Origin of the sequence: Methanothermobacter sp. (genome assembly GCF_049720995.1) — an archaeon.
Taxonomy (GTDB): domain Archaea; phylum Methanobacteriota; class Methanobacteria; order Methanobacteriales; family Methanothermobacteraceae; genus Methanothermobacter.
The window spans coordinates 114,722-155,700 of record NZ_JBNASF010000001.1 but is presented as its reverse complement, the minus strand read 5'-3'; the positions used below and the strand labels follow the sequence as shown (position 1 = coordinate 155,700).

Genomic DNA, 40,979 nt, shown 5'->3' with positions numbered 1-40,979 from the left:
AAATCAAACAGAAATAGGATGTAAAAAAACAGAGATTTATATCCCCCCTAAAAACCCTTAAATCAAACAGAAATAGGATGTAAAAAAACAGAGATTTATTCCCTTATGGATTCAAGTTCACTGAGTATTTCCCATACCAGTGTCCTTGCATGTATCGGGATGTTGGGGTCGTTGCTTATCTCGTCCAGAATCGATATGACTGTGCTGGCCCTTACCGTGCTGTCCTCATCAGGGTTGTTGAGTATCTCCTTTGATTCCTCGGCAGCCCTTCTAATGTTCCTTGGAACACTGTTATCTTCCATAATGTGCTTTAAAATTTCAGAAACGCGATCAAATGTTTCGTTACTCATGGTGGGTCCTCCTGCTGAATTCCTGAAGAATGCAGAATAATGTTTATATTCAATGTGGTTTATATCATTTCGGTTAAAAAGTTTTTGGTGTCCCTGAAACTCCCACCGCAACAGCAACTCCTGATGATGTTGTTTTTCTTATAACGAGTTTTGATCCGGATCCTGCGCTTTTAAGAGCCGCGGCTTCACATACACTTCCAACGCCAAATTTTTCGTTGACAAAATCTGAAAATGAGTGTGTATCCTGTGATCTGAGCTCATGGAGAGGTATGATTTCCAGGGGGACTCCCATATTCTCTGCTGCATCAATTATTCCCCTCTCATTTCTTTTCATATGACCTGTTGCCAGTGCATCGATCCTCTCTGGAGGTAGCTTTAAGATTCCAAGTGCTTCCATGATGGCACCGGTTATTCTGGCGGACTCAACCCCCCTCCTTGTCCCTATACCCACTGAAACCTTGAGGGGAGCAAGTCTCATGACCTCAGAGTTGCAGTGGGCCCTTACAATCTCATTTCCATCCTTTATGTGCCTGTAGGTTCTGGATAGTTCACCATCAATGAGGGGCTCCAGGTTCCTTGAGGAGTGCAGTTCCACAGTGTGCCCCTTCACAATTGATGAGTTGAAGTGCCTCACAAGGTGTCTGTCAAGTATCAGGTAGAAGTATCTTGATGCAAAGCTGTCAATTCCCACAAGACCATTAACATCAGTTGCTGTTGTTATAACAGGGTTTGCATTGAGTATGTCTGCAATTTTGACTGCGAAATCGTTTGCACCCCCTGCATGACCAGAAAGGAGACTTATGACATTCTGCCCCATTTCATCAACAACAATAACTCCCGGGTCAGAGAATTTGTTTTTAAGGAGCGGAGCGATCTTTCTCACCATTATACCTGCTGCCATTATACCGATGATCATGTCGCTTCTGAAAAACACCTCCCTGAAATCTATATCCCTGTGGATGATTTCAACCGATAGAACTGTGGGATCATCCTTAAGACATGTCTTCAGGGCCTCACCAAGTTTCCTGCCATTTTCTGTGAGTGTCAGTATACTCAGTCTCATGGTATCACCATCATTAATCCTGTTGCAGACACGATAAACAGGACAAGGGAGATAGAACTCAGTTTAAGGGCATCTTTAAGCTTTTCAGCTGAAATTGAATCTCTGGGGTCCCCAAGAACATATACTCCAGGTTTTTCCAGCTGAACGGATAGAGCTCCAGCCGCAGCAGCCATCGTGAATCCTGAGTTGGGACTGGGGGTGCGTCTGGCGTCCCTGAGGAGTACCCTCAGTGAATTCCTCCAGTTGAGGGACAGGAGAAAGGCTGCAAGAACAATCATAAACCCTGTAACTCTGGATGGTATGTAGTTCAGTATGTCATCAAGTCTGGCAGGGAACCATCCCAGGTCCCTGTTTTCGTCATCAAGATATCCAACCATTGCGTCAAGTGTATTAACGGCTCTGTAGAGGAATGCTCCGGGAAGCCCCAGCAAAATGAAATAAAAAATTGGTGCTGTGACCGAGTCTGTGAGGTTTTCTGTGAGTGTTTCAATGGTTGCTGAGAGTATCTGTTCATCTGTGAGGTATGCTGTGTCTCTGCTCACAAGATAGGAAAGTTTCTCCCTTGCCTCCTCAATGCTGTCATCCAGTGATTTTCCAACATCCATTGCAGATTTGAAGAGCATTCTTATGGATATTACCGCTGAAAGGAGCACTCCAGCTATCAGCGTGTATAGAGGGTCATCCAGGTATCCTATGAGCATGGCTGGTGCTGTGAATACTGATACAACCATCAATGTCATTATCATTCCTGATAGACGCGTTTTACTGATTATCCCCTTCATCCAGGCTGTGAGGGAGCCCATATATACGACGGGGTGAAGCGCCAGAGGGGGTTCTCCCATTATGATGTCAATTGAAATTGCAAGTAAAAGGACAGGGATGTCATTCATGTTTTCCCTTTTTGTTCCGATTCATATATACCAGTGACATGTAATAATTTCACCATGTTATATATTCATGGATGGATATAATTAGTTGTGTGATACCATGCCAGAGAAGAAGATAAGAAAATGGCTTGAGGAGGAGGGTTTTCTGAGGATGGAGGTCCCTGACGAAAACGCCTCTTTTCATTATGTGATAAACTATCCAGAGGATCATGTCATGGATATAATCCAGCCTGCTGGAAAGAACGACATGATCCTCATAGCCTGTGCAACCAGTGTTAGTCCTGAGCACCAGTCAGGGATACGTGCACTCAGCATGGAGAAAAGGACCGAGTTCATATGGAAGGTTCGTTTTACACTGAACAGATTTGGAGTTGATTTCCAGCTTGATCATCCAGAAAACGTTCTGAACAGTTATCTTGTAACCTCTGAGATATTCTCCGATGGCCTCTCAAAGGACAGATTGATTTCAAGTATAAAAAATGTTTTCAGGGCTAAGCTTCAGGTGATGTGGATGATACAGGAACGTTTCGGTGAGGAAAAACCTGAGCAGGACAGCATGTATGTGTGAGGTTCATTTCCACTGTAACATGTTAGGAACTGTCTCTGACAATCTGACAGAGGTGGATTTCAACTGTAAATTTACTTCTGTCTCCTGAATCTGACCTGAGGGTGGTCCATTTCAAGTGTAAATCTTTCCTGACATATAGAAGGGCATGGGTGAGAGATGGATTTCAAGTGTAAGCTGCGTGCGTACTGTAGGGCCAAGTGAGAGAGAGGTGAATTTCAAGTGAAATCTTTATTATCATATTAACTTTTAAAATTAAAATGTGACATTCATTTCAATTGTAAGATGGTGAAGTGCACTGACCAGAACAATTTAAGGAATTCCAGTGCATGCACTAAGTCAGACCCACCCAAGTAGCAGCACCTGAATCCTGTATTTACACTTGAAATGTATGTCTCTCTCCTGACATAACACCATTCCTGTAACCGTTACACTTGAAATGTATGTCTCTCATTCATGATGGGGAACACGGAAAACTGTTACACTTGAAATGTATGTCTCTCCTCTGTCTCCAGGCAGAGCCAGAGAGAAATTTTACACTTGAAATGTATGTCTCCCTGGCCTTATTATGAAAAACCCCTTAGGTTAATAAAAACTTTTATCTAAGAGTTAGAATAAGAAAATTTACACTTGAAACTTATCACCCCGTCTACAGGGTGGTCTTAAAGGGCACTGCCAGTATCAAGAGGGAAACCTCAAAAACCTGAAATGATTATCATTCCAGTTTTGAGGCCTTCAAAATAAATTAAAGCAGCAGTTTTCTCTAAAACTTTATTTGAAGTGGTACTATGAACATTTTTGATGAGATAGGGGACAAAGAATCTGTTTTTAAGGATAAAAAATATCTTGACCACAGGTTTCTACCTGACAGGCTGCCTCACAGGGAGGAACAGATACGTTCAATAGCCAAGTACTGGGTTGAAGCACTGAATGGAGTCACACCGCCAGACATAACAATATACGGAAAAACAGGGACAGGGAAAACTGCAGTTGCCAAATTTGCCATGAAACAGCTTAAAGAGGCTTCAAGGGACTGTGATGTTAACATAAGGACAGAGTACATACGCTGCACAGATTACACAACAGAGTACCAGGTAATAGCACGGCTCTGCCAGCAGCTTGGTCGCGATGTCCCCTACCGTGGCTGGACAAAGGCAGAGATAGTCAACACATTCAGAAACATGTTCAAGAAAAATGCCTTCGGCCAGGACATGATACTCCTTGTTGTCCTTGACGAGATAGACATACTTCTCAGGAATGATGGTGACGGTCTACTCTACACCCTCACAAGGACAGACAACGTCTCCATACTATCCATAAGCAACTATGTTGAGTTCAAAAAGTTCATAAAACCACGTGTAAGAAGCAGTTTGAGGGACAGGGAAATAGTCTTCCCGCCCTACGGTGCCCAGCAGCTTGTTGATATACTTGAGGAGAGGTCAAGGTTATCCTTCAAGGAAGGAGTCCTTGATGACGATGTCATACCCCTCTGCGCAGCCCTTGCAGCAAAGGAGGAGGGCGACGCAAGGTATGCCCTTGACCTTCTCAGGACAGCAGGTGAAATTGCAGATGAAAGGGATTCAGACATGGTTAAGGGAGAATTTGTGAGGGAAGCCAAGGATTACATAGAGCACAACAAGATCACAGACATAATACTTACACTGCCCAGCCAGCAGCAGAGGGTCCTTGAGGCGATACTCTACCTCACAAAGAGAAAGGAGGAGATAACCTCAGGAAGGCTATATGAGGTTTACAAGGAAATATCAAAGGGCGATTCAGTTTCATACAGAAGAATATTCGATTTCATAAATGAACTCGAAATGCTTGGGCTCATATCAACCAACACGGTCTCCAGGGGAAGGGGAAAGGGACGCACAAATATCATAGACCTCCAGTGTGAAACCTCACTCCTGGAAGACTCACTCTGGGGAGTCTGATCTTTTCATTATCAGCATCTTGAGAAGAGCCATTCTCACAGGCACACCATAGAACGCCTGCCTGAAATACATCGCCTGTGGAAGCGAATCAACCTCAGGGGATATCTCATCTATCCTTGGAAGGGGATGCATGACAATCAGGTCCCTTCCTGCAACCATGTCCCTGTCTATATGATAGGCCCCTTTGATCCTTGAATACTCCTCAGGGTCAGGGAAACGCTCCTTCTGTATTCTTGTAACATAGAGGACGTCCACATCATCTATAACATCATCCAGCCTCTCTGTCTCTGTAACCTCGACACCACCACCTTCAAGGTCATGTACAACACTGTCAGGCATTTTGAGCTCAGGAGGCGATACAAAACTCATTCTCACTCCAAAAACAGCAAGTGCATAGGCCAGTGAGTGCACGGTCCGGCCATACTTCAGATCTCCCACAAGTGCAACATTGAGGGAGTCTATTTCACCGAAAAACCTCTTCATGGTGTAGAGGTCAAGGAGGGTCTGGGTGGGGTGCTGACCGGCCCCATCACCTGCATTGATAACCGGAACATCCACAATGTCTGAGATGTAACGGGCAGCCCCCTCAAGACTGTGCCTTATCACAATTGCATCTGAGTAGCCAGCAAGCATCATGGCGGTATCGGTCAGACTTTCTCCCTTGACAGCCGAGGTTGCATCTGCACCTGCGAATCCAACCACGCTACCACCCAGCCTCTTCATTGCAGTTTCAAATGAAAGGCGTGTTCTTGTTGATGGCTCATAGAACATCATCCCAAGTATCTTTCCTGCGAGAACGCTGGATGACTTTTCTCCAGATGCAAAAAGCTCCATCTTCTCTGCTTCACTCAGAATGAACTCTATATCATCCTTTCCAAAGTCCTTTATTGAGATAACATTTTCAAACATCAAATCCCTCTAGACCTTTCTCATGAATGTTAGGTATCCTGTGTGTCCAACCATTCTTGTCCTGGGGCGTGTCCCCTGACTCCTGACCTCAATTTCACGCTCAATTATCTCTGATGTCCTCATATCTGCAAATCCCAGCTTTGAACCGACCCTGTGCAGAATTTTAACCTGTTCAATGTATGGGTTGTAGAAAACCGCCCACCCGCCTCTCAGGAGGGATTCTTTAAGATCTTCCATAAGCTCCCAGGGCCCGGGAAGATCCAGGAAGACCAGGTCCAGGTCATCCTCCTCTATGCCCTCCTTTATGTCCCTGTTTTTGACCTCAATATTTTTAAATCCGAATTCCCTGATGTTCCTTTCTGCAACCTCCGCAAAGTCCTCCCGTATCTCATAGGTTGTAACATGCCCTGATTCACCCACCACATTTGCAAGGTACATTGCAACTGTACCTGCCCCGGTACCAGCATCAACAACCCTTGAACCGTTCACTATCCCTGTGTATGCACAGATCATCCCGATGTCCTTGGGAAGGAGTATGGAGCACCTCCTCTCCATGAGTTCAAGGTAATCTGAGAGGCTGGGTTTAAGGACATAAACCTCCCGTCCAAGGTGGGTTCTTAGCACATCCCCTGGTCTGGCCTCCTCTATCATGGGGGATTGTATGATTCCCATGTCAGTCTGAAAGTCTTCCCCTGCCTTCACGAGGTACTTTTTACCCCTTTCATCCATGAGTATACGCAATTGATCACCCTTTCTTTTTTTCTGAATCCTTGAATTCTGCTTCAATAACCTTTCTGATTTCAGATGCTATCCTTGCACCGATTCCATCCACGTCCATGAGCTCCTTCTCTGATGCGTTCATGACAGCTTCAACCGAACCGAAACTTTCAAGGAGCCTCCTGGCGTACCTGGAGCCAATGTATGGAAGTGATTCCACGATGAAGAGCTGCTTTTCTTGGAGGGTGAGGGGTTTCTTATCTGTCCTGATACGCATGTCAGGTTTCCCCTCCCTCTGTTCCCTCATGGCTATCCTCCTTATCATTGCAGCTGTATCTGCAGGGGACCTTGTGGGGATTATGGGTATTCCAAAGTCCACTGCAACTGATGCAAGGGCGCCCCTCACGGCATCAGGGTTCATAAAGCCCGAGTAGAGGTCATCACCCTCTATTATCATCACAGGGCGCTTGAAGTTTTCCAACATATCCCTGGCCTGCCTGTAAAGTCTTTTATCCATAATTGACCCCAGAAAATCCTGGGCGGTTTTTCTTTCAATCACGGTGTCATCACTGACCTGGTAATCACCCACCGAGAGTGTTCTGAGTTCAAAGTCCACACCAATCTTTCTGAGCTCCCGGAGGACCCTTGAGTTAACCTCACGTGAATCCACGTAGATGAATGGCCTTTCACCATCAGTTTCAGGAAACTCAGGGGGCGTCACTTCAATTTTCATGGAACCCCCCCTGAGGCTTTCCTTCATCGTTTTTTCCTTTCTTATACTTGAGTAATAGTAGGCCTCGTCCCGGGTTTTCTCTGTCATGAGGACCACCATTCTCCCTGATCTTTTCCTCCCGGTTCTTCCCCTCCTCTGTATCATCCTTATTTCTGATGGGACAGGCTCGTACATGACCACGAGATCAACTGAGGGTATATCTATACCCTCCTCTGCCACGCTGGTTGATAGGAGAACATCATGGTTCCCCATTCTGAATGACCTGATTATATCCCGCTGCTGTTTCTGGGTGAGGCCCTTTTCACCGCTTCTGCTGTTCTGACCATAAAATTTAATGGCGTTTATCCCCTCACGCACACATCTCTGATATATTTCCTCAAGGGTGTCTCGGAACTGTGTGAAAACTATTATTCTGGAGTCGCCCCCCTCCAGTTCCTTTCTGAGTATTTCAATGAGCCTGTCAAGTTTTGGGTGTTCAATCCCTGAAAGGGAAGCCTTCCTGGTGAGGTAAATTGCCCTTGTAAAATCAGGGTCCATAATGAGGCTTCTGGCAGCCCTTGTGTTCTTCTTTTTGAGTCGGGTGAGGTATTTGTAGAGGGGATGGATCCCCTGGGTTTCAAGGAGTTCAAGGGAGTGTTCAACATTTATTGAGGCCGCTATGAGTGATATGGCCCTGTAGCATGATTTTGGAGGGTTTGATGAGCGGGCGATCCTGTTCTGAACACGTCCCCTGGCCTTCAGGAGCTCCCTTTTACCCACGCTCACACTATCTATAACTCCCAGGTTCTTGAGCATTTTCAGCCGGGTCTTTAAAACCTTCTTCAGGAGTTCCCTTATCTCCTCAAGTTCAGGTTTCATCTTAACCCGGACCCACTCTATTTTGATGGGCTTCAGGTAGGGTATGACATCAGGGTCTTTTTCTGTCTTCACAACCACCTCCTTGAGGAAGAGGTTGCTGCAGACGGTTTTTATTTTTTCCTCATCTGCACCGGGTGAGGCTGTCAATCCCAGTATAAGGGGATTTTTCGCGGTCTGCATGTAACTTGATGCAAGAAAGACGTAGGAGTAGGAACCAACGGCACGGTGGCACTCATCAAACACAATGAGTGAAACGTCGCCGAGGTTGTATCTGCCTGCCAGGATGTCTGATTCAATGGTCTGGGGAGTTGCGGATATGACCCTGGACTCATTCCAGCGCTTAACCCTTTCCTCAGGTTTTATGCTCCCTGTGAGTGATGTGCATGGAGCAAGGAGGAACTCCCTGAAGCTCTCCTCATGCTGTATGGCCAGGGGTTTGCTGGGTGATAGAATGAGCACCCTGGACCCCCTGTATTTCCTCAGTCTCTCTGCAGCCACCAGAACGGCAACAATGGTCTTTCCAAGGGCTGTGGGAGCCACTATCATTGAGTTGCCCTTTCTCAGGACGTCTGCTGCCAGTAACTGCTGGTAGGTCCTTGCCTCGACTGTCCATGGTTTTATCAGTGGGTGCTCTATGTACCTTGCCATGGTCTTCTATCTGGTGATCAATTTATTTAATGATTTAATCATTGACTCAGCTCATATGCTGGAGCGAGATGGTAAAAACAGGATTAATTTCTGGGAGCTCACACTGAAAATAAAAATAGAAATGGGGACTGAAAGGTTATGCAGGGACTGATGCAGCTGCAAGCACCGCCGCCGCGGTCACGGTGCTCAGGTGGCAAGAGTATAGGGGAGCGGTCTGGAAGTTATCTCGCAGTACCGGGAAAAACTGGGTGTAGGCGGATATACCTGCAAGAATCTGCAGGGCAACCGCCAGATACATGAGATTCCCACCACCCATAAGAAGGTTCAGTCCTGTTGCAATGATTGCAAGGATGAGAACCCCGAAGTGGGGTGCCATTCTCATCCCCATTATACGGAATGTTATGAAACCTGATGGGATCCCTGCAAGCAGAAGTGCTAATACAATAACCTGATACATCCTATCACCTCTAGAAGTTCACGACGGCATACCTGGGGTCGCTAAGCAGTGTTATGAATGTCGCGGCCCCTGCAATTTTACATCCCTCTGTTATTTTATCTTCTGTGAGCCCCCTGAACTGGGCGCTCATCTCGCAGACATAGACCTTGGCACCCATTTCAATCACCTCTTCCATTAGTTCGTTGAGGGCCGGGAAGGCGGGGTGTTTAACCTTTGCTGCTGCACCCCTCCTGGCAAGGCTCACACCATCCATCAGAAGGAACACGGTGACGTCCTTACCCATACTCAGGGCGGCCTTTGAGAATATGAATGTGGCGTAGGCCCTTTCGGCGTTACCGATTCCATTGCTCTGAACAACGAGTACCCTTTCCCCTCCTTCAAGTTCCTTTTTTTCAGTCTTCTCTATTTTTTCAAGTATCAGGTGGTCCACGGATTTTTCTATGACTCTGGAGTTCATTTCAGGGGCTGAAACCGCAATGTCATCGATAACATCCTTACTTGAGGACCTTATCCTTATCATCATACCCGGTTCCATTGATGATAGTTTTTCACCCACGATTATAATGGGGCCGGGACAGGTTTCCCCGGTTACATCCACCTCCTCAATCTCTCCACGTGAAATATCAACCACCACTCCATCAGGTCCTTTTTTGACCGAGTAATTCATGCCGTGCCTGGCTGCAACCTTTTCAATCTCTTCATAGTTCTCCCTGAGTATTAACTGGAGGTTTCCCTGGCCATTCTTCAGGATGTTATCGGTGATGATGGCTGCAGCGTACCTGTTTACTCCTCTGAGGTTGATCCTCATGGTTACCCCCATTTTTCCCTGAATTTCCGCAGGGCATCCACTATTTTCTCAAGTTCCTCTGCAGGGACTCCCACTGCGAGTTCCTCTGGTTTTATTCCGGCATATTTTCTTGAGCCGTTGCATCCCATTGTGATATTTGGAAGGCCCCTCTGGATGACTGCAGCCACTGCATCTGCACAGAGTGACTGTATGCCTGAGTAGTCCCCTGTGATTCTGCCACCCCTGTCATGGAGGTATGCCTGGCTCAGTCTCAGTGCCTGGGCAGGTTTGAGTATAAGCACAACCACGTCGGGTTCAAAGTCAGCATCCTCAAGTGGAGCGTACTCTGACGCATAATATTTCTCATCTAGCATTGGCACCGCCTCCACGGTTTCACGGGCCGCTTCAGGGGTGCTGTAGTTCCCGAGTTTGTGGTACATGCTCCCATCTGCAACAGGGGCTGGAAGGCTGCAGAGACCCATGGCTGCGGCACCACCCTTACAGAGGTGTTCCTCTGCTGTGGCATGGCCTTTAACACCATTTAATCTGGCCTCCTGTATGAATTCACAGTGCCTCCTTTTTTCAAGTCTGGGACCTGATGTTTCTTCATCCGCCTTAACAAGTTTGACAGCCACCGGGCTGCCCTCCATCTGAAGAAGTTCCCTGAGCTCACCTGCGATCTCACGGTAATCCATACAACCACCTCAACATTATAGTATAACTATAAGATAAAGTATAAAAAACTTATATTTAAATTTTTCTATAAAATTATAATTCATGGTTATACCATAGTTAGAGTGGGGTGAGTTCTTGGAGAACCTTTCTGAAACCGAGAAACTGATAATGTCCTACCTTGAATCAAACCCGCCAGAGGAGTGCATGCTGGATAAGATAACCAGGGGAATAAACCGTAGCAGGGCCACTGTACTCAAATACCTCCACATACTGGAGGCAAAGGGCCTTGTGACCTACAGAATGGTGGGCAGAAGTAAACTCTGGATGCCATCAAAGGATGCAGATGTGAAGTCAGTGGAATACAGGGATGACACCTCAGGGGACTCAGAGATCATAAAGAATGCATCAGAGATTCACCAGACACTTCTCAGGCTCCTGGAACTTGAAAGAAAAATAGATGACCCTGATAAACTGGTTTTCACTTTGAACACACTCCTTGACATAGTTGTCTCCAATGAATCATTCAGGAGAATGTTCCCTGGTGCCAGGACCCTTGAGGATATCATGGACAGGGAAAGTATAATACTCCTTGAAAGCAGAATGCATGCCCCGGGTAAAATACAGGCTGATCTCAAGGGAAGGGATGGCATAAGAAGAACCTACAGCCTCTTCATAAGCCCCGTAAATAACTTCTGGGTGATCATAGCAAAGGACATGGCAAGCTCATCATTTTCAAAGAATGAACTCGAAGTCCTCCTCACAATCACAAGGCTCAGGACATCATCGGATAGCCTGGAGGACTTTCTTGAGTCTGCAAGGGAAGAACTGGCAGGAGTTCTGGATATCAAACAAATCTCAGTGCTCCTGAGAGATGCATCAGGTCTAAACAGGGTCCATGAGCACCCATCAGCAATTAAACTTCAAGAATTTGATTATTTCATATACAGAAGCATTGAAACACTTGAAACGGTCTCATGGAGCTCTGATAAGGGCCTCATGTTATCGGTTCCCCTCATAACAGAGGAAATGGCGAGGGGGGCCATGATACTTGAGGTACCCGATGACTCCATATCCTCCCGGTCACTTGAAATCGTGGAAATGTTTGCCGATGAGGTCTCAGAGTACATTGAACTTGAAAGGCTCAGAAGGGAGAACGAGGAATTTATAAGGACACTGCTGGCAATGAACAGAGTTTCTGAGATTATAAACAGCGATCAGGAAGAGAACAGGATACTTGAGAAATCAGTTGAAGCGGTTATAGATACCCTTGAATTCGAAATGGGATGCATCTACCTTATGGAAGAGGAGAAGGAACTCAAACTCAGGGTTCAGAGGAATCTGCCCGAGACCCTAAGCAGGATGTGCATGGCCGGGGTATTCACAGACCTATTCAGCAGATCAATTGAGGATGAGCGGGTAATATATATAACTGCAGAATCCCCGGAATACCGCATGATCCACGATTCAATACGTAAAAATAATATAAGGACAATTTTAATGATTCCAATCAGGTTTTCAGGAAAAATAATCGGGATACTGAACCTTGCAAGTTACAGTGTGAAGCATTATAATAGAATAAGCCTTGAAAACATTTCATCCATTGGACTTCAGCTCGGAAGCGCCATCAGAAAAATAAAGAGTTAGAGTGCCGGCTCATTGTCCCATGCAGTTTACAATTTAAGGAGATTCATCCAGTCATCATAAACTGCATCAAGGCCGCACATACCCGGGACATAGGTGGCTGCCTTAGCAGAGTCAACACCAAGGACCTCATAGCCGAGTTCCTCCACAGGAGCCACCACCATGCATGTGTCGGATACAACCATCCCCCCGGCAGCCTCTATCACATCTGTGTAGCCCATACGATCCGCGGCACTTTTTATGGCTGCAGATGTGCATACCCAGAGATCACAGTCGGTACCCTTCTTACCCACAAGGAAGGCTATCCTTCTTATCTCATCAAGGGAGCAGTGGGGACATCCAAGGCAGATTAAATCAGGATCATCAGAGGTCGTTGAAAGTTCCTCCCGGGCCTCCGATATACCATCGGCATCCACCATGATCCTATCATCCACCTCCTCCATGGATACATCCCTGTACTCCGGTGTTATGCCCTCAACATGGTAGAGTGCAACCGCACCTGATGACGCCATGGCGGCTCCAAGTGCCTTCAGATCCTCAGGTGACGGCAATCCCCTTAGTTTGAAGTAGGGGACACCCTCCCCTGCAATCCGACCTGCAATGTAACCGAGGGCACCGTAGTCTGCCCCCGAGAGGTCACACTCCACATCAACCAGGAGGGTGGCTTTCCTGTTTTCATCAAGGTGGTAACCGTATTCAGGCGTCCTTCCACATATTGCAGCTGCAAGGGCCCCCGGGCCACCCTCCCTGTTTGTCCGGGCACCGAGAACCGAGTTTGCATAGGACACCGCAGATGACTCTGACCATGCAATATGGGACCCCCTGAGAGGCACGTTCCCTATCAGGTATGGGGTGCAGGTGCAGGTGTTTATAACATCCATGGATGAGTAGGCTTCCACTATTCTGAGCTGTCTAGTTGCAAATTCCTCTGAAAAACCCATCTCTCTCCATCTCTCGAGGTCCATGCCTGCAGGGTTAAGTGTACTCTGGACCCTTACCCTGGCACCACCATCACTCAGGTCCTCCAGGTATTCAAGGCCTGCATCCCCTATGGTCTTGTAGGACACACCTGAGATCTGGGCAGATGATATGTTAACCATCCTTTCGGCCCCGTAGATGTCACCCAGGGCCACGAGTATCTCCATACTCTTCTGGATGGTTTCACCGAATTCACCATCATACATCTTCTCTTCTATTCCATCAAGGTACATGGTCAACCCCCATGGCAGCACTCATGATTTGATCTGTGCACCGGTTATTTCATCCACCAGCTGCAGGAAGCTCTCCATATCCCTGTAGGGTACCATGGCGCCCGCTGCTATATCATGCCCTCCACCGGTACCCCCAAAACTGGATGCAGCATCCCTAAGGGCAGCTCCCAGATTAACACCCCTCTCAACAGCCGGTCTGGTCGCCCTTGCAGATACCTTCACATGCTGGTCCATCCTCGAAAGGGCAAGGAGTGGAATGTCAGGATTCAGCAGTTTCAGGGAGAGCGATATGCTTGCTATGGTCCCCATTATCCCCTTGAGGGCCTTGTCCTCAGTGTAAATGTACTGTATATTTTCCATTACACTTGAGCCCTCCCTCCTGATCCATCCAAGGCCCCTTATGAGTTCTTCACGGTAGTTTTTCTGAAGTTCAAGGCCCACTTCAAGGGCCCCTTCACCCTCACCAAGGCAGAGACCTATTCCAATGCCGTATTTACGGTTCTTTCCACAGGCATCAAGAATCCCGGCAAAATCAGACAGGTCACCGGCGGCCGGCTGAAACTCCCTTGAAGTGAAAACCTCACCGAATATTTCCGGGTTTATCCTTGATAGTTCATCCCTGAGGATGTCCCTCTCCTCGGGTGAGAGGTCAGCGTATTTTATCCCATAGGATACACCTATACGCTCAAGAAAACCCCTTGAAGCATCCATGTCCCCTGTCAATCCTGGCAGGGGTGGATTGAATGTGTATGCAATGGAACGGTATAGGGGCTCGCTGTATCGGGATGCCAGTTTAAGGTCGCTGTGAACCTGCAGAACCCCCGCTTCAATCGCCTCATCCATTATGAAACGGTTTGCACCTGTGAACCCGTCACTGTACTGCATATCGCCAAGGGCTCCAACAAGGGCCAGCTGCCCCGTATTTCTGCTGATGTTCCTGGTTGCCAGGTAGGCTGCGCCGGAAGCGCTGAGGTCCCTGCTTCCATCAAGACCATGAAGGTGGGGATTCACGTGCACAACGTTCGAATCGGCCTCAAATTCAGAGGGCTGGTGGTGGTCGGCCACTATGATGTCAGCCTTGAGCCTTGATATCTCCTCAAGGTATGCGCTTCCCATGTCACAGAAAAAGAAGAGGGAGTACTTCTCCCTTCCAAGCTTTTTTATGAACTCCTTTTTAAGTCTTGAAAGGATGGAGATGTGGAACTGACCGTTTCTTGATGAAATGGCCCGTGCAACAACTCCTGCAGCCGACAGACCGTCGGCATCGTTGTGGGATATGACCCTTATTATGTTCCCCTTTTCCAGGTGCTCCTCAAGGAGTTTTGAGGCCTCTGATCCCCTCTTTAAAATTGAGTCAGGGAGTTTACTTAACGAGTAGGGCTGCTTTCTGTGGGTCATATCTCCATCCTTCAGGCAGGACACCTTCTCTCACATAGTACTTCACAAGGCGCCTTATCTTTGATTCAACAATCTGCAGACCCCTTCTTGTGTGGAGGTCCTTGGGATGCTCCTTGAGGTGGTCCCTTATGTTGACAGCCTTTCTTATGAGGTTCATGAGATCCTCAGGGTATTCAGGCTTCATACCATGTTTTTCCAGTATCTGGGTTATTTTGAGTCCGGTCACGGCTTTAACGCTTGGTATGCCGTGCTGGTCCCTCAGCATGATTCCTATCCTGCTTGTGGAGTTACCCTCCCTGTATAATTTTACTATGAGATCCTCGATTTCTTCGTTTGAGTATTCAACCCATTCAGGTTTTAGAGCCATTAAATCACCTCATAATTTTCAATATACCACTGCGCAAATTTCTTAAGGGCCCTGCTCCTGTGCGAAAACCTGTTCTTTTCAGGGGTACTGAGTTCTCCAAAGCTTCTATCCATACCTTCAGGATAAAACAGGGGGTCAAATGCGAATCCCCTGGTCCCACGTTCCTCAGTACCTATACGTCCTTTCACCACGCCCAGAAAAACCTCGGGTTCGGAGCTGGGGGTGCAGAACCCAACAGCCGACCTGAACTCAGCGTAGCGGTCTTCAACATTTTCCATGAGCTTTAAGATACCTCTGTTTCCAATGGTATCCTGTACATAGGCAGAATAGGGTCCTGGAAACCATTTAAGGGCCCTTATAAATAGTCCTGCATCCTCTACAATAACAGGACCGTCCATGATCCGGGCTGCATGCTCTGCACCGTACCGGGCCACCTCCTCAAGGGGTCCCTGAAGTTCAGGGTAGCCCAGATCAGCATGCTCCAGCTCTATTCCGGTATCATGGAAGATCTTTTCTGCCTCAGATAATTTGTGTTTATTGCCTGTTATAAATGTTACCTTCAATGTGAATCACCCTCAGTTTTTCTCTTATTTTAAGATTCACCCCTCTCTGTCCCTGCTTGTGTATCTACCCCTTGACTCTATTTCGTCTATCTTTGATGAGATATCCGCGTCTGTGAACCTCCCGTAACCCTCGAGCACGCTTCTGAAACAGTCGGAGGCAAGCTGGTAGTGTGTGCTCTCCAGGGACTTTTTCAGCACAAGGAGATCCACCCCCATGTCCTCGATTTCATCTGAGAACATGCCCAGGCCGAAGTCTATGAGGACAACTTCATCCTCCCTCAGAATTATGTTGGATCCTGTGAGGTCCCCATGTATTATGCCTGCACGGTGCAGCTTTCCAGCGGCCTCACCGATCCTTGAACAGAGTTCATTATCTTCAACAGCATCCTTAAACCTTGTACCCTCAATCTCCTCCATGATGATGGTTCCCTTTTCGGTGTCCACGTCAAAGAGTATGGGTGTGCGTACACCGGCACCCTTTGCCTGGTTAATGAGGCGGGCCTCCCTCCTTGTCCTGGATGATCTGAGTTTACGGTCGATTTCAGGGATCCTGTAACCCTTTGATATTCTTTCCTTAACAATACATGGTCTTCCCATCCACTCACCGCTGTAGATATTGGCCTCGGCCCCTCTGGCCCTGAGGTTTCCCTGAAGCTGGACGCCATGTTCCGACTCACGCATCCAGGGGACATCCACCTCATCTGTCCTGTAGCGCTGCACAACAGATGTTTCCTCCATCCTCTGGGGCCCCTGATGTTTATGGACAAGCTGCCCGAGCCATGCTATCATGGCCCCGTTGTCCCCGCAGTATTCAGGGGGCGGCATATGGAACTCCACACCGCGCTCCCTGCACATGGTTTCCATCATTTCACGGAGCCTTCTGTTAACGGCAACCCCACCGCAGAGGAGGACCTCTCCCTTTTCAGTGTAGGCAAGGGCACGTTCACTGACCTCAACAAGCATGGAGAAGGCTGTCTCCTGCAGACTGTATGCCAGGTTCTCAAGTTTTTCACCGGCCTCCAGTTTTCTGATGGCCGCTGTTAAAAGACCTGAGAATGAGATGTCCATCCCCTTGACACTGTAGGGAAGCTCCAGGTACTCTGATGCCTCGGCTGCAAGTCCCTCAATGGCGGGACCCCCCGGGTGGCCAAGGCCAGCCTCTCTTGCAAACTGGTCCAGCATGTTCCCAACCGCGATATCAAGGGTTTCACCGAACACCCTGTACCTGCCCTGGTTGAAGGCTATGACCTGGGTATTCCCGCCACTCACATAGAGCGAAAGAGGGTCCGATGCACCTGTAGTGAGTCTACCTATCTCTATATGTCCTATGCAGTGATTCACACCCACTATTGGTATTTTAAGTGAAATTGCAAGGGTTCTAGCCGCTGTTGCAACTGTTCTGAGGGCTGGCCCCAGGCCGGGGCCCCTTGAAAAGGATATGAGTCCTATTTCACCTATATCCACTCCAGCATCATTCAGAGCTTCCCCTACAAGCACTGGTATCCACCTGGCGTGATGTTCAGCGGCCTCCCTGGGATGTATGCCTCCCCTTTCAGGTATGAGCGGCCTGCCCCTGAGGGAGAGCACCCTTCCACTGTCATCAACGATACCAACACCTGTCTTCTCTGCGGTTCCCTCTATACCGAGACACAACATTTTATTGATCACCACCGGTTGAGGTGCGTAAGGTCCCAAAACTGTAACTACTTTATTTATTCACGGTTATAACTATTGTATCGGTGAAAAGGTGAATTGAAATGTTTGATGGACTCAAGATTTATGGATCAGGTGATCACCTGGAGGGGGTTCTTGACAGAAAATCCCTCTTCATATGTGCAGTTGCAACAACCGAGACATCAAGGATTCCGGGGATAACAGGAGCTGGGGCTGGACCTGACCTTACTGAGTTCACACCTGCGGCGGATGTTGAGCTCATTGTACATGACGCCCCGAGGTGTCTTCCTGAGATACCCCAGACAATTGTGGAGGGTGAATCTGCACCCACACCTGCGGTTATAACAAAGGCCTCCCTTGAACTGGCTGAGGTGCCCTTCATGGTTGCGGATGCAGGTGCCTCGGTGAAACCTGATGTGCCCTACATAAATATCAACTCAGGGCATGGGGGGGATATAAGAACAGGAAGTGCCGTGGATAACCCTGAGAGGATATATGAGAGGGGATTCATGGTTGGCAGGACACTGTCAGAACTTACAGAGCACCTTGTGGTTGGTGAAAGCACACCCGCCGGTACAACAACCGCCCTGGGGGTCCTGACGGCCCTGGGCTATGATGCGGATTTCAGGGTCAGCGCAAGTCTCCCTGAAAATCCCCACAATCTTAAAAGAGACGTTGTAATGGAGGGTCTAAGAAATGCAGGTCTTAAAAAGGGTGATTGCCGTGAAGATCCATTCAGGGCTGTTGCTGCAGTCGGTGACCCCATGATACCTGCCGTTGCAGGCATCTGTATGGGAAGCAGTGTACCGGTAACACTTGCTGGGGGAACCCAGATGACAGCGGTATGCGCCCTAATGAAGGCGATTGATCCTGAATTCGACTTTTCAGGCACGGCAATCGCAACAACCATATTCGTTGCAGAGGATGAAACATCGGATATAAACAGGATCGCCGAACAGATAGGTGAAATCGATATCTACGCTGTTGACCCTGGCTTTGAGAGGTCATCTCACAGGGGTCTTCATGAGTACCTCAATGGTTCGGTCAAGGAGGGTGTGGGTGCCGGGGGTGCAATGCTCCTGGCACTTCTTCATGGAATACCCGTTGAGAGCATAAGGAAGAGGGTTGAGGAGCTCTGCAACACAATACTCTGATTATGGGGTGATATTCTGTTATCCATGAGCAGGGAGGGCCTGGAGGGGATAATACCAGGCCCTGCCATCCTCATGGTAGCAATGATACTCTATATTTCAGGTTTTTTTCTGGACGCTTCTGGCATGCCACCGGCATATGGGTTTCTCAAGGGGAATATGGTGGTCCATTTTTCGTCATTTCCCGGGTTCAGGGAGCAGTTCATTGACTATCTGGGCGCAACAGCCTTCTGGATATTCATATCAAACCTCATTCAGGCACTGGTTTTCATATTCACACTTGCAACCACCATTCAGGTTTTGAGAATATTTGTTCTATCCGGGGCGCTCCTCCATAATCTTGTATCCATGTGGGGATTCAGGGGGTTCCTGATGTATGCAGGCACGCTGCACCTCCACCTTGAGGTTATGGGATGTCTGTTCTCACTGCAGGCCGCCAGGGTTTTTATTGGTTCGATTATGGAGTCCATCTCAAGAGGCTCGGCAGAACCACTGCTGGGGGAGATAAAAGAAAGGCTACTGTTCCTTATAGTACTTATAGCTGTCATATTTGCAACTGCGGCCATTGTTGAGGTTTTCTGGAGCACCTGGTGGGTCTATGTATTCACAGAAAGACAGGTTTCATGGACCTACTTCCACAGCCATGTTGCTTCTGTGGAGCTGTGAGTTCAATGTCAGATGACAGGAGATGGTTGTGGCGGTACCGGGGGTTTATAAGAAATTTAAGGGGGGTTTAAACGGGAAAGTCAGAGGAGGGATACTCCGAGAATCACTATGCCCAGCACAAAACAGTAGTAGGCAAAAACGTAAAGATCCCTTTCCCTTATGAGTTTCAGAAGGAACTTTATTGCAATGTAGCCTGATACAGCCGATGCCACGAAACCCGCAATCATACTGGCACCCAGGAGGTCCATACCTGCACTGATATCCTTTGCCTGGATGAGGGCAGCACCCACTATGGCGGGTATGGAGAGAAGGAAGCTGTACCTTGCTGCAAGCTCCCTTTCAAATCCAAGGAAGAGACCTGCAGATATGGTTGCGCCGGAACGGGATATTCCAGGGGCTATTGCCAGTGCCTGGGCACCACCTATTATGAGGGAATCCCTTACACCCAGTTTTTCAACAGGAAGTTTTTCCTTTATCCTGGCGCTGATCCTCTCTGAACTCCACAGGAGAAGACCTGTAACTATAAGGAAAAATCCAACGGCTGTTATGCTGCTGAAAAGGGATTCGAAGAAGTCCTTGAGTAATATCCCAGCAAGGCCTGCGGGCATGGTACCTATGATGACCATCCAGGCCAGTCTCTTAAAGGGGTCCTCCTCTATCCCATTCCTGAAATTGCCTCTAGGAATATCTGTAAGACTTGAGATGAATGATCTTATCATGTGGACTATGTCACTCCAGAAGTATGTGACAACAGCCACAAGGGTTCCCACATGGAGTACAGTGTCAAATGCGAGGCTTGATGTGACACCCATTATTTCAGGTACAAGCACAAGGTGGGCTGAGCTGCTTATTGGCAGGAACTCTGTGAGGCCCTGAACAATTCCAATTATTATCGCCTGAAGAACATCCATGGAAATCACTTATAACTTTTAACTTATAACTTACAAGTTTTCACTTATAATAAAAGATTATAGGTAGGTTAACCATCCGAAGCTGTCCTCTGATTCGGCCCTGAGTATCCTGAAGAACTCATTCTGCAGCATCTCTGTCACAGGCCCCCTTCGACCTGAACCTATCTCTATACCATCAACGGACCTCACGGGGGTTATCTCTGCGGCTGTACCTGTGAAGAAGATTTCATCTGCAAGGTACAGCATCTCCCTGGTAAGTGGTTCTTCACGGACAGGGACGCCCTCAGCCTTGGCTATCTTCATCACAGAGTCCCTTGTTATCCCCTTGAGGAGGGATGAGGAGACGGGTGGTGTCTGAAGTTCACCGTCAGTCACAATGAATATGTTCTCCCCGCTGCCCTCGCTGACGTAGCCATGGTAGTCCAGCATTATTGCCTCATCATAGCCATGTCTAACAGCCTCCATCTTGGCCAGCTGGGAGTTCAGATAGTTTCCACCCGCCTTTGCAAGGTTTGGCATTGTGTTTGGGGCCATCCTCCGCCAGGTTGAAACACCCACGTCAACACCCACCTCCAGGGCCTCTGCCCCCAGGTAGGCCCCCCATTCCCAGGCAGCTATGGCAACCTCAACCGGGCAGTTAACGGGGTGAACGCCCATCTCTCCATATCCCCTGTAGACAACAGGTCTTATGTAGCATTCATGGAGCCGGTTCTCCCTCACGGTCTCAATTATTGCATCGCATATCTGTTCCTGGGTGTAGGGGATCTCCATCCTGTATATCTTCGCAGAATCAAAGAGCCTCCTTACATGCTCCCGCAAACGGAAAATGGCGGATCCATTCCTGTTCCTGTAGCACCTTATTCCCTCAAATACTGCTGATCCATAGTGCACAACATGTGAAAGGACATGTACCGTGGCGTCTTCCCAATCAACCATTTCACCGTTAAACCATATCTTTCCACTGGCTTCGCATGACATGAGAATAACCTCAGAATGATATTCACAACCTTAGTTATACTCCAAGGTTTATATATTACCCCCCATAACCGGAAAACTTTATATAGGGTAAGACTTTAAAGTCACACTGAGGGCCGGTGGTCTAGGGGTATGATACCTCGCTTACAACGAGGTGGTCACGAGTTCGAATCTCGTCCGGCCCATCTGATTATTCGGGAATACCGTTGGGGGCCGGTGGTCTAGGGGTATGATACCTCGCTTACAACGAGGTGGTCACGAGTTCGAATCTCGTCCGGCCCACTGGATTTAATTTTCACTGCAGGAATTCCATGAGCTCTATCTTTTCAGAACAAACGAAAACCACACTTAATTTTTACAGAACATTTATCATCACTGAAAAACATAAATCAAAAAGAGTGTCGAATTTCTTTTTTGTCGATGCTGACAGAGGGGGGGGTGAGAATGCACAGATTTTTTGTCCTTGCGCTGCTATTCATGGCACTGGGAACTGTGAGTGCCCAGGAAACAGAAGACAATGTACAGATCACGGACCTTGCAGTGGATGCAGAATACCTTGATCTTGATGAAAACATTATAAACAGCACATCTGTTGGAGATGAGGTCTTTGAGGGAGTGGCAGTCACTAACAATTTGCCATCAACTGCAACCGGAGTGAAGGTCACCATAACAAGGAGCAGCAATTATCCCTTTGAATACCTTGAACATGAGGTATCCTGGGACAATGGGGGCACATGGATCTACAATGATCCATCATACAATCCATCAACCAGTGAGTGGATTATAGGGAACCTACCAGCCGGCGCAGTCTATAAACTCGTTGTACACCAGAGGGCAGTGGAAACCGGAACAGCACAGTTCACCGCAACCATCTCAGGTGATCTGCCTGATATAAATGCCAGCAATAACCAGGACACTGCAAACATCAACGTCACTGAATCATCTGAAGAACCAGAATATCAGGTAACAGGAGCAAAGATGGTTCCAATGCAGGAGACAGGCGCATCCGCAGGATTACTCGTGGCAGGGATGTTTATCCTTGGCGCGGGGCTGGTTATCTCAAGAAGATAACCATTTATTTTTTAGATCATTCAGTCAACCCTATAATTCAGTTAGGTTGAGATGGCTTATTTTCAAATCTGAAATCGATGAACTCTGGTGACTTCATCATCATGTTAAAGGTTGAGATGGCTTATTTTCAAATCTGAAATCGATGAACTCTGGTGACTTCATCATCATGTTAAAGGTTGAGATGGCTTATCTTCAAATGCTAGATCACCCATTTAATATTCACTTGAGGTCGCTTAATTCAATGATTAGATCAGTATCAGTATGACAAGGAGGAGAAGAGAACTGAAGAACACTATTGTCCCCTTTATCATTATAACAGCACCGTCATCCTCAACAAGGTAGGGTATACCATAGGAGAGGGCGGCGGCAATCATTATCTTCACTACGCCGGCGATGCTTGTCCCCAGGCCCGCGGCCATCTGCAGCATGGTTGCAACAAGGAATGACACCGCCACAACGGTTATTATGAGTATGATGGTGTTCTGGAGAAGGCCCCTTATAATGGGGGTAAGTGGTTTACGGCTTTCCCTCCTTGATAGAACTCCCCTCTGGGACCCTGTGTGAAATATGGTTGACGGGGGACCGTATACTTCAACCTCCCCCTCGTAGTATTCATCCTCTTCCTCTTCTTCAGGAACCTGAATTTTCTTTGAAAACTCCTCAGCAATTTTTATGAGGCCATTCCTGTCTATTAACTTCATGTTCCTCTTAACAGCATAGTTCCTGGCCTGGGATGAGAAATCGGATGTTGTAACAATCACCACCTTGGATGCCTTCAGGGTCTTTGCGGCCATTTCCATTTCCTTTAAAACGTCCATGCCAACCTTCCAGTTTTCATCATAGTTCTTACAGGCCACCACAACCCCTATATCCCCGAGGGTGGTGGGGAGAATACCATATATGTCCACTATGTGCTGGGAGGTCCTGAAATCCTTGTAAACCTTGAAACCAGAATCCTCCATGACCTTGGCGATGAAATCCACGAGTTTCTGCTTCTTCAATTCCTCCACCCTCCGGGGTTAGACTTAATAGAGCTATGTTATAAGATATACTTAAAATTTGATATAAATGCTAGTAAAAGGATAGGGATGGTTACCGATGAAGATTCTCATAACAAATGATGACGGAGTGAACTCATCCGGGATTTTAGCGGCCAGAAAGGCTGTTGAAAACCTTGGAGAGACCATTATAGTGGCTCCAGCCACACAGCAGAGCGGTATAGGTCATGCCCTCACCCTCTTTGAACCAATAAGGGTTAGCGAGGTCACCCTCAGAGACGGTTCAGAGGCCTATGCGGTTTCAGGAACACCGACAGATGCCGTTATAATAGGGATATTCGAGCTGATGGAGGGGAAACCTGACCTTGTAATATCAGGCATAAACATGGGGGAGAATCTTGGAAAATCTGAACTCACAACATCAGGGACAATAGGTGCCGCAATGGAGGCGGCAGTTCATGGTGTACCATCCCTTGCAGTTTCACTTCAGGTTAGGAGGGGTGATATCAAGTTTCATGATGGTCATGTGGATGTGGACTTTTCGCTGGCATCTGAGCTGACGGAACGGGTTGCATCCACGATACTCAGGAAGGGATTACCTGATGGTGTTGATTTCCTCAACCTCAACATCCCATCACACCCCTCAGGGAATGATATACGCATCACAAGACTTGGGGACAGGATGTACAATGTCCACATCAAGAAAAGGCTGGATCCAAGGGGAAGGCCCTACTACTGGATTGATGGTGACCCTGCAGGGAGGGACGCCCCTGGAACAGATGTTCATACCCTGAAGGCTGAAAACACTGCAACCCTCACACCGGTATCCCTCGACTGCACAGCACCCCTCGATTCAATGAGTGGATGGCTCGGGTAGTGGTCCGGGTCTTCAGTGACTTGGGCAGTGGCTTGGGTCTTCAGTAACTTCTGATCAAATCCACGCTTCTTTTTCTCTGTAAATCTGGTTGAGATCTGGGTGTAAATTCGGAAAAATTTCTTTTAAAATAAGGCCCAATTATACAATAAAAACTGGAGGCCTTTAAAAATGGAATACACTATCCTTAATGCCACTCTTCCATTAATAGGACTTTATATCTTAACCTATGTGCTTTACAGAAATGGCAGAATACGAAGAAGTTTTCATGTGAACCTCTGGAACCTTGTCATACTCATAACATTTCTTATATCTGGAATCGGAGGTTTCATCCTTCTTCTTCTGCTGGAGAACGGTGTAAGGCTTTACCTGAACTCACAGCTCCTCTACTGGCATGTGGAGGCAGGTCTGGCACTGATGGTTGTGATGGTTTTTCACTTCCACTGCTACCCAGGCAGCTTAAACAGGATCCTGGGGGTTGGTAAATGAATCTGAGGAAAGGATTTGAGTTCCTGAAAGGGATTTTACCCTTCGCAGCTGCAATATCCGCTTCTGGCGTTTCATGCGCCGCTTCATGTCCTTATGGTCTTGTTAATGACCCCTACCCTGGACAGTGCCCCAGGTTCACGGACCTCAACGGTGACGGCATATGTGACCTCTCACAGACAGCGGCCTCAACTGATTACACAGCATCCGGAGACTGGCAGGACACTTCATCCAGTGGTAGCGATGATTACAGTCCAACAGAAACTTCTGAAATCAACAAGACGCAGAATCAGGCCACTGACCATGACATTCCTGCAGATGTTTCAGATAGTACCCGCGAAGGGTTCAGCGGTCATGAAACAGATTACCATTTAATACCGGTGAGCCTCGTTGTAGTGGGGGCGTATCTCCTAACGCTTTACCTCATGCGCAGTGGCTACATCAGGGGATCAGTGTACAGAAGGCTGTGGAACATGTTACTGACGGCGGGATATGCCGGGACAGGAATCACAGGCATACTCCTCATCATATTCATACGCCTTGGCATAAAAACGGCCCTGAATCCATCTGTGACCTACTGGCATGCTGAACTGGCAATTCTGATGGTCATAGGTACCCTGATACATGCCCATATCTACTGGAAGCCATTAAGGGGCATGTTCAGACAGCTGGTGAGGGGGGTGTCCTGATAGAAGCAGATCACCACTGTACGATCCCCCACGGGTTTTAGAATCCCCACCATAGCCTTTAAAATACCATTTATATGGGGGTAATGTGAGCTTGTCGAAGTTGAAAAGGCCGTGCCTTTTAAATGCCATTGTTGAGAAGGTGGTGCCTTTTAAATACCATTTATAGTATGATGTGTGGACTCTCATGTATTCAAACATAAATCATTGGATGGATCAGCGCCAAAAAATTATCAATGGTTACACCCATAGGTATAAGAGTGGTCCCATGAAGAGGCTCCTGTGGTGGCTTATTGCAGCGACACGTGGCGGGATGAACCGTGCAAGGATAATCAGAATGCTGCATGAGAGGCCATACAACACCAATCAGCTGGCAGAGGCGCTTAAACTGGATTATAAGACTGTTCAACATCACTTAAGGGTTCTTGAGAGGAATAAAATCATAGTATCTTCAGGTGAGAGGTACGGGAAAATGTACTTTCTTTCAGATGCAATGGAGGAGAACTACGCCTTATTTGAGGATATACTGCAGAGGATGCAGGGGGTGGATGTATGAGGGGATTTTCTGATCATAATTTCATGGCAGATCCTGGTTTCACATTCCTGGCGGTTGTAGTGGGAATTCTGAATGTATTCATCCTCATCATCCTTCTCGGGGTCTATGTTTCAAGCTACAGGAAGATAAGGTCCAGTTTCACACTCGGGCTTATCGGCTTTTCACTCCTCCTGCTCCTGCAGAACGTCATATTCATCATTTTCATGCTGATACGGGAGGGCTTCAGGGGCCATGGACTGGGGGTCCCTGTTCTCAGTGTTAACCTGTGTCAGCTTGGCGCACTTCTGGTTCTCCTCAGGATAACCTGGGAGTAGCACTGCAGCTTCAGTGAAGGTGGAGGATATGTGAAGTATATATAGGCGAATCATTATAGGATTACTAAATCTTTAAGGGGATTCTGATGAAAGGCGATGATAAGGAGTTCAGGGTTAACAAGCAGTTCCTGAAGTTTAAAAACAGGAATGTTCTTCTAACACTCAAAAACAATGAAGAGGCAAGGGGAAAACTTATATCAATAGATAATTATCTTAACACGGTCCTTCAGACCGAAGAGGGTATCAGGTTCATTAAGGGGACCAAGATAGCGTTCATTGCAATGGAATAGTTAAATGTCGACATCTATTCCTAGAATCTCTCTTTTTCCCCCGTGTATATCACGTGCTATCTGGGCACTTCCCATGGAACCGGAGGTCGCATCCAGCCTCTTCACAGGGGCCAGCTCCTTCACCATATCTGCAAGTTTTCCATGGAAATCGAAGGGTTTCCTCATGGCGCCCATTGATCCTGTGAGAACTATTCCATCAACACGCTCTGAGATGCCTGCAAGTCCCCATATCTCCATGGCTATCGTCATTATCATTGTGTCAAGTGCAAGAGTCGCTTCCTTCCTTCCCTCAAGGTACATATCAAGGAGTTCATCCCTTGCACGGGATACCCTGGCATCTATGCCGGCTATCTTAACGGCCCCTGCATGGGAAAAACACTCGTTGGCGGTTTTTTCACCGTCATCTATTTTCCTGAGCATTTCAAGGTCAAGGGGTCCATGTATAACCCCCATGGCACCTATACAGGCATCCATCGCACCTCTTATCTTCCCCTCCTGTATGAGCATGGTTACCGTATTGGAGCTTATATCGGAAACTATCATGTTCTCCCACCCGGTCTCCAGGTATGCGTTGTAGCATATGCTCACCTTCTCTGGACTTGCGTGGTGGGAGTAGGCTGCCCGGAACCTCTCATCAAGGCAGGGTGTGTTGCGGTGAAGGCCTGGTATCAGTACGGTGGGTATTCCTGAGGACTCTATTTCACTGTAAACGGCTGTTCCGCCACCTGTGACCTTACCGGCGCCTCCTATGGAGATGATACCCCTGTTCTTAACCTGATCAATGGGCTTTATCCTGTTTATACCATCACCCATTGCATAGGTTATTGCCATGAGTTCTATATCTTCCAGGGATACCCTTCCTTCAAGCTCCTCAATGGCAGAAACCCTTCCGGCGGAGAGTTCCTCCCTCCCTATCTTGAAGTGCTGGGCGTCATCTCCAAGGATTGTGAAGGACACGCCTGTTGTCCCATGGTCCATACCCACAAATACCAAGCCAATCACCTTTTAAAGGATACGGGATTTATCGGCAGCCGAGTTTATTTTTCAAGGCCGCAGAGTTTCCTGAGCTTTGAGCCCACCTTCTCTATTTCCAGTTCTCCCTCAAGGGCTCTCATTCTCCTGAGCATAGGGGCACCGGCCCTGTTTTCAAGGGCCCACTCCTTGGCGAATTTACCGTTCTGGATTTCCTCAAGTATTTTCTGCATTTCCTTCTCTGTTTCCTCTGTTATAACCCTCTTTCTCCTTGTAAGGCCCCCGAACTCGGCTGTGTTACTCACATTGTGCCACATGCCCTGAAATCCCCTCTCATAGATGAGGTCCACTATCAGTTTGAGTTCGTGGCATGTCTCAAAGTAGGCGATCTCTGGCTGATAACCTGCCTTCACAAGGGTTTTGAATGCGGTGTTTATGAGTTCTGTTACACCGCCACAGAGTACGGCCTGTTCACCAAAGAGGTCTGTCTCTGTTTCCTCCTTGAAGGTGGTCTCAAGAACACCTGCACGTGCAAGTCCGCATGCCTTTGCCATTGCAAGGGCCTGCTCAAGGGCGTCACCTGTTGCATCCACCTCTACAGCCACAAGGCCAGGTATGCCGAAGCCCTCAAGGTAGGTTCTCCTCACCATTGCACCGGGACCCTTAGGTGCCACCATGGTGACGTTTACCCCCTCTGGGGCCCTTATGTAGCCGTAGTGTATGTTGTAGCCATGTGAGAAGGATATGGTGTTGCCCTCCCTGAGGTAGGGTTTTATGGACTGCTCAAATACTGTCTCCTGTATCTCGTCGGGTATGAGTATGTGTACAATGTCAGCCTCCCTTGAGGCGTCCTCAACTGTCATTACATTCATACCATCATCGTGGGCCTTCTTCCAGGAGGCTCCACCCCTTCTGAGCCCGACTATAATATCCAGTCCGCTGTCGGCCATGTTCCTGGCCTGGGCTTCTCCCTGACTGCCGTAACCTATCACGGCTATCTTCTTATCTGCCAGTATCTCCATGTCAATATCATTTTCATAGTAGATCTTCATGAAAAACCTCCTCAACTCTAATTAAAGGGTCATTAAAAATAAAATTTGTGTTAGTATGGATTCAGATGGTTCTGCCCCCACGGGACATTGCAGTTGGCCCGGTCCTTGCAAGTTCCTTGATTCCAAAGACCCTCAGGAGCTCAAGGAAGGCGTCTATCTTCTCTGAGTCACCGGTAACCTCAACTGTAAGCGCTTCACTGCTCACGTCCACTATCCTCCCCCTGAAGATGTTGGTGTACTGTATTATCTCTGACCTCTCCTTCTCTGATGGAGCGTGTACCTTAACCATGCATAGCTCCCTCTTAACGGTGGATGATGGTTCAAGGTCACGGACCTTTATAACGTCTATCAGCTTATTGAGCTGCTTGGTTATCTGTTCAAGCACCCGGTCGTCTCCCCGGGCTATTATGGTCATCCTGGCGATTCCGGGAGTTTCGGATTCCCCTACAGTGATGCTTTCTATGTTGAATCCACGCCTTGTGAAGAGTCCTGCAACCCTCTGAAGGACACCAGGTCTGTGCTCAACAAGGGCACTGATGATGTGTGTATCGGGTTTCATATCAATCACCGTCCGCCTTCACTCCAGAGTATCTTATTTCCTGGGGATGCTCCCTTTCAACCCTGTACTCCCCCACTATTTCGGTCAGACCGCAACCCGGGGGAACCATCGGGAGTATCTCATCGGGATCTATAACTATATCCAGCAGGGCTGGTTCACCTGATCTTATGGCTCTTGAAAGGGCTTCAGAGGTTTCACCCGGTTTTTCAACCCTTTCAGCCTCAATTCCAAATGATTCAGCCAGTTTAACGAAATCTGGGACCTCACCGAGGTGTGTATGGGACATCCTCTCATCATAGAAGAGTCGCTGCCACTGGGCAACCATGCCCAGGTGGCGGTTGTCCATGACACATATCACAACGGGTATGTCGTATTCCCTTATTGTTGCAAGGTCCTGGCAGACCATCAGGAATCCGCCGTCGCCACAGACAGCCACAACGTCATTCTCTGGAAGAGCAACCTTGGCCCCTATGGCCGCAGGAAAACCGAAACCCATGGTCCCAAGGCCACCTGATGATATGAATTTTCTCGGTGCCCTGGAGGTGTAGAAGTGGGCCATCCACATCTGGTTCTGTCCCACATCTGTTGTAACAACTGTTTCATCATCCAGGACATGGCTTATCTCCTTTATAACCTGCTGGGGTTTCAGAGGGACTTCTTCATAACTCATCCTTGGCATACAGTCTTTTCTGAATTTCTGAACTCCCTTCAGCCACTCATCATCCCTTTCGCCTTGTTTTTTGAGTTTTTCTATAAGATCACCAAGGACTTTTCTGGCGTCACCCACTATGGGGACATCAACGGCCACGTTTTTACCTATCTCGGCGGGGTCGATGTCCACGTGTATTATTCTGGCATTGGGGGCGAATTCTGCAACATTACCGGTTGTGCGGTCTGAGAATCTGCATCCAACTGCTATGAGGCAGTCACACTCATCCACTGTGAGGTTCGCAACCTTGCGGCCGTGCATACCCAGCATTCCCATGGCCGAAGGATGGTCCTCAGGGAAAGAACCCTTACCGAGGAGTGTGGTGGTAACAGGAGCCTTTATGAGTTCTGATAACTCCATGATTTCCTTTGAGGCCCCTGATATTATCACCCCACCACCCGCCAGTATAACGGGCTTTTTTGACCTTTTTATGAGCTCCGCAGCCCTCTTTATCTGGAGCGGGTGGCCCCGGAGGGTTGGCCTGTAGCCCTGAAGGTCCAGCTCCTCAAGGGGGTCCTGAACCTCCTGTTCCTGTATGTCCTTTGGAAGGTCTATGACAACTGGGCCAGGACGACCTGTTTTTGCTATGTGAAAGCTTGCCCTTACCATTGCGGGGATTTCACTTGCATCAGCTGGCTGGAAGCTGTGCTTTGTGATGGGCATGGTTATGCCTATCATGTCCACCTCCTGGAAGGCATCATTCCCGATGAGGTGTGTGGGGACCTGACCTGCAATTGCAACTATTGGTGAGGAGTCCATGTAGGCTGTTGCAATGCCGGTTACAAGGTTTGTGGCCCCTGGACCCGAGGTTGCTATGCAGACCCCCACCCTTCCTGAGGCCCTTGCATATCCATCTGCGGCGTGGGCTGCGCACTGCTCATGTCTTACAAGGATGTGTCTGAGTTCGGAATCATATAGCATGTCATAGAGTGGCAGTAACTGTCCACCGGGGTATCCGAATACGGTGTCTGCTCCCTGATCCAGAAGTGATCTGATTATTGCCTGGCCACCTTTCATTGGAAACACCTTGAAAATCTATCATTATTATTAATGACATATTTCTTATAAATACATAATAAAGGTAAGTGGTAAGGTTATATAAAACAATAGGGAGATTTAAGTTTATCAATTTCAGGGAGGATTATCCGATGAAAATACTTGTTGTGGGAACAGGAGCAAGGGAACATGCCATATGCAGTGCGCTGGCAGATGAGGCAACAATATACTCTGTGATGGGTAACAGGAACCCCGGTATATCAAGGCTTGCCAGTGAATTCATGGTTGCTCCTGAGGTTGACACAGAAAGTGTGGTCAATTTCGCATCCAGTAAGGGTGTGGACATGGCGTTCATAGGTCCAGAGGCACCCCTTGAGGCCGGGCTGGTCAATGCCCTTGAGGAAGCAGGAATACCATCGGTGGGGCCCACCAGGGAGGCTGCCAGAATTGAGACAGACAAATCATTCATGCGCAGACTCTTTGAAAGTTACAGTATCCCCGGTTCAATAACCTACCGTGTCTTTGATGACAGGGATGAACTCAGGGAGTTCATGGATAACTTTGAGGGGGAGACTGTAGTAAAGCCAGTGGGACTTACAGGCGGTAAGGGTGTTAAGATAGTCGGTGAACACCTCCAGGACAACTCAGAGGCAATTGAATACGCATGCCAGGTAATAGATAATCGTATAGGCGGCCATGCAAGCGTTGTTATAGAGGAAAGGGTTGTTGGGGAGGAATTCACTGTCCAGGCCTTCTCTGACGGCAAGCGTATCGTGCCAATGCCTGCTGTACAGGACCACCCGCATGCATATGAGGGTGACCAGGGCCCGATAACAGGAGGGATGGGTTCATACTCAGACTCAGATGGGCTTCTACCATTCCTAACACGGAAGGACTATGATGAAGCAGTTGAGATAATGCAGAAGACAATCGATGCAATTAAAATGGAGGCAGGACAATATAAGGGGGTTCTCTATGGACAGTTCATGCTCACAGCCGACGGACCGAAACTCATAGAGTACAATGCACGTTTCGGAGACCCTGAGGCAATGAATGTCCTCCCACTCCTTGAGTCCAGCATGCTTGAGATCTGTGAGGGAATCGTGGACGGAAACCTCAGGGGGGCAAGTTTCAGGAACCTTGCAACGGTCTGCAAGTACCTTGTACCCCATGGGTACCCTGATAAGGGGGTCGCAGGATCTGAAATAAGGGTTGAAGAGGATAAGATAGAGGACATGGGGGTTATAACGTACTATGCAGCGGTTAATCAGGAGAACAGCACAATATACACCTCTTCATCCAGGGCACTTGCACTGGTGGCCCTTGCAGAGGACATATACTCTGCAGAGGAGCTCTGTGAGAATGCCACGGGCCACGTGAAGGGAAGGCTCTACCACCGGAGAGATATAGGTACCAGGGAGCTTGTTGAGAAGAGGGTGAAGCACATGGAGGACCTCCGGTCCTGAGGAGTTGGGCAGATGAGGCATCTTCTATCTGCATGCGATATGGACGACGTGGTGGCACTCCTTGACCTTGCAGATGACTACAAGGCAGGGAAAGTCACAGGGAAGGTCCTTGAGGGCAGTACCCTTGCAATGATCTTTGAGAAATCATCAACACGAACCAGGGTATCCTTTGAGGTTGGGGCCTCCCAGCTGGGTGCACAGCCCCTCTATCTATCCGCATCAGACCTTCAGCTTGGAAGGGGAGAGCCAATAGCGGATACAGCAAGGACCCTCAGCAGATACGTTGACGGAATCATGATAAGGGCCATAAGGCATTCAGACGTGGTTGAACTTGCATCAGAGTCTTCTGTGCCTGTTATAAATGGACTTACGGATCTTGAACACCCATGCCAGGCACTGGCTGACATGCAGACTGTGAGGGAGAAACTGGGGGACTTCAGCGGTAGACTGGTATTCGTTGGGGATGGTAACAACGTCTGCAACTCACTGCTCCTCATAACAGCAATGCTGGGGATGGACATGGACGTTGCCTGCCCCCCAGGCTATGAACCCGACCCAGAGATCACTGAAAGGGCAGAGAAAATCGCCAGAAAAACCGGTTCAGAATTAAGGGTGCTCCATGATCCTAAGGAAGCTGTTGATGGCGCGGATGTTGTCTACACCGATGTCTGGGTCAGCATGGGCTATGAGGAAGAGGCGGATGAACGCCTCAGGGTATTCAGGCCGTACCAGGTGAACTCAGAGCTCATGAAGCTGGCATCCAGGAATGCCATATTCATGCACTGTCTTCCAGCTGTGAGGGGGCAGGAGACAACCTCTGATGTCATCGACGGGCCGCAGTCAGTTGTATGGGATCAGGCAGAAAACAGGCTACATGCACAGAAGGCGATAATGCACTGGCTCATGGGTTGAGAGTGTTGATGATGCACTCTTCAGATGATGAATGCATGATAAAGAGCTTGAGGATGTAGGGGGTCTCTTTATCCAACGCCCCACTGACCATGCCAGCCTTCCGGTACATTTATTTGCCACCGGGAATCCTTTTTTCTGAATACAGTTCAAGCAGCTGAAAAATTGATTCACATGGTCTCAGGGGCATGTATACCCAGAAGACCCAGGGCATTTCTGATTACGATTCTAACAGAATCAACTAGCCTCAGCCTCGCACCCTCAAATTCAGACCCGATGACCGGCGTGGATCTGTAGAAACTGTTGAAGGCATTCGCAAGGTCCTGCACGTACTGCGCCACTGGGTGGACCCTCCTTGCCATCGCAGCATCCTCAACAACCACAGGGAAACGGGCAAGGAGACGCACAAGTTCCCTTTCATCCTCTTCAGGTTCCCAGCCGTCTTCAATGTCCTCATCACCCTTGAAGGATGCCTTCTTGAGGAGTTTGCATGCCCTTGCATGGGCGTACTGTATGGATGCACAGCCCCGTTCAAAGCTGAGGGCCTCATCCCACCTGAATACAATATGCTTCTCGGGTGACAGACGTGCTATATAGTACCTTATGGCCCCGTTGCCGATGGCCTCAGCAATATCATCTGCAACTTCATCTGGAAGTTCTCTCCTCTTCTTAACCTCTCCAAGTGCCCTTCTGTGGGCCTCGTCCATCAGTTCATCCACTGATATGAAGACGCCCCGCCTTGTGGACATTGAGCCCTCGGGGAGTGTTATGAACTCATAGAATATGACCTCTGGCTTCTTACCACCAAGGAGATCCACAGCGATTCCCACCTGCTCTGCTGCAAGTTTATGGTCGGATCCAAGGACGTCGATGAGAATATCACCTTCACGGGATTTCTGGAGATGGTAGGCTATGTCCCTTGTTGAGTAGAGGGATGTTCCATCTGAACGTGTGAGTACAAGCTCCTTTTCAATGCCAAAGTCCTCAAGGTCAAGGTAGAGGACCTCATTTTCATGGGTGAGCCCTGTTTTCCTGAGGGATTCTATAACCTCACCAACAGTTCCATCCCTTACCAGTTCCCCCTCCCATACAAACCGGTCGTGGCGGACATGGAGCCTCCGCATGGTCTCCTTCATCCCATCGAGGCAGTAATCAACAACCTCCCTGAAGGTCTCACCGTTCTCACCGACCTCGTATTTCCTCAGGAGTTCATCAACCTCGTCCTTTATACCCGGATCCTCCTCGAGTTTCCGGTTAACCTCCAGGTAAAGCCTTCCAACCCTGTGGTCCTTTTTATCTCCGGGGTAGTCATCCAGGTTTCTCTGGAGGTTCAGGAGACCCCAGACTATCATGGCTATCTGGCGCCCCATGTCATTGACATAATACTGGGTTTCAACCTGGTATCCTGCCTTTCTGAGTATCCTTGCAAGTGAGTCCCCGATGATGGCATTCCTTATATGCCCTATGTGCAGCGGGCCGTTGGGGTTTGCAGAGGTGTGCTCAAGGATTATCTTCTCACCCCTCTCTGGATGGGACCCGTACCCATCATCCATGAGTTCAAGGAGTTTTCTTGAAAGCTTTCCATAATCAACAAAGAAGTTTATGTAGGGCCCCTTTGATTCGACGGCCTCAAATATCTCATGATTTTCAATAACAGACATTATATCGGAGGTTATCTCCATTGGAGGCCTTTTGAGTTCACCTGCAAGTTCAAAGGCCACCGTGCATGCAAGATCCCCCAGCTGGGGGTTTGGTGGTTCCTCCAGTTTGATCTCTGAGGGTACTGGTAGCTGGAGCTTCTCAAGCGCTCCGGTTATTGAATCCCTTGCACTGTTTTCAATGTATCTGAACAATTTCCTCACCTGCCTTCAGAGTCCCTTAAGCCAGAGTGTTATGTAGCCCACCTTGGGTATTATCAGTGGATTTGAACCCACCGTTATGACCCTTGCCTCGACCTGTGGGGGATACACAGGTGCAGGGTCAGGTGATGGGTTGTTGTCACCCTTTGTGATGTAATATTTCTCGCCTTTTTTATCCTTTTCGACGGCTATAACTCTGTGTATAACTGGCTCGGGGAACCATGTGGCGTCATAGATTATTATGTCACCCTTCTGTATGTTTTCAGGGTTCAGTTCTTTTATGCCGAAAAAGTTGCTCTTTTCGATTATCACTATGTCTCCCCTGTAGAACACTGGCTCCATGCTTCCTGATACAACCACGTTCATGTGCTGTGATGCAACAACAGCAAGTAAGAGGAGGAGAATGTATGCTGCTGCTTCAACCCATTCCCTTTTATCATCGCTCATGATTACACCCATCATCTTAAAATGGCACCTGTATCTGCTGAACCTGCAAGTTTTCTGTAGCGTGCAAGCCATCCCCTAACGTGGCGTTCCGGTTTTTCTGCAGATTCAATTCTTCTTTTGATCTCGTCTTCCGTCAGATCAACCTCAATTTTTCTTGAGGGTATATCTATCCTTATTGTGTCCCCATCCCTCACAGCTGCTATGGGCCCATCCTCCATTGCCTCGGGGGAGACGTGACCAACGCATGGCCCCCTGGTACCCCCTGAGAACCTTCCATCGGTTATAAGGGCCACCCTTTCGAGCCCCATACCCGCAATTGCAGAGGTTGGGTTCAGCATCTCCCTCATACCAGGGCCACCCTTGGGTCCCTCATACCTTATGACGATAACATCTCCCTCGGCTATTTCTCCACTGAATATTGCCTCAACACATTTGTCTTCACTTTCAAATACCCTGGCCGGGCCCTCATGGACAAGCATATCATCTGCAACAGCTCCCTGCTTCACCACAGAGCCCCTGGGTGCCAGGTTACCCCTGAGTATGGCGAGGCCGCCTTCCCTGTGGACCGGGTCATCCAGGGGTCTTATAACTGTGGTGTCCCTCACCCTGGCATCTCTCATGTTCTCAGCGACGGTTTTTCCTGTGCAGGTCATGCAGCTGGTGTTGAGGTGATCCCTGAGGGTTTTCATGACGGCCTGTATTCCCCCGGCCCTATCAAGGTCTATCATCATATGCTCACCTGCAGGTGAGATCGATGCTATGTGGGGTATTCTCCTGCTCAGCTCATCAAAGACATCAAGGTTGATGTCCAGGCCCTCTATCTCAGCTGCTATGGCCGGGATGTGAAGTGTACTGTTGGTTGAACCTCCAAGTGCAAGATCAACCATCACAGCGTTCTCAAAGGCCTCCCTGCTCATTATCCATGTTGGCTTGAGGTTCTCATTCACCATCTCCACTATCCTGTAACCTGAGAGCCTTGCAATCTGCCTCTTTTTTGAGCTTACAGCATGTGCCGTTGCGCATCCAGGGAGGCTCATACCCAGGGCCTCTGTGAGGCAGGCCATGGTGTTGGCTGTGAAGAGCCCTGCGCATGAACCCGGGCCGGGACAGGCGCATCTTTCGAGCTCGGCAAGTTCATTCTCACTCATTTCACCTGCACTCACGGCGCCTACACCCTCATACACATTTATGAGGTCAACCTTTCTTCCCTGGAATTCCCCGGGTAGCATGGGGCCGCCGGTGACCACTATTGATGGTATATCAAGTCTTGCAGCGGCCATTAGCATACCGGGGACTATCTTATCACAGGTTGGAAGAAGGACAAGTCCGTCAAGGGCATGGGCCTTTGCCATGCTCTCCACGGTATCTGCGACTATCTCCCTTGATGCAAGGGAGTACTTCATGCCCTCATGGTTCATGGCTATACCGTCACATATGGCCATGGTGTTGAATTCAAATGCAACTCCACCTGCAGCGTTTATTCCAGCCCTGACCTCATCTGCAAGTTCTCTGAGGTGCAGGTGGCCTGGCACGATATCCGTGTAGCTGCTGGCTATTCCTATGAATGGCTTTTCAAAGTCCTGGTCTGTCAGACCACATGCTCTGAGGAGGGATCGGTGGGGTGCCCTCTGTATTCCCCTCTTTATGGTATCACTTTTCATGGAATCACCGTTATTATCATCACCCGGATTATTATTAATTATCATGGAATAAATAATATTAATTTAACTGTCATATATTATAACATGGATTTCCCGGTAATTAAGTTTTTGATAGCCCTGGCCCTGGGAGCCCTGGTGGGTATTGAGAGGGAAAGGAAGACAGGGGGGACAGAATTTGCAGGTATAAGAACATTCATCCTGATATCACTCATGGGGGCCCTTTCAGCGTATCTATCAGGGATTTTTTCCCTGATGCTCCCTCTTGCCTTTCTGGGTCTGGTTGCCATAGTATCTGCAAGCTACATCGTGAGCACAAGGGATGATGGGGATATAGGGATAACTGGGGAAGTTGCAGCGTTTATAACTTTTATTCTAGGTGCAATGTGCTTTTCAGGTGATTACAGGCTTGCAGCAATGCTTGCAATCATTGTAACGGCGCTCCTTGCCCTTAAAAGGTACATTCACATTGCTGTAAGGAGGATAAGCGAGAGGGAGATGATAGATACAATAAAATTCCTTGTAATAGCCTTTGTGATTCTCCCGCTTCTTCCGGATACACCACTTGGCCCGTGGGGGGTCTTCAACCCCTATCAGGTGTGGCTGATGGTGGTGTTCATATCAGCGATAAGCTATGCGGGTTACATTGCAATGAAGATAGCAGGCCCGGATAGGGGTCTCAGCGTCACCGGAATAATAGGGGGTCTGGTGTCGAGTACGGCTGTGGTTACGGCGATGGCAGGGCGTGTGAGGGAATCTGATGACCTCATGAGGCCGGCTGTATTCGCTACGGTTGTTTCAAGTTCAATGATGTTTTTCAGGATACTGCTGGAGGTCTCTGTCATAAACCCCTCACTGATGGGGTACGTTGCACTTCCCCTGCTTGCCATGGGGGTAACCGGGATGGCTCTGGGTGTTCTGTTCATCAGGTCACCATCAAAGATTGATCAGGATATTAAAATCGAAAACCCCTTCTCTGTTAAGCCTGCACTCATATTCGGGGCGATTTTCATGGTTATCCTATTCCTGTCCAAGGCTGCGAACGTTTACCTTGGCCGTGGAGGTGTTCTGGCAGCTGCTGTGATCTCGGGATTTGCAGATGTGGATGCCATAACTGTGAGCATGTCTTTACTGGCAGCGGGGGGTTCTGTAAGCTCTTCAACAGCCGCAACTGCCATAACCCTCGCTGGAGTCTCAAACACAATTATAAAGGGTGGAATAGCCTTGGCACTTGGCACAAAAATGTTCGGGAAAAGGGTGGGGACCCTCTTCCTTGTCATTGTGGGCACCGGTCTAGTGGCGGTTGGCCTTATGGGGATCTAGTTATTCTGGATTTCAGGGCTGTTGGAACCTGTCCTATTGAATCCACCACGCACTCATGACCTTATCATGGTGAGGAGCATCTTGAAGGGTTTCACCGCCATCACCGCATGGGGCTCATTGGCTGGCATTATTATCATCTCACCTGCAGCCACACGGTTCTTCTCCCCGCTTATTGTAATTTCTGCCTCACCCTCGATCACCTGGACCATGGCATCGAATGGTGCAGTGTGTTCACTGAGACCCTGACCACTGTCAAAGGCAAAGAGGGTCACAGTACCTGCATCCTTCCTGATGATCTCCCTGCTCACCACCGAATCTTTCTGGTGGTCAATCAGTTCATTCAGTTTCAGAACCTTTCCCCTGAGTTCCATCCAATCACCCGAGCATCTTCCTGATATCTTCTTCAGGGTCACCTATTGGTGTGAGTTCATAGTTATCAACAAGCACATTTATGATGTCATCGTTGGCCCATCCAGGCAGTATGGGACCTATGTACATGCCCTTGAGGTTCAGTGATAGGAGGCTCCACAGTATTGCAGCGGCCTTCTGTTCCATCCAGCTGAGGACTATGCTGAGGGGCAGCTCATTCACATCCATATTGAAGAGGTTGCTAAGCGCCTCCACAAGCTCCACTGCAACTATGGAGTCGTTGCACTGTCCCAGGTCTATGAGCCTGGGGATCCCCTCGATGTCACCCAGGTCCATTGAGTTGAAACGGTACTTGCCGCAGGCCAGTGTGAGAACAACCGTATCCTCAGGGAGCCCCCGCACAAATTCAGTGTAGTACTTTGCCCTGGGGAGTGGTGAATCGCAGCCGCCAACAAGGAAGAACCTCCTGATTTTACCCTCCTCCACAAGTTCCTCTATTTTGTCTGCAAGTGATAGGATTGTTGAGAGACCGAAACCAGTTGTGAGAGTGGTGGCCTCCTCCTCTTTAAGGGGTGGAAGTTCAAGGGCCTTCTCTATCACAGGACTGAAGTCGTAGCCCTCTACATGTTCAACCCCCGGAAGACCGGCAACTCCACAGGTGAACATCCTCTCCCTGTAACTGTCGCGTGGAAGCAGCACGCAGTTTGATGTTCCGAGCACAGCAGCAGTATAGCGTGAGAAGGTCTCCCTCTGGTCGAACCATGGTCCTCCAAGCTGCCCTGCAAGGTGCGGGTACTTCCTCAGTCCAGGGTAACCGTGGGCTGGAAGCAGCTCTGAGTGGGTGTACACGTTCACACCTGTACCTTCGGTCTGCTTGAGCAGCTCTTCAAGCGCCTTCAGGCTGTGACCTGTTGCTATTATGGCGGGACCCTCAAGGGCACCCACCCGGACTTCTGCGGGTTCAGGTTCACCATAGGTGTCTATGTGGGCCTTCTTGAGGAGTTTCATGGTCCTCAAGTTCATTTCACCAGCCTCAAGGGCGAGGCTTACAAATTCATCTGCATCGAAGTTCACGTTGGTGAGTGTTGAGTAGAATCCCCTCTCAAGGAATGCATCCACCACCTCATCGGTGTACCCAAGTTCCCTGGCATGGTAAAGATAGGCTGAAATGCCCTTTATAGCAAATAGAAGGTTGTCCTGGAGTCTTGCCACTGTCGCTTCCTTTCCACAGACTCCCTTTACTGTGCATGCCTTTCCCCGGACTGTCTGGGAGCACTGGTAGCAGAACATGTCTATATCCTCTGGCCTCACGCGCCTCACCTCGCCCCTCAGGGGTTCAAACTGGTCCTTGCCCACGTTGCAGACCGGGCAGAGCCAGTCATCTGGAAGTTCTTCAAATGGGGTCCCTGGTTTTATGCCTGATCTGGGGTCACCCACATCAGGGTCATATATGTAATCACATACCTTGCAGCGGTACTTCATTTCAATCACCATATTAAAAATTGACAGGAAATTATATATAGGTTTTGTCACTATTTGAGTATAAAATGTAACACTAGAGGTGTCTGTTTGGAGAGGAAGGTGAGGAATGCACTTAGACTCATGGGACTTACGGACTATCAGGCAGCTGCATACAGTGCAATGGTTTCACTGGTATCTGCAGGTGCATCAGAGGCTGCTGAGGCCTCAGGAATCCCGAGGTCGAGAATCTATGAGGTTCTGAGGCAGCTTTCAGACAGGGGATTTGTGGAGGTGGAGCGCGGCAAACCCCTCAGGTACCATGTGGTTCCCCCTGCAGATGTTTTCAGGAGGGAGAAGAGGAGAATAATGAAGGAACTGGATGAGGCCATGCACCAGCTCAAGCGGACCTACGAGGACCAGGTTGCGAGGGTGCCGGCCCCGGTATGGCTCATACATGGACAGGAGAAGATAATGAAGAAGGAACTTGAGATCATATCAAGGACCAGGTCCGAACTCAAAATGAGAATGGGATTCATCTTCAGGGGTGAGCTGAGGGAGCTGCGCCCTGCACTTGAGAGAATAGTGGATAGAGGTGCTGATATAAGGATAATGGCACCTGCAGAATTTGATCTGCCCTGTGAGGTGAGGGTCATGAGCATGCCTCCTGTTCGGATGTTTGTGAGGGATTCAGCTGAGATGATGTGGATATTCTCCAGGTTCACCCCTGAGGGATCACCGATACCTGAGACTGCAATTGGTATATGGAATCAGTACCCTGAGA

At 48.6% G+C, this 40,979-nt stretch carries 42 protein-coding genes and 2 tRNA genes (1 of these 44 cut by a window edge); 18 read left to right on the top strand and 26 right to left on the bottom strand.

Annotated features, from left to right (window positions below; translation table 11 throughout):
* Positions 1–95 precede the first annotated feature (95 nt).
* The 3 genes from ACPLJI_RS00760 to ACPLJI_RS00750 form a co-directional block, all read right to left on the bottom strand.
* Positions 96–350 (bottom strand): UPF0147 family protein, encoded by a 255-nt coding sequence (locus ACPLJI_RS00760; protein ID WP_013296572.1) that lies wholly within the window; start codon positions 348–350, stop codon positions 96–98.
* Between the two features lie 73 nt (positions 351–423).
* Positions 424–1,413 carry a cobalt-precorrin 5A hydrolase gene (locus ACPLJI_RS00755; RefSeq protein WP_424730771.1) on the bottom strand — a complete coding sequence of 330 codons (990 nt, stop codon included), beginning with the start codon at positions 1,411–1,413 and terminating at the stop codon, positions 424–426.
* Positions 1,410–2,303: a cobalamin biosynthesis protein gene (locus ACPLJI_RS00750; RefSeq protein WP_424730770.1), complete on the bottom strand. Its 894-nt coding sequence runs from the start codon at positions 2,301–2,303 to the stop codon at positions 1,410–1,412. Before ACPLJI_RS00750 ends, ACPLJI_RS00755 begins: the two co-directional genes overlap by 4 nt.
* 97 nt (positions 2,304–2,400) lie before the next feature.
* Between ACPLJI_RS00750 and ACPLJI_RS00745 the strand changes: the two genes are divergently transcribed.
* Both ACPLJI_RS00745 and cdc6-1 read left to right on the top strand, forming a co-directional pair.
* The gene (locus ACPLJI_RS00745; RefSeq protein WP_424730769.1) at positions 2,401–2,868 is read left to right on the top strand and encodes a DUF2299 domain-containing protein; all 468 of its coding nucleotides are present in this window, start codon (positions 2,401–2,403) and stop codon (positions 2,866–2,868) included.
* A gap of 785 nt (positions 2,869–3,653) precedes the next feature.
* Positions 3,654–4,802, top strand: a complete 1,149-nt coding sequence (cdc6-1, locus tag ACPLJI_RS00740; RefSeq protein WP_424730768.1) for an ORC1-type DNA replication protein Cdc6-1 — start codon at positions 3,654–3,656, stop codon at positions 4,800–4,802.
* Here the strand turns inward: cdc6-1 and pyrB are convergent.
* From pyrB to ACPLJI_RS00710, 6 genes are all read right to left on the bottom strand, one after another.
* Complete coding sequence (gene pyrB, locus ACPLJI_RS00735; RefSeq protein WP_424730767.1) at positions 4,785–5,711, bottom strand: aspartate carbamoyltransferase; 927 nt, start codon at positions 5,709–5,711, stop codon at positions 4,785–4,787. The two genes, cdc6-1 and pyrB, sit on opposite strands and share 18 nt — an antisense overlap.
* Before the next feature lie 9 nt (positions 5,712–5,720).
* Positions 5,721–6,452, bottom strand: coding sequence for a tRNA (adenine-N1)-methyltransferase (locus tag ACPLJI_RS00730; RefSeq protein WP_424730766.1), 732 nt, complete (start codon positions 6,450–6,452; stop codon positions 5,721–5,723).
* A gap of 4 nt (positions 6,453–6,456) precedes the next feature.
* Positions 6,457–8,667 carry a DEAD/DEAH box helicase gene (locus ACPLJI_RS00725; RefSeq protein ID WP_424730765.1) on the bottom strand — a complete coding sequence of 737 codons (2,211 nt, stop codon included), beginning with the start codon at positions 8,665–8,667 and terminating at the stop codon, positions 6,457–6,459.
* 136 nt (positions 8,668–8,803) lie between these two features.
* A complete protein-coding gene (locus tag ACPLJI_RS00720) occupies positions 8,804–9,124 on the bottom strand; it encodes a DUF5400 domain-containing protein (protein ID WP_424730764.1) in 321 nt (106 codons plus the stop codon).
* 10 nt (positions 9,125–9,134) lie between these two features.
* Entirely contained in the window at positions 9,135–9,932 is a 798-nt protein-coding gene (locus ACPLJI_RS00715) for a DsrE family protein (RefSeq protein WP_424730763.1), read from the bottom strand.
* 2 nt (positions 9,933–9,934) lie between these two features.
* Positions 9,935–10,606, bottom strand: coding sequence for a DUF169 domain-containing protein (locus tag ACPLJI_RS00710; protein ID WP_424730762.1), 672 nt, complete (start codon positions 10,604–10,606; stop codon positions 9,935–9,937).
* Positions 10,607–10,721: 115 nt separating this feature from the next.
* Here ACPLJI_RS00710 and ACPLJI_RS00705 point away from each other — a divergent pair, with 115 nt between their 5' ends.
* A complete protein-coding gene (locus ACPLJI_RS00705; protein ID WP_424730761.1) occupies positions 10,722–12,230 on the top strand; it encodes a GAF domain-containing protein in 1,509 nt (502 codons plus the stop codon).
* Between the two features lie 26 nt (positions 12,231–12,256).
* Here ACPLJI_RS00705 and ACPLJI_RS00700 read toward each other — a convergent pair whose 3' ends face one another.
* The 5 genes from ACPLJI_RS00700 to ACPLJI_RS00680 are packed head-to-tail and all read right to left on the bottom strand — an operon-like array spanning position 12,257 to position 17,422.
* Complete coding sequence (locus ACPLJI_RS00700; protein WP_424730760.1) at positions 12,257–13,438, bottom strand: aconitase X catalytic domain-containing protein; 1,182 nt, start codon at positions 13,436–13,438, stop codon at positions 12,257–12,259.
* A gap of 21 nt (positions 13,439–13,459) precedes the next feature.
* On the bottom strand, positions 13,460–14,836 hold the full coding sequence (locus tag ACPLJI_RS00695) for a DHHA1 domain-containing protein (RefSeq protein ID WP_424730759.1): 1,377 nt from the start codon (positions 14,834–14,836) through the stop codon (positions 13,460–13,462).
* A complete protein-coding gene (locus ACPLJI_RS00690) occupies positions 14,802–15,203 on the bottom strand; it encodes a 30S ribosomal protein S15 (RefSeq protein ID WP_424730758.1) in 402 nt (133 codons plus the stop codon). Before ACPLJI_RS00690 ends, ACPLJI_RS00695 begins: the two co-directional genes overlap by 35 nt.
* Positions 15,203–15,766, bottom strand: coding sequence for an XTP/dITP diphosphatase (locus tag ACPLJI_RS00685; RefSeq protein WP_424730757.1), 564 nt, complete (start codon positions 15,764–15,766; stop codon positions 15,203–15,205). The genes ACPLJI_RS00690 and ACPLJI_RS00685 overlap by 1 nt, the downstream gene beginning before the upstream one ends.
* A gap of 36 nt (positions 15,767–15,802) precedes the next feature.
* The gene (locus tag ACPLJI_RS00680; protein WP_424730756.1) at positions 15,803–17,422 is read right to left on the bottom strand and encodes a bifunctional N(6)-L-threonylcarbamoyladenine synthase/serine/threonine protein kinase; all 1,620 of its coding nucleotides are present in this window, start codon (positions 17,420–17,422) and stop codon (positions 15,803–15,805) included.
* A 101-nt stretch (positions 17,423–17,523) separates the two neighbouring features.
* Between ACPLJI_RS00680 and cobT the strand changes: the two genes are divergently transcribed.
* Both cobT and ACPLJI_RS00670 read left to right on the top strand, forming a co-directional pair.
* On the top strand, positions 17,524–18,594 hold the full coding sequence (gene cobT / locus ACPLJI_RS00675; RefSeq protein WP_424730755.1) for a nicotinate mononucleotide-dependent phosphoribosyltransferase CobT: 1,071 nt from the start codon (positions 17,524–17,526) through the stop codon (positions 18,592–18,594).
* 24 nt (positions 18,595–18,618) lie between these two features.
* The gene (locus ACPLJI_RS00670; protein ID WP_424730754.1) at positions 18,619–19,257 is read left to right on the top strand and encodes a hypothetical protein; all 639 of its coding nucleotides are present in this window, start codon (positions 18,619–18,621) and stop codon (positions 19,255–19,257) included.
* Between the two features lie 80 nt (positions 19,258–19,337).
* On the opposite strand, the gene uppP is transcribed toward ACPLJI_RS00670, so the two are convergent.
* Positions 19,338–20,168, bottom strand: coding sequence for an undecaprenyl-diphosphatase UppP (gene uppP / locus ACPLJI_RS00665; protein ID WP_424730753.1), 831 nt, complete (start codon positions 20,166–20,168; stop codon positions 19,338–19,340).
* 57 nt (positions 20,169–20,225) lie between these two features.
* Positions 20,226–21,146 (bottom strand): branched-chain-amino-acid transaminase, encoded by a 921-nt coding sequence (gene ilvE, locus ACPLJI_RS00660; RefSeq protein WP_424730752.1) that lies wholly within the window; start codon positions 21,144–21,146, stop codon positions 20,226–20,228.
* 110 nt (positions 21,147–21,256) lie between these two features.
* On the opposite strand from ilvE, the gene ACPLJI_RS00655 reads away from it, so the two are divergent.
* From ACPLJI_RS00655 to ACPLJI_RS00645, 3 genes are all read left to right on the top strand, one after another.
* Positions 21,257–21,328 (top strand) — tRNA-Val (locus ACPLJI_RS00655).
* Positions 21,329–21,353: 25 nt separating this feature from the next.
* Positions 21,354–21,425: transfer RNA gene (locus tag ACPLJI_RS00650), tRNA-Val, on the top strand.
* A gap of 162 nt (positions 21,426–21,587) precedes the next feature.
* On the top strand, positions 21,588–22,214 hold the full coding sequence (locus ACPLJI_RS00645; protein ID WP_424730372.1) for a DUF11 domain-containing protein: 627 nt from the start codon (positions 21,588–21,590) through the stop codon (positions 22,212–22,214).
* Between the two features lie 245 nt (positions 22,215–22,459).
* On the opposite strand, the gene ACPLJI_RS00640 is transcribed toward ACPLJI_RS00645, so the two are convergent.
* A complete protein-coding gene (locus ACPLJI_RS00640) occupies positions 22,460–23,224 on the bottom strand; it encodes a restriction endonuclease (protein WP_424730941.1) in 765 nt (254 codons plus the stop codon).
* 88 nt (positions 23,225–23,312) lie between these two features.
* On the opposite strand from ACPLJI_RS00640, the gene surE reads away from it, so the two are divergent.
* From surE to ACPLJI_RS00610, 6 genes are all read left to right on the top strand, one after another.
* On the top strand, positions 23,313–24,089 hold the full coding sequence (gene surE / locus ACPLJI_RS00635; RefSeq protein ID WP_424730940.1) for a 5'/3'-nucleotidase SurE: 777 nt from the start codon (positions 23,313–23,315) through the stop codon (positions 24,087–24,089).
* 267 nt (positions 24,090–24,356) lie between these two features.
* Positions 24,357–24,575 carry a hypothetical protein gene (locus ACPLJI_RS00630; protein ID WP_424730939.1) on the top strand — a complete coding sequence of 73 codons (219 nt, stop codon included), beginning with the start codon at positions 24,357–24,359 and terminating at the stop codon, positions 24,573–24,575.
* The gene (locus ACPLJI_RS00625) at positions 24,572–25,261 is read left to right on the top strand and encodes a hypothetical protein (protein ID WP_424730938.1); all 690 of its coding nucleotides are present in this window, start codon (positions 24,572–24,574) and stop codon (positions 25,259–25,261) included. The genes ACPLJI_RS00630 and ACPLJI_RS00625 overlap by 4 nt, the downstream gene beginning before the upstream one ends.
* Positions 25,262–25,526: 265 nt before the next feature.
* A complete protein-coding gene (locus tag ACPLJI_RS00620) occupies positions 25,527–25,814 on the top strand; it encodes a winged helix-turn-helix domain-containing protein (RefSeq protein ID WP_424730937.1) in 288 nt (95 codons plus the stop codon).
* Positions 25,811–26,128: a hypothetical protein gene (locus tag ACPLJI_RS00615; RefSeq protein WP_424730935.1), complete on the top strand. Its 318-nt coding sequence runs from the start codon at positions 25,811–25,813 to the stop codon at positions 26,126–26,128. Before ACPLJI_RS00620 ends, ACPLJI_RS00615 begins: the two co-directional genes overlap by 4 nt.
* Positions 26,129–26,214: 86 nt before the next feature.
* Positions 26,215–26,418, top strand: coding sequence for an LSM domain-containing protein (locus ACPLJI_RS00610; RefSeq protein WP_237779089.1), 204 nt, complete (start codon positions 26,215–26,217; stop codon positions 26,416–26,418).
* Here the strand turns inward: ACPLJI_RS00610 and ACPLJI_RS00605 are convergent, their stop codons facing one another.
* The 4 genes from ACPLJI_RS00605 to ACPLJI_RS00590 all read right to left on the bottom strand — a co-directional run bounded on the left by ACPLJI_RS00605 (position 26,419) and on the right by ACPLJI_RS00590 (position 30,727).
* Entirely contained in the window at positions 26,419–27,411 is a 993-nt protein-coding gene (locus ACPLJI_RS00605) for a methanogenesis marker 12 protein (RefSeq protein ID WP_424730934.1), read from the bottom strand.
* A 44-nt stretch (positions 27,412–27,455) separates the two neighbouring features.
* A complete protein-coding gene (ilvC, locus tag ACPLJI_RS00600) occupies positions 27,456–28,442 on the bottom strand; it encodes a ketol-acid reductoisomerase (RefSeq protein WP_424730933.1) in 987 nt (328 codons plus the stop codon).
* Between the two features lie 61 nt (positions 28,443–28,503).
* Positions 28,504–29,001, bottom strand: coding sequence for an acetolactate synthase small subunit (gene ilvN / locus ACPLJI_RS00595; protein ID WP_013294869.1), 498 nt, complete (start codon positions 28,999–29,001; stop codon positions 28,504–28,506).
* A gap of 1 nt (position 29,002) precedes the next feature.
* Positions 29,003–30,727: an acetolactate synthase large subunit gene (locus ACPLJI_RS00590; protein WP_424730932.1), complete on the bottom strand. Its 1,725-nt coding sequence runs from the start codon at positions 30,725–30,727 to the stop codon at positions 29,003–29,005.
* A gap of 131 nt (positions 30,728–30,858) precedes the next feature.
* On the opposite strand from ACPLJI_RS00590, the gene purD reads away from it, so the two are divergent.
* Positions 30,859–32,172: a phosphoribosylamine--glycine ligase gene (gene purD / locus ACPLJI_RS00585; RefSeq protein WP_424730931.1), complete on the top strand. Its 1,314-nt coding sequence runs from the start codon at positions 30,859–30,861 to the stop codon at positions 32,170–32,172.
* A gap of 12 nt (positions 32,173–32,184) precedes the next feature.
* On the top strand, positions 32,185–33,084 hold the full coding sequence (gene argF / locus ACPLJI_RS00580) for an ornithine carbamoyltransferase (RefSeq protein ID WP_424730930.1): 900 nt from the start codon (positions 32,185–32,187) through the stop codon (positions 33,082–33,084).
* Positions 33,085–33,251: 167 nt separating this feature from the next.
* On the opposite strand, the gene argS is transcribed toward argF, so the two are convergent.
* Genes argS through ilvD form a run of 3 tightly spaced genes read right to left on the bottom strand, consistent with a single transcriptional unit; the run spans position 33,252 to position 37,048 of the window.
* Positions 33,252–34,934, bottom strand: a complete 1,683-nt coding sequence (argS, locus tag ACPLJI_RS00575) for an arginine--tRNA ligase (RefSeq protein ID WP_424730929.1) — start codon at positions 34,932–34,934, stop codon at positions 33,252–33,254.
* A 15-nt stretch (positions 34,935–34,949) separates the two neighbouring features.
* Positions 34,950–35,387 (bottom strand): signal peptidase I, encoded by a 438-nt coding sequence (locus tag ACPLJI_RS00570; protein ID WP_424730928.1) that lies wholly within the window; start codon positions 35,385–35,387, stop codon positions 34,950–34,952.
* Positions 35,388–35,398: 11 nt separating this feature from the next.
* Positions 35,399–37,048 carry a dihydroxy-acid dehydratase gene (ilvD, locus tag ACPLJI_RS00565; RefSeq protein WP_424730927.1) on the bottom strand — a complete coding sequence of 550 codons (1,650 nt, stop codon included), beginning with the start codon at positions 37,046–37,048 and terminating at the stop codon, positions 35,399–35,401.
* Positions 37,049–37,132: 84 nt separating this feature from the next.
* Here ilvD and ACPLJI_RS00560 point away from each other — a divergent pair, with 84 nt between their 5' ends.
* Complete coding sequence (locus ACPLJI_RS00560; RefSeq protein WP_424730926.1) at positions 37,133–38,368, top strand: MgtC/SapB family protein; 1,236 nt, start codon at positions 37,133–37,135, stop codon at positions 38,366–38,368.
* Between the two features lie 53 nt (positions 38,369–38,421).
* On the opposite strand, the gene ACPLJI_RS00555 is transcribed toward ACPLJI_RS00560, so the two are convergent.
* Both ACPLJI_RS00555 and hcp read right to left on the bottom strand, forming a co-directional pair.
* Positions 38,422–38,739: a cupin domain-containing protein gene (locus tag ACPLJI_RS00555; protein WP_424730925.1), complete on the bottom strand. Its 318-nt coding sequence runs from the start codon at positions 38,737–38,739 to the stop codon at positions 38,422–38,424.
* Between the two features lie 4 nt (positions 38,740–38,743).
* The gene (hcp, locus tag ACPLJI_RS00550; protein ID WP_424730924.1) at positions 38,744–40,219 is read right to left on the bottom strand and encodes a hydroxylamine reductase; all 1,476 of its coding nucleotides are present in this window, start codon (positions 40,217–40,219) and stop codon (positions 38,744–38,746) included.
* A gap of 87 nt (positions 40,220–40,306) precedes the next feature.
* Here hcp and ACPLJI_RS00545 point away from each other — a divergent pair, with 87 nt between their 5' ends.
* Positions 40,307–40,979, top strand: partial view of a TrmB family transcriptional regulator gene (locus tag ACPLJI_RS00545; protein WP_424730923.1) — the 5' portion only. The gene runs 74 nt beyond the window's last position; the window shows 673 of its 747 coding nt (coding positions 1–673); the start codon lies at positions 40,307–40,309; the stop codon falls past the right edge of the window.

Bases quoted from the DNA above. Each gene is read 5' to 3' on its own strand.
- ACPLJI_RS00760 (WP_013296572.1), bottom strand. From the start codon at position 350: ATGAGTAACGAAACATTTGATCGCGTTTCTGAAATTTTAAAGCACATT.
- ACPLJI_RS00755 (WP_424730771.1), bottom strand. From the start codon at position 1,413: ATGAGACTGAGTATACTGACACTCACAGAAAATGGCAGGAAACTTGGT.
- ACPLJI_RS00750 (WP_424730770.1), bottom strand. From the start codon at position 2,303: ATGAATGACATCCCTGTCCTTTTACTTGCAATTTCAATTGACATCATA.
- ACPLJI_RS00745 (WP_424730769.1), top strand. From the start codon at position 2,401: ATGCCAGAGAAGAAGATAAGAAAATGGCTTGAGGAGGAGGGTTTTCTG.
- cdc6-1 (WP_424730768.1), top strand. From the start codon at position 3,654: ATGAACATTTTTGATGAGATAGGGGACAAAGAATCTGTTTTTAAGGAT.
- pyrB (WP_424730767.1), bottom strand. From the start codon at position 5,711: ATGTTTGAAAATGTTATCTCAATAAAGGACTTTGGAAAGGATGATATA.
- ACPLJI_RS00725 (WP_424730765.1), bottom strand. From the start codon at position 8,667: ATGGCAAGGTACATAGAGCACCCACTGATAAAACCATGGACAGTCGAG.
- ACPLJI_RS00720 (WP_424730764.1), bottom strand. From the start codon at position 9,124: ATGTATCAGGTTATTGTATTAGCACTTCTGCTTGCAGGGATCCCATCA.
- ACPLJI_RS00715 (WP_424730763.1), bottom strand. From the start codon at position 9,932: ATGAGGATCAACCTCAGAGGAGTAAACAGGTACGCTGCAGCCATCATC.
- ACPLJI_RS00710 (WP_424730762.1), bottom strand. From the start codon at position 10,606: ATGGATTACCGTGAGATCGCAGGTGAGCTCAGGGAACTTCTTCAGATG.
- ACPLJI_RS00700 (WP_424730760.1), bottom strand. From the start codon at position 13,438: ATGTACCTTGATGGAATAGAAGAGAAGATGTATGATGGTGAATTCGGT.
- ACPLJI_RS00695 (WP_424730759.1), bottom strand. From the start codon at position 14,836: ATGACCCACAGAAAGCAGCCCTACTCGTTAAGTAAACTCCCTGACTCA.
- ACPLJI_RS00690 (WP_424730758.1), bottom strand. From the start codon at position 15,203: ATGGCTCTAAAACCTGAATGGGTTGAATACTCAAACGAAGAAATCGAG.
- ACPLJI_RS00680 (WP_424730756.1), bottom strand. From the start codon at position 17,422: ATGTTGTGTCTCGGTATAGAGGGAACCGCAGAGAAGACAGGTGTTGGT.
- cobT (WP_424730755.1), top strand. From the start codon at position 17,524: ATGTTTGATGGACTCAAGATTTATGGATCAGGTGATCACCTGGAGGGG.
- ACPLJI_RS00670 (WP_424730754.1), top strand. From the start codon at position 18,619: ATGAGCAGGGAGGGCCTGGAGGGGATAATACCAGGCCCTGCCATCCTC.
- uppP (WP_424730753.1), bottom strand. From the start codon at position 20,168: ATGGATGTTCTTCAGGCGATAATAATTGGAATTGTTCAGGGCCTCACA.
- ilvE (WP_424730752.1), bottom strand. From the start codon at position 21,146: ATGTCATGCGAAGCCAGTGGAAAGATATGGTTTAACGGTGAAATGGTT.
- ACPLJI_RS00645 (WP_424730372.1), top strand. From the start codon at position 21,588: ATGCACAGATTTTTTGTCCTTGCGCTGCTATTCATGGCACTGGGAACT.
- surE (WP_424730940.1), top strand. From the start codon at position 23,313: ATGAAGATTCTCATAACAAATGATGACGGAGTGAACTCATCCGGGATT.
- ACPLJI_RS00625 (WP_424730938.1), top strand. From the start codon at position 24,572: ATGAATCTGAGGAAAGGATTTGAGTTCCTGAAAGGGATTTTACCCTTC.
- ACPLJI_RS00620 (WP_424730937.1), top strand. From the start codon at position 25,527: ATGAAGAGGCTCCTGTGGTGGCTTATTGCAGCGACACGTGGCGGGATG.
- ACPLJI_RS00615 (WP_424730935.1), top strand. From the start codon at position 25,811: ATGAGGGGATTTTCTGATCATAATTTCATGGCAGATCCTGGTTTCACA.
- ACPLJI_RS00610 (WP_237779089.1), top strand. From the start codon at position 26,215: ATGAAAGGCGATGATAAGGAGTTCAGGGTTAACAAGCAGTTCCTGAAG.
- ilvC (WP_424730933.1), bottom strand. From the start codon at position 28,442: ATGAAGATCTACTATGAAAATGATATTGACATGGAGATACTGGCAGAT.
- ilvN (WP_013294869.1), bottom strand. From the start codon at position 29,001: ATGAAACCCGATACACACATCATCAGTGCCCTTGTTGAGCACAGACCT.
- ACPLJI_RS00590 (WP_424730932.1), bottom strand. From the start codon at position 30,727: ATGAAAGGTGGCCAGGCAATAATCAGATCACTTCTGGATCAGGGAGCA.
- purD (WP_424730931.1), top strand. From the start codon at position 30,859: ATGAAAATACTTGTTGTGGGAACAGGAGCAAGGGAACATGCCATATGC.
- argF (WP_424730930.1), top strand. From the start codon at position 32,185: ATGAGGCATCTTCTATCTGCATGCGATATGGACGACGTGGTGGCACTC.
- ACPLJI_RS00570 (WP_424730928.1), bottom strand. From the start codon at position 35,387: ATGAGCGATGATAAAAGGGAATGGGTTGAAGCAGCAGCATACATTCTC.
- ilvD (WP_424730927.1), bottom strand. From the start codon at position 37,048: ATGAAAAGTGATACCATAAAGAGGGGAATACAGAGGGCACCCCACCGA.
- ACPLJI_RS00560 (WP_424730926.1), top strand. From the start codon at position 37,133: ATGGATTTCCCGGTAATTAAGTTTTTGATAGCCCTGGCCCTGGGAGCC.
- ACPLJI_RS00555 (WP_424730925.1), bottom strand. From the start codon at position 38,739: ATGGAACTCAGGGGAAAGGTTCTGAAACTGAATGAACTGATTGACCAC.
- hcp (WP_424730924.1), bottom strand. From the start codon at position 40,219: ATGAAGTACCGCTGCAAGGTATGTGATTACATATATGACCCTGATGTG.